Here is a 57,671-nt window from a genome sequence, read left to right on the forward strand (position 1 = left end):
CTCTTCCCATCCCGAACAGAGAAGTTAAGCCCGCCTGCGCAGATGGTACTGCAGTTATGTGGGAGAGTATGTCGTCGCCTTTCTTTTGAAAAACCCTATCCAAATCGGATGGGGTTTTTTGTTTTTGATATATTTTGGGAAAACTTTTTCAAGAAATCATGGGGCGGACAGCGCGACCCGAAGGGTAATGCCCATATGAGAAATATATTTATCTGTAAATTTTTGAATATTAGCCTTTTGTATTTTGGAGTGATTAAGTTTTTTCAAGATTAACGTCGTTAATAAATTGAATTACACCATTCATGAAAACTTTTTGATCATCCCACATTGCTAAATGACTTCCGTTTGGACAGTATAAATAACGGCCTTTTTTAACTAATTTACTCTGTTCTTCCATTGCTTTTGGATCCATTGTGTCATATTTTGCACCAATCATGAGGGTTGGAATGGTAATTTCATGTAAACGATTTTTAATATCCCATTTTGCTAATCTTCCACTTATTCCGAATTCACTTGGACCTTGCATTAGAGTATAAATTTCTCCATTAACATGTTTGCTGGCGCGATTTAGTCCATCTGGCCATTCTTCTAATCTACATAAATGCTCTTTGTAGAAATTTGGAAGTAATAACTCCATATATCTGGGATTATCGAATTCTTTTTTAGCTTCAAGAGCTCTTATTTCCGATAAAACTTCTGGTTTCATTTGTTTTGCTAAAACTTCGTCAGCATATTTTCCATATTCAGGAGCGCTTGCCATCATGTTTGAAACTAATAATCCTTTTAGATTCTGCTGATATTTTAGAGCGTATTCCATTGCTAAAATTCCTCCCCATGAATTTCCCAATACATAAAAATTATCTTTATCAGCATTGATGGCTTTTCGAACTTGTTCTACTTCTTCTACAAATCTTTCTGTTGTCCATAAACTGCTGTCTTTTGGCTGATCGCTGTAATAAGAACCCAATTGATCGTATTCATAAAATTCAAAACCTTCGCGTTGAAAAAATGTTTCAAAGCATTCCATATATTCATGAGTCATGGCTGGTCCCCCATGTAGCAATAAAATTTTGATTTTAGGATTATTTCCAAATCGTTTTGTCCAAACTTTGAATTCTCCAACAGGTGTTTTTATAGGAATCATTTTGACTCCTGCCGATTCAATTTTATCTTGATCGTAAGTGAAATATTTAGATAGTGTTTTGACTTGTTCTTCATTTTTACATGATGTCGCTAATAGTATAAGCAGAAAAATAGAAATGTAACGCATGTGTTTTTGTTTAACGGTTTATACTAAATTAAGAATTTTAATGAAATGTGTGTAAAGAACTTTTTTGAGTATAACTATTGGTTTATCAGTTTGTTATAAAGATAAATGTTTCTTAAATTAATTTGAATGTAAGTTTTCTTACAGTAAATTAGTGTTGCTATATTAAAAAATCAAATTATGAAAACGAAAATATTTTTAGCTGTTGCATTGTTAATAGTAACAATCTCGGCCAGCGCCCAAAAGAAAATCGAAGTAACAGAACTGCCAAAACCTGCACAGGATTTTTTAAATAAACATTTTAGTTATACTTCAGTAGAAAAAGCACAAAAGGACCCTGAACATGGTGAAAAAGGTTTTGAAGTAAAATTAAAAGATGGAACAGAAGTAGAGTTTTGGAAGGACGGCTCCTATCGTGAAGTAGACGGCGGAGACAAGCCAATTCCAACTGATTTTATTCCAGATAATATTAAGGCTTACGTTGCAAAAAATCATCCGAATGAAAAAATAACGCACATTGACTATGGGCACAAAGATCTTGACGTAGATTTAACCAATAAAATCGATTTGGAATTTACCAAAGACGGTAAAATTCTAAAAGACAAAAAGAAAGACAAGTAACCATTATTGTCACAATGAATGCTCCGTAAAATACCAGATTTATAAAGTCGGGATATTTTAGGGACATTTTAATTTATAACCAATTTTCGAAAAGAACATCTTGAAAGAAAATAGTTTATATTTACATCTTCTATTAGTTTTTTTATGGAAGAGAATAAACATGTAACGATTTACGATATTGCCGAAAGACTTAATTTGGCAACATCAACCATTTCACGAGCTTTAAAAGATCATCATACCATTAGTGATAAAACGATAAAGAAAGTGAAAAAAACCGCTGAAGAAATGGGATTTGTACCCAACACTTTAGCTGCAGGTTTGCGTGGAAATAAAACCAAAACCATTGGCGTTTTGATTCCCACCGTTACACAGCCCTTTTTATCGTCTTTAATCAGCGGAATCGAGATTACCGCTCAAAAATCTGATTATACTGTAATCATCATGCAGTCGCACGACTCGTATGAAGAAGAAGTTAATATGGCGAAATCCTTGTACAGCAATCGTGTGAGCGGTGTAATTTGTTCATTGGCTATGGAAACGCGCGACACATCGCATTTTCATCAATTCTCAAACAATAATATTCCGTTAGTTTTTGTCGACAGGGTTCCGAAAGATTATAATACTTTTAGAGTAGTGATCGATAATTATTCGGCTGGTTATAAAGCGACAAAACACCTTATAGAGCAAGGTTGTATTCGTATTGCGCACATTACGGCAGGATCAGAATTAGGGAATTTATATAATGAAAGAAAAAGAGGTTACATAGAAGCCTTAAAAGATCATAATGTTGATATAGATGAAAATCTGATCATCAATTTAAATTCGGTTACGTATGAAGACGGTGTAAAAGCCAGTAATGCTTTATTTGATTTGAAACCAATGCCAGACGGATTATTTGCTCCTGGAGATATTATTGCCGTGAGTGCTGTGCAAACGGCTAAAAAACGCGGTATAAAAGTACCAGAAGAATTTAAAGTAATTGGTTTTAATAATGACCCAATTTCGCAGATTATCGATCCTAATTTGTCGACCATTACACATCCTGCTGAAAAAATGGGAAAAGCGGCGGCTGAAATCATTATCAAGAATTTGAAATCGGCTAAAAATGACGATGCTAAAGAAATTACCTTTTTAAATACAGAAGTACTCGCAAGAGAATCTACTCAAAAATAAAATCAAAATATTCTAAATAATAAGGCTTATCGATTCGTTTGGTAAGCCAATATTTTTTTATGAAAACAATTACACTTCCAGACGAAATGAATTTAGAAAAATCACAACAGGTACATGTTGTGGGGTATAGTAGTTCTAAAGACGTTGCGAAACAGCAGATTATTCTAAATCAGAACATAATTAGTTTTTTGATTGAAGGAACAAAAGAAGTCATTTTTGATAATGAAGCCTTGTCAATAACACCTTCTAAGTTTATAATAATGCGATCTGGGAATTGTTTAATGACAGAAAAAAGAGTTTCTGAAACTTCTCTTTATAAAAGTGTTCTTTTGTTTTTCTCTAATGAAATGCTTCATAATTTCATTAGAAAAATAGAATCCGAACGATCAGAATCTATCGTAGAAAAATCGGTTTATGCCTTTGATTATGACGATTTTTTAAAACGTTTTGTAGAAAGTTTAGCCGATATTTCTAACCTTTCAAAAGGAATTCAGTCAAAATTATTGGAAGTGAAGTTTGATGAAATTATGCTTTATCTGACTGATAAATACGGAACTGATTTTCTTTATTCTTTAACCACAAATAGTGATGATGCTTCGCAAAAATTCATTCGAACTGTCGAAAACAGTCATTTGAGTAAACTGACGTTGAAAGAATTAGCTTTTTTATGCAATATGAGTGTTTCGACTTTTAAAAGAGAATTCGAAAAATACTATTCAGAATCACCTATAAAATGGTTTCAAAATAAAAGACTCGAGCATGCGCATTACTTGTTGAGTCAAGAGAAAAGCCCTTCTGAAGTTTATTTTGAAGTTGGTTATGAAAATCTCTCAAGCTTTAGCCAAGCTTACAAAATCAAATATGGCGTTACGCCCAAACATCACAAAACGATTTGAGCTTTTAGCAACAGTTTTTGAACCTTTGCCTAAAATTATTCAGCTGTTCCAAATCTAACTTTGCTTAAAATTTTAAATCAGATAAAATGAAAAAGCTAAGTTTAATTTTGGCGATGTCAGCGATTTTTTCGACATCTATTTTTGCACAAAAAACATTCACCTTAACGAGTAAAGATTTGGGAGGAGCAACAACTAAAGTTCAGGAGTTCAACGGATTTGGATGTTCTGGCGAAAATCAATCCCCGCAATTATCTTGGAAAAATGCTCCAGAAGGAACCAAAAGTTTTGCTGTAACCATGTACGATCCAGATGCTCCTACAGGAAGCGGATTCTGGCATTGGGTTGTGGTGGATATTCCGGCAAATGTAAACGAATTGGTAACCAATGCAGGAACTAAAAATCTTGTTCCAAAAGGAGCGATTCAAAGTATTACCGATTACGGAATCAAAGGATTTGGAGGGCCTTGTCCGCCAGTTGGTCACGGATACCACCAATATATCATTACAGTTTATGCTTTAAAAACAGATAAATTGGGAACAGAGGAGAATACAAATCCGGCAGTTGTTGGATTTAATCTTTGGAACCAGACTTTGGAAAAAGCCAGTATTGTAGCGTATTACAAAAGATAAAGGATTAGTAAAGAGTCTAAAATTTACACCCACTATAGGCAGGATAGTTTTTTAAATTATCCTGCCTTTATTTGTTAATGAAATTATTTTTTTTAAAAAAAGCAGCGCTAAAATTTTTTTCTTAAACAACAATCCTATATTTTTACGCAACCGATTGCAATTGTTGTTTTGTTTAGGATAATGTATTTTTTGAATTAAAATTTTATCAAATACTTTTAAACTGAAATAAAATATTGATTCTTTCAAAATAGAATTTGTAAAGAATAAATTAAAACCAAATGGCTTCATTAAGATTTGTTTTCCTGTTTCTTTTGATTTCCTTTTCGGCTTCGGCACAAAAGGATTATAAATTATGGCTTCAATATAATGCTGTGAGTAATTCGGCATTGGCATTAGAATACAAAAACAATCTTAAAGGAATTGTGGTTTTTGGAAATTCAGAAACCATTAAAATTGCTCAGAAAGAACTTCAAACAGGTTTTCAGGATATGCTGGGAACTATTCCAGAAATCAAATCAGAAATCAAAGGAGAGAATAATCTAATTATTGGTTCGCAATCGAATTTAAATGTGGAGATCAAAAACGAATTAAAATCTGATTTTGATAAAATAAGTACAGAAGGTTTTATTATCAAATCCTTTTCTTTTAAAAGCAAAAAGCAAATCATTATTACAGGAAAAAATGATGTTGCCGTTTTATACGGAGTTTTTAATTTTCTGAGAATATTACAGACTAATAAATCGGTTAAGAATTTAAACATTGCCGATTCTCCAAAAACAAATATCAGAATTCTAAACCATTGGGATAATTTAGATCGAACTGTTGAAAGAGGTTACGCCGGATTTTCGCTTTGGAACTGGCAGAAACTTCCAGATTTTATAGATCAGCGCTATCTTGATTACGCTAGAGCGAATGCCTCAATCGGAATTAACGGAACGGTTTTGACTAATGTAAATGCTAATGCTTTAATCCTGACGCCTCAATATTTAGAAAAAGTGGAAGCTTTAGCCAACGTTTTTAGACCTTACGGAATAAAAGTCTATTTAACCGCCAGATTTTCGGCACCAATCGAAATTGGAAACCTTAAAACCGCCGATCCAAAAGATACTCAAGTGATTAATTGGTGGAAAAACAAAGCGGCAGAAATCTATAAACGAATTCCAGATTTTGGAGGTTTTTTGGTGAAAGCCAATTCAGAAGGTCAGCCTGGGCCACAAAATTATGGAAGAGATCATGTCGATGGAGCCAATATGTTGGCTGATGCCGTTGCGCCTTTTGGCGGTGTAATTATGTGGAGAGCGTTTGTCTATTCGGAACATGATGCAAACGACCGTGCGAAACAAGCTTACGCGGAATTTCAGCCTTACGATGGAAAGTTCAAAGAAAATGTAATTGTTCAGGTTAAAAATGGAGCGATCGATTTTCAGCCGAGAGAACCGTTTCATCCTTTATTTGGCGCAATGCCGAAAACGCCTTTGATGATGGAATTTCAAATTACACAGGAATATTTAGGATTCAGCACACATTTGGTTTTTCTGCCAAAATTATTTCAGGAAGTTTTAGAGTCAGACACCTATCAACAGGGAAAAGGCTCGACCGTTGCCAAAGTTATTGATGGAACTTTATACCAAAATAAACTAACAGGAATTGCAGGTGTTGCCAATATAGGAAACGATTTAAATTGGACAGGACATCCTTTTGCGCAGGCGAATTGGTATGGTTTCGGAAGATTGGCTTGGAATCCGTATTTAGATTCTGAAACGATTGCTGATGAATGGTTGAAGAGTACTTTTTCAAACGATGAAAATTTCATTAAACCAGTAAAAAATATGATGATCGAATCTCGAGAAGCCGTTGTTAATTACATGACACCGCTTGGATTACATCATATTATGGACACTGGTCATCATTACGGACCAGGACCGTGGGTTTCAAATTTGTCACGACCAGAATGGAATCCGACGTATTATCATAAAGCCGATAAAAACGGAATTGGTTTCGACCGTTCTAAAACAGGAACTAATGCGACTGCACAATATGCGCCTGAAGTCGAGAGACTTTTTGATAATTTAGAAACTTGTCCAGAACAAGATCTTTTATGGTTTCATCACGTTTCATGGGATTATAAATTGAAAAACGGCCAAACACTTTGGAATGGCTTAGCGTTGAAATATCAGGAAGGAGTAAATCAGGTCAATGAAATGCAAAATGTCTGGAAGAAAACTGAAAAGTATGTTGATAGCGTACGTTTTCATGAAGTCGAAATGTTATTGGAAATTCAATATAAAGAAGCAAAATGGTGGCGTGATGCTTGTCTGCTTTATTTTCAGCAGTTTTCAGGAAAAGAACTTCCAACAGGAGTAGAAAAACCTACACAAACTTTAGATTATTTTAAATCATTAAAATTCCCATTTGCACCGGGAAATGGATAATAAATTGAGTAATATAACGCAGATTACACGGATTCGCTATCGCGAAGACACAGAAAAAAGACGGATTTTTTCCGATAAAAAATAAAAAATCCGCGTACATCAGCGTTTTCGCGATAGCGAATCCGCATCATCCGCGTTCAAATAAATATTTTTAAAAATTATGAGCAATAAAACAGCAATTGTAACCGGAGGAAATTCGGGATTAGGCTTTGCAACAGCAAAAAAACTTTGTGATAACGGAATCAAAACCTACATAATCGGAAGATCAAAAGAAAAAACAGAAGATGCCTGTGCGGCAATTGGAGAAAATGCTATTCCAGTAATCTTCGACTTAAATAATCTGGCTGGAATTCCTGCAATGATTGAAAGTATCACAAAAGAAAATCCAATTGATATTTTGGTAAACAACGCTGGAATCAACATGAAAAAAGAAATTCCAGATGTAACTGATGAAGATTTTCTTTCAATAATTCATACCAACTTACTAAGCGTATTTTCTGTGAGTAGAGAGGTGGTAAAAAACATGAAAGCTAACGGAAGCGGTAGTATCATCAACATTAGTTCAATGGCATCTCAATACGGAATTCCAAAAGTAATCGCGTATTCAGCAAGTAAAGGTGCTATTGAGTCAATGACGCGCGCTATGGCAACAGAATTAGCTCCAGCAGGAATCCGAGTAAATTGTATTGCTCCTGGATTTATTAAAACCAAAATGTCTGCAGCTGCTTTGGATAACGATCCAGAAAGAAAAAATAAAGTATTAGGAAGAACGCCAATGGGATTCTTAGGAGAACCTTCGGACATTGCAGATGCAGTTTATTATTTCGCTTTAAGTGAATCAAAATATACTACGGGTACAGTTCTGCCAGTTGATGGTGGAAATAGCATTGGATTTTAAGTCTAAATGAAATTGCTCGCAAAGACGCGAAGTCGCAAAGTATTTTTCTTTTAAGCTTTATTAAATAAAAACTTTGCGCCTCTGCGACTTTACGAGATTAAAAAATTAAGGGAGTATGATAAAAATGCAGCAAACCATGCGTTGGTTTGGACCTCAGGATAACGTAAAACTAATTGATATAAAACAAGCTGGAGCAACAGGAATTGTAACGGCTTTGCATCAAATTCCGGTTGGTGAAATCTGGTCGGTTCAGGATATTCAGGAAAGACAAGAGGTAATCAGAAATGCAGGTTTAGAATGGACGGTTGTAGAAAGTCTACCAGTTCATGAAGAAATCAAACGTGCTTCTGGAAATTATTTGCAATACATTGAAAATTATAAAATCAGTTTAAAGAATTTGGCAGATTGCGGCATCAAAATTATTACTTATAATTTTATGCCGATTCTGGATTGGGTGCGAACCAATCATAATTTTATAAACGAAGATGGAAGCAAAGCTTTGCTGTACAATCAAGATGCATTTACCTATTTTGATGTGTTTCTTTTGAAAAGACCAAATTCAGAAAATGATTATTCGGATGCGGAAAAAGAAAAAGCATTGCAATTTGGAAATCAATTGTCTGAAGATGAAAAAGCTTTGTTGTTTAAAAATGTTTTGTTGGGATTGCCAGGAAGTAAAATCAATTTTACGGCAGAACAGATTTTATCGCTTTTAGATAATTATTCCGATATCAACAATGAAAAACTAAGAGAAAACCTGATTTATTTTCTATCAGAAGTAACGCCGATCGCAGAGCTAAACGAACAAAAATTAGCGATCCATCCAGACGATCCGCCGTTTTCGGTTTTGGGTCTTCCGAGAATCGTTTCAACAGAAGCTGATTTGAAAGCGATTTTCAACGCTGTTCCTTCAACAGCAAACGGATTGTGCTATTGCACAGGTTCATTAAGTGCTGATCCAAAGAATAATCTGGAGAAGATAATCGGCGATTATGAAGATAGAATCCATTTTTTGCACCTAAGAAATACCATTCGCGAAAGCGAAACCATTTTTAGAGAATCGGAACATTTAAATGGTGATGCCAATATGGGCGCAATTGTAGAAAAATTATTACTGTTGATGAATAAAACCAAAGTAAGTCTGCCAATGCGTCCAGATCACGGTTTTCTTCACGAAGTGGACGAAAAGACAGAAACGTATCCTGGCTATTCTTTAACGGGAAGATTAAAAGGTCTTGCCGAGTTGAGAGGTTTGGAAATGGGAATTGGGTATAAATTGAATTTGTAAATAAAGAAATAAAACGTTCTGTTTGTCATTTCGACGAAGGAGAGTCGAAATGACAAAACTTGCGAGAGTTGTTGCGAAGTTTAGACCTGACAGGTTTTTAAAACCTGTCAGGTCTGCCATGAGTAAAGTAAAACTGGTGAAAACTATGTGCATTTAAACAAGTGAAACACCTTTTTACAGACAAAGAAAATCTATGATTCTATGTGTTTAAAAATTAAAACATCCTATATCATCTCACTACTTTTCCTAATCGGGTTAAGCACAAAATTGCACGCCATAAATCCAGAGAAATATGTGGTCAATCAATCAGCAAGCGAAAATTTCCCTTTAGTTTCAAAAGGAAAAATAGCTTCGATTTTGCTGAGTGATAAAGATTATGCAGGAGTTTTAAAAGTGGCAGAACATTTAGAAAATGACATTTTTAAAGTTTCGGATTTACATCCAAAAAGGATTAAAAAGATTTCTGAGGCAGAAGATTTTGTTGTTATAATTGGAACATTAGGAAAAAGCGAAATCATCGATCAATTAGCCAAAAAAGGAAAAATTGATAAAAATGCGCTTCAAGGAAAATGGGAAAAATTTACAACGCAGATTGTTGAAAATCCGTTTAAAGGAATCAAGAAAGCCGTGGTAATTGCAGGTTCAGACAAAAGAGGAACGATTTACGGAATTTACGATTTGTCAAATCAGATCGGAGTTTCGCCTTGGTATTTCTGGGCAGATGTTCCTGTGAAAAAACAATCAGAATTACATGTTTTGCCTGGAATTCATTCGCAAGGTGAGCCGAAAGTAAAATATCGTGGTATTTTTATAAATGATGAAGCTCCGGCTTTGACGGGTTGGGCTTTTGAAAAATACGGCGGATTCAATTCGAAATTCTATGATACTGTTTTTGAATTGATTTTGAGGATGAAAGGCAATTATTTATGGCCAGCAATGTGGGGCAGAATGTTTTATGTCGAAGATCCGCAGAACGCTGTTTTGGCCGATGAATATGGAATTGTGATGGGAACTTCGCATCATGAACCGTTGACAAGAGCGCATGCCGAATGGGGAAAAGCAAATGGGAAATGGGACTTTAGTAGCAATTCGGAAGCTTTGATTAATTTCTGGAAAGACGGAATTAAGAGAATGGGAAACAAAGAAACCCTTGTCACGATTGGCATGCGTGGCGATGGTGACGAACCCATGACGGAAGGAACGGCAATCGATTTGTTAGAAAATATTGTCAAAACCCAGCGAAATATCATTCAAGAAGTAACTAAAAAACCGATTGAAGAAACGCCCCAAATGTGGGCGCTTTACAAAGAAGTTCAAGATTATTACGATAAAGGAATGCGAGTTCCAGACGATGTAACGCTTTTATTGTGCGATGACAATTGGGGAAATATCCGCAAATTGCCAGAACTGAATGCTAAGCCCAGAAAAGGCGGTTACGGAATTTATTATCATTTTGATTATGTCGGTGGTCCGCGAAATTACAAATGGATTAATACAAACCAAATCGAGCGAACTTGGGAGCAAATGGATTTGGCGTATCAATATGGAGTCGATAAAATTTGGATTGTAAATGTCGGCGATATTAAACCAATGGAATTTCCGATCGAGTTCTTTTTAGATATGGCTTGGAATCCTGAAAAGTTTAACGCTGGAAATCTACAAGATTATTATGTGAATTGGGCAAAAGAGAATTTCGGAAATCAGTTTGCTGAAGAAATTGCCGAAATTTTAAAATTGTACACGAAATATAATGCGCGCAGAAAACCAGAATTGTTGGATGCTAAAACCTATAGCATAACTAATTATAATGAAGCAGATCAAGTTGTTGCGGAATATCAAAAATTGGTTGAAAAAGCCAATTCGGTAAACGAAAAATTACAGCCAGAATATAAAGACGCTTTTTATCAGCTGGTTTTGTTTCCAGTTTTGGCAAGTTCGAATTTGAATGAATTGTACGTGGCAACAGCTAAAAATCATTTGTATGCAGAAGAAGGAAATGCTCTTGCAAATATGTATGCTGAAAAAGTAAAAGAATTGTTTGAAAAAGACAATGAGCTTACGAATTATTATCATACGAAATTATCAAACGGTAAATGGAATTATATGATGTCGCAGACGCATATTGGTTACGATAATTGGCAACAGCCAGAAAAAAATGTGATTCCGAAAACAATAGAAGTTTCAGATAAAGCTCAATCGAAAGTTTCTGTTGAAAATTCGCCAAAAGCTGAACCATCAATTAATAAAAATTTAGATGGTGTTCACGGTTTTGTTGAGAACGACGGTTATATTTCAATAGAAAGCAAAAATTATTCAAAAGTTATAAATTCAGATTCTTTAAAATGGACTGTAATTCCGAATTTAGGTAAAACAGATTCGGGAATAACCATAAAACCTTCGAATATTCAGCCGATTGAAATTTCAGAACAATCGCCAAGATTAGAATATGATGTTCATTTTTTCAGTAAAGGAAAAGTAAAGGTAAAAGCCTATTTTTCACCGACAATCAATTTCAAAATGGGCAACGGATTGAAATACGGAATTGCTTTCGACTCAGAAAAACCACAAATCATGAACCTCAACGCAGATTCGACAGAGAAAAACTGGGCAGAATCGGTTGCGAATAATATTAAGATTATAAGCTCGACGCATCAAATAGAAAATGCAGGAAATCATGTTTTGCAAATTTATGCGATTGATTCGGCTTTAGTGCTTCAGAAAATTGTAATTGAAACGGAAGAAGGGAAAGTTTTGGAGTCGTATTTAGGACCGCCGGAGAGTTTTAGGAAGGAATAATTATTACGGATTTAGACCTGACAGGTTTTTAAAACCTGTCAGGTCTACGTCGAAGGAAAACTTTTAACTATTTAAACCAAAAGATATGAAATTCATTAAACCTTACTTATTTGCCGTCACGACCTTACTGGCAGTAAGTTGTACTTCGCAAAAAGAAACCGCTTCATTAAAAGATGCTTATAAAAACGATTTCTATATTGGAACTGCTTTAAGTGCAGATCAAATTGAAGTAAAAAAAGTTAAGGAAGATTCGCTGATTCGTAAAGAATTCAATGCTATTACAGCTGAGAATATTATGAAATCAATGTACACGCATCCGGAGAAAGACAAATATGATTTTGCTTTATCTGATAAATTTGTGGCGTATGGTGAAAAGAATAAAATGTTCATTCACGGACATACTTTGATTTGGCACAGCCAATTAGCGCCTTGGATGGAGAAAATTGCTGACAGCACAGAAATGAAAGCTTTTATGCAAGATCACATTAATACAATTGTTTCAAAATACAAAGGAAAAATCAATTCTTGGGATGTTGTAAACGAAGCTTTAAATGAAGACGGAACTTTAAGACAATCGGTTTTCTTGAAAACATTGGGAGAGAAATATCTAGTTGATGCTTTTAAATTAGCAGCAAAAGCAGATCCGAAAGCCGAATTGTATTATAACGATTATAATATCGAAGAACCAGCAAAAAGAGTAGGCGCAATTGCTTTAATCAAAAAAATAAAAGCAGAAGGAGGAAAGGTTGACGGAGTTGGAATTCAAGGACATTGGAGATTAAACAGTCCGTCAATAGAAGAAATTGAAAAAAGCATTTTAGAATATTCTGCTTTAGGAGTTAAAGTAGCGTTTACTGAATTGGACATTACAGTTTTACCAAATCCGTGGGACTTAAAAGGAGCAGAGATCAGTCAGAAATTTGAAGGAAGTGCAAAAATGAATCCGTACCCAAAAGCATTGCCAGATTCTATTCAAAACAAGCTTGCAGAACGTTACGCTTCAATTTTTAAATTATTTTTGAAACACAAAGATAAAATTAGCAGAGTTACTTTTTGGGGCGTTCACGACGGACAATCTTGGTTAAACGATTGGCCAATAAAAGGAAGAACAAATTATCCTTTGCCGTTTGATAAAGACTTGAGGCATAAAAAAGCGTACGATAGTCTTTTAAAACTTAAAGAAACTAAAGAATAAATACTAAAAAAGCCTAATTTTTGATAAATTGATCAACAATCGGTTGTGGTTTGAAAAATAACTTAAATAAAGTAAACTAAATTTGCATAATATGTTTTTTTGTCTAATTTTACACAACCGATTGTTTAAGTGGAATTTCTCGTTCCTGTAAGGTTTTCAAAACCTTGTAGGTATGATTAAAGAGCACTTTTAAAGGAATAGTGAACCTACAAGGTTTTGAAAACCTTGCAGGAGTAGAAACTAACTAACCAACAAAATGACCACAAACCCAAGAATGACTAACATTTCACAAAAACTATCCATCAAAGAAAAAATTGGATACAGCTTAGGGGACTTAGCAGCCAATTTGGTTTTTCAGACTTTGATGACGTATCTGGCGTATTTTTACACCGATATTTATGGCTTATCGCCAACCGATTCTTCAATCATTATGTTGATCGTTGGTTTGATTGCTGCTTTTATTTTTAATCCGATTATTGGAGTTTTGGCAGACCGAACAAGTACCAAATGGGGAAAATTTCGACCTTGGATTTTAATAACCGCCATTCCGCTTGGAGTTGTGGCTTTATTAGCATTTTCAACTCCTGATTTCTCTTATAAAGGAAAAGTAATTTATGCGGTCATAACCTATACTTTATTATTGCTTTTTTATGCTGCGAATAATTTACCTTATTCAGCTTTAAGCGGTGTAATTACAGGCGATATGAAAGAACGAAACAGTATGTCATCGTACCGTTTTGTGGCAGTTATGTTTGCTCAGTTTTTCGTTCAGGTTTTTATGCTCGGCATTATAAAAAGTGCTGGAAACGGCGATAAAGCAGTCGGAATCGAGAAAGTAATGACCGCGCTGGCAATTATTGGAACAATCATGCTTTTAATTACGTTTTTAACGACCAAAGAAAGAATTATTCCAAAACCTGAACAAAAGTCGAGCGTTAAAGAAGACTTGAGCGATTTGATTAAAAACAGACCTTGGGTAATTATGCTTACGCTGACTACTTTAGTTTTTGTGACTTTGGCTATGAAAGGCGGTTCGTATGTGTATTATTTTGAGAATTACGTGAACAAAGAACAATTAGCTGTTTTTATCCAGCCAATATTAGATTTTTTAACTACAATTGGATTGAATCATTTTGGAAATGATCCAGTTTCTGCAGGCTTTGGTTTATTCAATGCGGGTGGCATTATCTTTATGATTGTCGGCATTACATTGTCTAAAAATCTGGCAGACAAATACGGAAAACGAAATGTCTTTGGAGTATTTTTATTCATTTCGACTTTATTCATTATTGCTTTTTATTTCTTCCCGCCAGCGTCAATCGGATTGATGTTTTTCTCTCAAATCTTACACGGTTTTTTCTACGGAATCACAATTCCAATTCTTTGGGCAATGATTGCTGATGTTGCCGATTATTCAGAATGGCTGAATAACCGTCGAGCCACTGCGATTATTTTCTCTGCCATGATGGTTGGACTGAAAACTGGATTAAGTGTTGGAGGAGCTTTAACAACCTTATTTTTAGGTTATTTTCATTACGTTCCAAATGCTTCTCAACAATCAGAAACAGCCGTAAACGGAATAAAATTACTAGTGAGTATTTTCCCTGCAATCCCTTTTTTAATCGGAGCTGGATTGCTGTTTTTCTATAAAATCAATAAAGAAATGGAAGTGCAAATTGAAACAGACCTTAAACAAAGAAGAACTTAATTATTTAAACAAAATAGCACTATGCCTGAAGATAGCATTGAACACATTGATTTCAAGGAAATTGATGAACTGGCGATTTCAAAGCCTTTAGTATCACATATTTATACAGCCGATCCTTCGGCGCATGTATTCAATGGTAAAATTTATATTTATCCGTCGCACGATATTGATGCTGGAATTCCGTTTAACGATAACGGCGATCATTTCGGCATGCAAGATTATCACGTTTTTTCGATGGAAGATATTGCATCAGAAGCTGTAGATAATGGCGTTGCGTTACACGTAGATGACGTTGCTTGGGCTGAAAAACAAATGTGGGCGCCTGATGCAGCTTGTAAAAATGGAAAGTACTATTTGTATTTCCCCGCGAAACGTGCCAACGGAATTTTCCAGATTGGAGTGGCGATTTCAGATTCTCCAGTTGGGCCTTTTGTTCCAGAAAAAGAAGCAATAAAAGGAAGCTATAGTATTGATCCAGCGGTTTTTGAAGATGAAGATGGCAAACACTATATCTATTTTGGAGGAATTTGGGGCGGACAGCTTCAGAAATACCGAAATAACCAATACGACGAGAATAACGAAGAACCAACAGCAGACGAAAAAGAGTTAGGACCTATCGTGGCTAGACTTCGAGAAGATATGCTGGAATTTGACGAAGAACCTAAAGAGATTTTAATTCTGGATGAAAAGGGAGAAGTTATAAAAGCAGGCGATAACGATCGTCGTTTTTTTGAAGCTTCTTGGGTTCATAAGTACAACGGAAAATATTATTTCTCTTATTCAACTGGAGATACACATTTTATCTGTTATGGAATTGGAGATAATCCTTATGGACCTTTTACCTATCAAGGAAGAATCCTAAATCCGGTTGTGGGTTGGACATCGCATCATTCGATTTGCGAAGTAGAAGGCGAATGGTATTTGTTTTATCATGATTCAAGTCTATCAAAAGGGGTAACGCATTTGCGAAGCATGAAAGTAACAAAAATCGATTATTTAGAAGACGGTTCGATTATTACGATTGATCCTTACGGAATAAGAAGATTGATTGATTAAGAATATGATAAGAAGAAAAACAGGTTTAAAAATTGTTGCAGTAGTCCTTTTGATGAGTGCTATTTCTTCGTGTAAAAAAATTTCACAAAAATCACAATCGGTTGTGTATTCCGATTATGTTGCTTTTGATTGGTTTGATTACCGAGGAAATGATGACGCGTATCAAAATGTATCGAATTCAGATGCTAATTATTTAAATCCTGTTTTGGCTGGTTTTTATCCTGATCCTACAATTTGCAGGGTTGAAGATAAGTTTTACTTGGTCAATTCTTCTTTTTGCTATTTTCCTGGATTGCCCATTTTTGAAAGCACCGATTTAGTGCATTGGAAACAAATCGGAAATATTATCAATCGTGCTGAACAAGCTGATTTTGGTAATTCCCGTTTATCAGGTGGTATGTACGCGCCGACAATTCGCTACCATAAAGGAATATTTTATGTGATTTGCACCAATGTAAGCGGTGTCGGAAATTTTATTGTTACGGCTAAAAATCCTGCTGGACCTTGGTCAAATCTGATTGTACTTCCTGAGGTTAACGGAATCGATCCTGATCTCTTTTTTGACGAAGATGGAAAAGTTTATATTACGCATAACGGACTTCCGCCCAATAATATTTCGGTTCATGACGGCCATCGCGCCATTTACATGCTGGAATACGATTTGGAAACACAAAAAACCACAACAAAGCCCAAATTAGTTATTAACGGCGGAACCGATATGTCTAAAAAGCCCGTTTGGATCGAAGGTCCGCATGTGCTTAAAAAGAACGGATTTTACTACTTAATCTGCGCTCAAGGCGGAACAGGTTTCAACCATTCAGAAGTTGTTTTTAGAAGTAAAACCATTTATGGCCCTTACGAAAGTTACGCTCAGAATCCGATTTTAACGCAGTCGCATTTAGATCCGAATCGTAAAAATCAAGTTTCTACAACAGGTCATGCCGATTTTGTAGAATTGCCAAACGGCGATTGGTGGTCGGTATTTTTAGGATGCAGACCTTACGGGCCAGATTTATACAATTTAGGCAGAGAAACGTTTATGATGCCAGTAGAATGGAAAAACGATTGGCCAGAAATTGTTGGCGGAAATGAACCGATTCCGATGATTCATAAACGCCCGAATTTGCCTCTTTCGAAAGAAAAAACAGAGCCTCTGAATGGGAATTTCGTTTCAAAAGACGATTTTAATTCGAATGAATTGGATTTTAAATGGAGTTTTATCAGAACGCCAAAAGAGAAATGGTACGAACTGGTTAATGGAAAATTGCTAATAAAGCCAAGACCAGAATCGATTCATACGGAAAGTAATTTTTCTTTTATTGGAAGAAGACAGCATCATTTAAAATTTGAAGCTTCGGTAAAGTTAGAATTCAATCCGAAAGATAATTTAGAAGTAGCGGGTTTGACTGCTTTTCAAAATGAAAAACATTATTTTTTGGTTGGAAAACGTCTGAATGCAGATAATAAATTGGAAGTTTTTGTGGAAAGAACAGCTTCTAAAATTAATGAAGGGAAATCTGAAATTATTTCTAAAAAAGAACTTTTAGATACTGATAAACCTTTATTTGTAAAGATTGAAGGGAACGGAAGATTATATAGTTTTTATTTTAAAACCGCTGAAAAAGCAGAATGGAATTTATTGATTAAAGATGTCGATGGTTCTATTTTGAGTACCAAAGAGGCTGGTGGTTTTGTGGGGACTTATTTGGGGATGTATGCTTCTGGGAAGCATTTTGATTAAGACTTTCGCTTAGTATGTCATCCTGACGAAGGAAGGATCACACGCGGGATTCGACAAAGATTGACGACATTCTGTGTGGAGTTTCTAGTGTGATCCTTCCTTCGTCAGGATGACAAAACTGGTCGTATAAGTTGGAAAGGATAACCTTTGCGTTCTTTGCGTAAACCTTCGCGAACTTTGCGGTTAAATCATGTTGCTGAAGTTTTTGGAAAAATAATGCCTCGTCATTTCTTGTGAAACCGTTCGCGTGAGGGATAGAAGTGGAAAGCCCACAGCCGCGAGGAACGAGCAGGCGAGGACTTGAAACGGATAGCCCGACCCGGAGGGGCACGCCCAAATTATTTAGATTAACACATTTAAAAAAATAACAATTTTAAGATAAAAAATAATTTTTTGTAAAAGATTTTTGTCTACTTTAGCATAACAGAACGGAACAGAACGGTATGTTAAAAGAAGAAGAAAAATTTGAGTTTATAATAAATCACGAAAGTGATATTCCGAAATACCAACAGTTGGTTGATGGAATTACAAATGCTATTGCGGAGAATATTTTGCAAAAGGGAGATTTACTTCCGTCTGTGAATGTGATCTGCAAAACATATCAGCTTTCGAGAGACACAGTTTTTAAGGCGTATTCGATTTTGAAGGATCAAAAAGTAATTGATTCTGTACCAAATAAAGGCTATTATGTAGCAGGTGAAACGAGAAAAGTGCTTTTGGTTTTAGATACGTTTAAGGCTTATAAAGAGGTTTTGTATCATTCGGTTGTAAATAATCTGCCGGATAATGTGATTATCGATGTGCAGTTTCATCATTATAATATTGATGTTTTTAAAACGATCATTAACAACGGAATTGGGAAGTATTATAAATATGTGGTGATGAATTTTGACCACAAAGAAATTCCGCCAGCGTTATCGGCGATTTCAAAAGATAAATTGCTTTTGATTGACTGGAATATCCGAGCGGATAAAGCAAATAATTATGTTTTTCAGGATTTTGGAAAAGCGTTTTATGATGCTTTGAAAGAGGCAGTTGAATTGTTTAAAAAGTATAAAAAAATAGATTTTATATATCCGGATTTCACGAATCATCCTTGGGAAACGGTAGAGTTTTTCAAGAAATTCTGTGCTGATTTTGGTTTTCAATACGACATTATCACAGATCCGAAAAAGTTCAATATCGAGAAAGGAATTGCTTATATCAGTGTAAGCGACAGGATTTTAGGATACTTTTTAGAGCAATGCAAAGAAAAGGATTTTGAACCTGGAAAAGATGTTGGTTTGCTTTCATACAACGAAACACCAATGAAGAAATTTATATACAAAGGGATTTCAGTTGTTTCGACTGATTTTAACGAAATGGGAACCAAAGCAGCGGCATTTATTACGCATGACGAAGAAACGAAGTGTTATGTGCCGACTAAATTAATAATAAGAGAATCATTGTAAGTTATGTATTATATCGGTTATGATATTGGAAGTTCTTCTGTCAAGGCAGCCTTGGTGGAAGCAGAAACAGGCAAAAAAATCATTGTTTTGAATGAGCCTCAAAACGAAATGGAAATCCTTTCGATTCATCCAGATTGGGCAGAACAGGATCCAGAAATGTGGTGGCAATACATTTGTACAGCAACAAAAAGAGCGATTAAAGAAGCTAATATAGACGCTTCCAAAATTCAGGGAATTGGTATTTCGTACCAAATGCACGGATTGGTGATTGTGGACAAAGAAGGAACTGCATTACGAAATTCAATTATCTGGTGTGACAGCCGTGCGGTTGAAATTGGAAATAAGGCTTTCGCCGAAATTGGAGAAGAAAAATGCATGTCGCATTTATTGAATTCGCCAGGAAATTTCACTGCTTCGAAACTGAAATGGGTTAAAGAAAACGAACCAGCAGTTTATAACAAAATTGATAAATACATGCTTCCGGGAGATTACATCGCTTTGAAATTGACAGGCGAAGTAACGACAACTAAAAACGGTTTGTCTGAAGGAATGCTTTGGGATTATAAAGAAAATAAAGTGGCAGACTGGCTTCTGGATTACTACGGAATCGATCAGTCGTTGACACCGAAAATTGTAGAGAATTTTACGAATCAAGGTGTTGTTACAGAGAAAGCTTCACAAGAATCTGGTCTTCCTGCTGGAATTCCGATTGTGTATAGAGCAGGAGATCAGCCAAATAATGCTTTGTCATTAAATGTATTGCGTCCAGGTGAGGTTGCGGCAACAGGTGGTACTTCGGGTGTTTTTTATGCTGTAACAGAAACAAATTCAGGGAAAAGCACTCGTGTAAACAACTTCGTTCATGTAAATTATAAAGAATCAAATCCGAGAGTTGGGAAATTGCTGAATATAAATGGAGCGGGAATTCAATACCGATGGATGCGAAACAATATTGGAAATGAGTCGTATGAAGAAATGAATGAAAAAGCATCTCAGATCAACGTAGGTTCGCAAGGATTGGTTGTAATTCCGTTTGGAAATGGAGCTGAAAGAATGTTCAATAATAAAAACATTGGCTCTCATATTTTAAACCTGAATTTTAATATTCATACCAACGCGCATTTATTCAGAGCATCTTTAGAAGCTATTGCGTTTTCTTTTGTATACGGAATGGAATGCTTGAAAGATGATAATGCAACTATTAATGTCATTAGAGCTGGAAATGATAATTTATTCCGTTCTGAGATTTTCTCGAATACTGTGGCAACTTTAATTGGTCACGAAATCGAAATTTACAATACAACCGGAGCAGTAGGAGCGGCGAGAGCTGTTGGCTTGACCGATGGTGATTTTGAAAAGTTTGGTTCGGGAATTACCACAAACGATCACGTCATGACCTTTTTGCCTCTTAAAAACAAAGAGGAATATGAAACGGCTTACAACAAATGGAAACAAGAATTAGAATTAATATTAACAAAATAAATAAAAGAACAAATGATAGTTTTAGGAGATAAAGAATACTACAAAGGTATTGGCCAAATTAAGTTTGAAGGAAAAGAATCTGACAATCCGTTGGCGTTTAAATATTACAATCCAGACCAAGTTGTAGCTGGAAAAACAATGCGTGAGCACTTTAAATTTGCAATTGCTTACTGGCATACTTTCTGCGGACAAGGTGGCGATCCATTTGGGCCTGGAACTCAAAATTTTGCTTGGGATGCTTCATCAGATCCGTATCAAGCGGCTAAAGATAAAGCTGATGCTGCTTTTGAATTCATTAGCAAAATGGGATTCGATTATTTCTGTTTCCACGATTACGATTTGATAAACGAAGGGCCAACTTTCGCAGAATCAGAAAAACGTTTAGCATTCATTACAGAGTATTTAAAACAGAAAAAAGCAGAATCTGGAATTAAATTGCTTTGGGGAACTTCAAACTGTTTCTCAAACCCAAGATTTATGAACGGAGCCGCTACAAATCCTGATTTTAATGTTGTGGCAAGAGCTGGTGGACAAGTAAAATTAGCTTTGGATGCAACTATCGCTTTAGGCGGAGAAAACTATGTATTCTGGGGTGGTAGAGAAGGTTATATGTCTTTACTAAACACAGATATGGGAAGAGAATTAGACCACATGGCGCAATTCTTAGCAATGTCTAGAGACTACGCAAGAGCACAAGGTTTTAAAGGAACTTTCTTCATCGAGCCAAAACCAATGGAGCCTTCTAAACACCAATACGATTTTGACTCTGCAACTGCAATTGGATTCTTAAAACAATACGGTTTAGATAAAGATTTCAAAATCAACATTGAGGTAAACCACGCTACTTTGGCACAACATACGTTCCAACATGAATTAGAAGTGGCTGCAAAAGCGGGAATGTTAGGAAGTATCGATGCAAACAGAGGAGATTACCAAAACGGATGGGATACAGACCAATTCCCAAATAACATTCAAGAAACGACTGAAGCGATGTTGGTTTTCTTAAAAGCTGGCGGATTACAAGGTGGTGGAGTTAACTTTGATGCAAAAATAAGAAGAAACTCTACAGATTTAGAAGATGTTTTCTTAGCACACATTGGTGGAGCTGATACTTTTGCAAGAGCTTTATTGACAGCTGATAAAATCATTTCTTCTTCTCCATACGAGAAATTAAGAAAAGAAAGATACAGCTCATTCGATTCTGGAAAAGGAAAAGATTTCGCTGATGGAAAATTAGGTTTAAAAGATCTTTACACTATCGCTCATGAAAATGGAGAATTAAATCTTCAAAGCGGTAAACAAGAATTGTTTGAAAACATCATTAACCAATATATTTAATTGGTTTAGATTTTAAAATTAAACCTAACAGGTTTTAAAAACCTGTTAGGTTTCTACAAAAATATTTAGTGAGACAAAATATCTAAAAAGATTTGAGTTTTTAAATGTGATAGTTATAAAACGTTAATTGTGTTTAAAACTACTTTTAAGATCAAAATTGAAAAATGTGTATTAAGATTATGGCTTTTTTTGAGCTTTAAATTTGAAAAAAATAGTTTGAAGGTTTAGTTGCTATTTTTGATAATCTTAAAGGATAAATAAAGTCAGTTTGATAAGAATTAAGTGTGAGTTAAATTTTTATTGGAGGTTTTTTGAAGAGCAGGATCAATCGAAATGCACATTTTTTCTCGCTAGAATACACAAGGAACTTTGTCAAAGTTTTAAACTTTGACAAAGTTTTTTTTACGCAAAATAGTATTTAACCAAAAAACCACAAAAAACATGAAATTTTTTATTGACACTGCCAATCTTCAAGATATTGAAGAAGCGCAGGCTTTAGGCGTTTTAGATGGCGTAACCACCAATCCGTCATTAATGGCAAAAGAAGGCATTACCGGAAAACAAAATATATTAAACCATTATTTGGCTATTTGCAATATCGTTGATGGCGATGTTTCGGCTGAGGTAATCTCTACAGAATATGAAGGAATGGTAAGAGAAGGAGAAGAATTGGCCGCTTTACATCCGCAGATTGTGGTGAAATTACCTATGATTGGCGACGGAGTAAAAGCCTGTAAATATTTCTCTTCAAAAGGAATTCGTACCAATGTAACTTTAGTCTTTTCGGCTGGTCAGGCGTTGCTTGCTGCTAAAGCCGGAGCGACTTATGTTTCTCCATTCTTAGGACGTTTAGATGATGTTTCGACAGATGGAATGCATTTGATTTCAGAAATCAGAGAAATCTACGATAACTACAATTATCAAACGCAAATATTATCTGCTTCTGTTCGACATACCATGCATATTATCAATTGCGCTAAAATCGGATCAGATGTAATGACAGGACCTCTTTCTGCAATAAAAGGATTATTGAAACATCCTTTAACCGATATTGGTTTAAAACAATTTGTAGAAGATGCTAAAAAGATGAATTTATAGTTTTTTAGGTCCCTTTTTTTAATTTATAAAACTCCCTTTCAGCTATTTGTGAGGGAGTTTTTTTATGAAATAAAAGCAACCGATTGTTTCTTGTGTTGGTTTGTAAGAAATATATTGTTTAGGTCTTAATTGATTGGTTTTTAGTTAATAAGTGTCTTGAAGCCTTATTTTACAAGAGATATAAACATATTTGGTTTTTGTCTTAATTTCTTCTTGTAACGATAACGTTTTAGTAAATTTCGATAAAATATTAAAATTTAACTTTTTATGTTTTTTTTAAGATTTTGTGTTAATCTATTTGTTTTCTCTAACGTTTTCGTTGTATTGAATTGTGTTTTTGAGGATTGTTTAAGTTTTTACGATTATAAATATGTAAAATGTTTTTTTTGAATGATGTTTTTTGGAAATTGACAAAAAAAATTAACGCAACCGATTGTGTGTTGTTGTTTTTTGCATATATTTGTTTTGACTATAAGTTATTGATTTGTTAAAATTTAATGATCCGTAACACAATAAACAAGAAACTAACTAAACCATACTATTAACTAATTAAACCAATTATTTATGACTAACTTTTTAATTACTAAAAGCAGATCTAAATACTTTAAGAATTTAGGATTCCTGATCCTAATGCTGGTATTTTCTGCCACAGTAAATGCTCAAATTACTGTTTCGGGTACAGTATCTGATGGTACTGGGCCAATACCAGGTGTAAATATTATTGTAAAAGGAACCAAAACAAGTACTGTTTCAAATTTTGATGGAACTTATACGCTTAATGCCGTTCCGACAAATGGAACTTTGGTCTTTAGCTTTATAGGATATAAACCACATGAAATTGCAGTTAACAATAAAACTAAAATTGATGCTTTACTGGAAGAAAATCTGAACGACTTAAAAGAGGTTGTTGTCATTGGATACGGAACATCAAAAAGGGCAGATTTAACCGGATCTATTTCTTCTATATCCAGTTCGGCGGTAACACAATCTGTATCTACAACTATCGATCAGGTTTTACAAGGTCGTGCAGCGGGTGTACAGATTCAGCAGAATAGTGGTACTCCTGGAGGAAGTTCTTCTGTTCGTATTCGTGGTATCAGTTCGATTACGGGGTCAAATGAACCTATTTATGTAATAGACGGGGTTATTATAGATGGTAATTCAGGTTCCTTGAATATCAATCCGCTTGCCGGAATTAATCCAAATGATATTGCTTCGATCGATATTTTGAAAGATGCATCTGCAACAGCAATTTATGGTTCTAGAGCTGCAAATGGTGTAATTATGGTGACCACTAAAACAGGTAGAAAAGGAGATTTGACTATGAATTTTGATAGTTATATAGGTTGGCAGCAAATGCCAAAAGAGCTACAGGTTTTGAATTTAAGAGAATATGGAACATTAAAAAATACTCGTGCAGATTTAGGAATTGTTCAGCGTGATAATACTTTCATCAGACCAGATTTATTGGGAGAAGGAACAAATTGGCAAGACGAATTATTTCAGGTAGGTTTAATTCAAAGTTATAATTTATCTGCTTCTGGGGGGGCTGATAATACTACTTATGCATTAGGAATGTCTTATTTTGATCAGGAAGGAACTGTAATCGGATCTTCTTTTGATCGTATGACTATTAGAGCTGTAGTTGATTCTCAGGTAAAAAAATGGATGAAAGTTGGAGTAAATTTAAATACATACAAAACCAATCAGGTAACGACAGTTAATGATGATTCGGTAATTTTAACGGCTTTAAAACAAACTCCAAACGTAGCGGCTCGTAATGCTGACGGAACTTTTGACGGACCAGATACAACTGAATTCGTTCAAACCAATCCATTAGGAATTGCGATGCTAAAAGACAATCACGGAAAAGACTATGGAATTAGGGGAAATGTTTACGCTGAACTTAGTTTTACAAAAAATTTAAAACTTAGAACACAATATTCTATAGATTACGGATTTGGAAACCGATATACCTTTAATCCATCGTATACTTTTGGAGCATTATCAAATGAAGTGAGAGAAGGTTCAAGAACAAAATCTACCAGCGAAAACTGGATTTGGACTAATAATTTGACTTATAATAAAGCATTTGGAAAACATAATATCAATGCTTTGTTGGGACAAGAATTGCAAGAGCAAAATTGGGAAAGTTTGTACGGTTACCGTTCAGGTTATTTGACAAATGGAGCAACAGATCTAAATGCTGGAGATCCTACGACGGCTAGAAATTCAAATTCAAGTTCTACAAAATCGCTTAGTTCTTATTTTGCTAGAGCAAATTATACTTTTGATGACAAATATATTTTAACTGGTACTATTAGAAGAGATGGATCTTCACAGTTTGCAGAAGGCAATAAATGGGATTGGTTTCCATCTGCCTCTTTAGCGTGGAAAATCTCAAACGAATCATTTTTAAAAGACAATCAGACTGTCAATAATCTGAAATTACGTGCAGGATGGGGAGTTACAGGTAACTCAAGTGTACCAAACAATGCCTATACTTCTGTTTATGGTACTTCTGCGACCAATTGGGGAAGCGGGCAAATTGCAACTAATACGGCAAACCCAGATTTGAAATGGGAAAAATCAAACCAAACCAATATCGGTTTAGATCTTTCTCTTTTCGATAGTAGAATTGAAATTACAACGGATGTTTATTATAAGAAAACAGACGATTTATTGCTAAGATTATCACTTCCTGCTTATGTTGGTACAACAGGACAAGGTTCTACTACACCTCCTTTTGCTAATATTGGATCTCTTGAAAACAAAGGTTTTGAGTTTACAATAAACACGGTTAATATGCAGAATAAGGATTTTCTTTGGAAATCGAATTTCAATATTTCTATGAATAGATTTAAAGTATTGAAATTGAATTCAGAATCTGGAGTTTACGATCAAACGCTACAGCAAGGATCTGATGTAACTGTTGTTACGCGTACAGCTGTAGGGCAAACATTAGGACAATTTTATGGCTATAAAGTAATTGGACGTTTTGAAAAAGCAACAGATTTCTATTATAAAGATGCCAGCGGAACGGTAAAACCAACCGCATTGCCTGAAGGAATGGTAATTGGTGAAAATGGAGTTTGGATTGGAGATTATATGTTTGAAGATGTGAACAAAGATGGGGTTATCAACGAAAAAGATGCTGGTTATATTGGTGATCCGAATCCGGATTTTACTTTCGGATTTACAAATAATTTTTCATTCAAAGGATTTGATATAGGAATCACTTTTTCAGGATCATACGGAAATGACGTTTTAAATTATCAAAGAAGATGGTTAGAAAATCCTCGTGAGAATACCAATTTATTGAAAACAGCTCTTGGATATGCACAATTAGAATTGATCGATCCAAATGGACCAAATGATTACCGTAACGTGCAAATTGTTGGTGGCGATCCTTATATGCCAAGAATTGGAGCTTCATCGGCTTCTTCAGCATCAAATTATCGTTTGAGTAACAGATTTGTAGAAGACGGATCTTATGTACGACTAAGAAATATTTCGATAGGTTATAATCTTCCTAAAGATTTGTATGCCAAATATGGAATTACAAATATTAAAGTATACTCTAATATGCAGAACGTTTTAACCTTCACTAAATATAAAGGTTATGACCCAGAAGTTGGTGCCATAAACCAAAACCAGCTTTTAAATGGTATCGATAACGGACGTTATCCTTCGCCAATGGTTACAACAATTGGATTAAATGTTAATTTCTAAAAACTGCACAATGAAAACAAAGAAAATATTTTACACGGCTTTAATTATTGCATTGCCATTTGTTTGGACGAGTTGCAGCGACATTTTAGACGTTGAACCAAATGACGTAATTACAAAAGAGAATTTTTATAAGACAGAGTCTGATTTTCAGGCTGCAACTGGGCCATTATACAATAAAGTTTGGTTCGATTTTAATGATAAATTCTATTATGGTTTAGGAGACGGTCGAGGAGCAAATATGTATGCGCCTTTCTCAGATTACGTTTATCCTTTTACCGATTTAACCGAAACAGGATTAACAGGACCTTTGGTTTCTGCATGGGGATCATTGTATAACGTAGTGCAGCAGTCGAATAACGTAATTATAGGAATTTCAGGAAGTCCACTTAGCGATGCAATTAAAAACAAATATATTGCCGAAGCCCGTTTTATGAGAGGAACTGCCTATTGGTATTTGGCTTCATTATGGGGAGATGTTATTATTTCAACAGACCCAAGAGAATTAGTGAAAAATCCACTTGTAAATAAAAATCCGTTGAAGGACGTTTACGAATTCTCTATGCGTGATTTAGAATTTGCAGCAAAATATCTTCCTGAATCTGCTGGCCAGGCAGGACGTTTGACAAAATATAGTGCATTCGGAATGCTTTCTCGCGTTTATCTTTCATTTTCAGGAATTAGCGATAATCCAAACAGCGGAAATCGCAACCAAGAATATCTTGATTTAGCTAAAAAAGCAGCAGAAAAAGTAATAACTGCTGGTCCGTACCGCTTATTGGCAAACTATGAAGATTTATTCATGATTGACAATAACAACAACGTAGAATCTATGTTTGCGCTTCAATGGGTTCCAAACGGAGATTTTGGGGTAAATAATACACAACAGGCTTATTTTGCATTAGGTTCAGATATTACAGGAGACGATGCTGCTTGGGGATACTGGACAAGAGCTTCTTACAATGTTTTGCAAGAATACGAATCAAAAGACCTTCGTCGTAGAGCCACTTTCATGGGGAATAAAGATCATTATGCAGAAATAAGCAAAGCAAATGGAGGTTATACGGTTGATCATGGAAATGATTTTCTTACGGTTAAAAAAGGAGTTGTAGGTTCTACAAAAGACAATTCAAAAATTACACGTATGAATTCTGCTTTGAATACCTATATGTTGCGTTTGGCAGAAGTTTACTTAAACTATGCTGAAGCAACCTTAGGAAATAATAGCGTTACGGCAGATGCAAATGCGATTACACTTGTAAATGCGCTTCGTACACGTGCAGGATTGAATCCTAAAACAACTTTAACTTATGCAGATCTTGCGCACGAAAGAAGAGTAGAATTATGTATGGAAGGACAGTATTGGTACGATTTAGTTCGTAGAGCGTATTACAAACAACAAGAAGTAATTAACTATGTAACAGGACAAAACAGAGGCGTTATTACACCGATTTTGTATGATACAGCAACCAATACAGTTACTGTAGATGCTTCAAAGGCTACAAGTCCAAGAGCAATTGGTGTAATAGACGCGACAATTTTTACACTTCCATATCCAGAATCTGAATTGGTTCAGAATCCGTTGTTGAGAGAAAATCCTGTTCCGTATCAATTTACAGAAGAGAAAATTAAAGACTTATTCTAGTTTCAGAAATAAAAAACTAAAAGACATAAATATGAAATATATTTTAAATAAAAAGTATTGGGCACCGATTGCACTGCTAAGCATGATGGTTTTCGGTATGCTGTTCACTTCTTGTGATAATAACGATTCAGAAGGTGGCGCAATCACAATTTCGCGAGTATTTTTAGAAGATGTAAATTCAAATGTACCAGACAGAGAAGTTACTTTTGCTCGTTTAGGACAAACTTTACGTATCGAAGGTTCAGGATTTGCAGGTTTGAAGAAAGTCTATATTAACGGATATTCGACATATTTTAATGTGGTTTTTGTATCCAATAATTCAATGTTGGTAAGTGTTTCAGCAGATACGCCAACTATTGAGGCGGATCCGTCAGTACGAAATACCATTCGTTTCGTAAACGATAAGAATGAAGTAACCTTTCCTTTTGAAATTCGTTCCGGAAAACCAGAAATCACAAGAATTTCAAATACAATGCCTAATCCTGGAGAAACCATTACAGTATATGGAAGTGGTTTGACAGAAGTAAGCAAAGTAACTTTTCCAGGAAATATTGAAGTAACCTCTGGAATTGTATCAGACGAAGATGGAGAATTTTTTACAGTTGTTGTTCCAAACGGAGTTTCAGACAATGGAGGACCAATCTTTGCACAAAGTTCTAATGGAGGAGCTTATTCGCCATCTTATTTTAACTATAAGAGAGGTGTATTAATAGATTTTGATGGTAAAGGAACTCAAGGTTCATGGGATCGTGCAAGTATGATTCTTCCAGCAGATTTAGAATCGGCAGCTATTGGAATTGGAAATGTTTCTCACGGAAAATATGTACCGCACCGTCCAGCTAAAATTGCCTCTTTTACAGCTGGAGCAAATCGTCAATCAGAAGTTTGGACAGCTGGAACAGGAGTTGATAATTGGAGAGCACAGTTGACACCTTATATTCCAGCAACTACACCTCTTGATAAAATAGCATTTCAGTTTGATGTATATGTACCAGAAGCATGGAAAGATTCAGGTTTCTTAAAAATATGTACGATTAATAATTTTAATGGAGGAGAATGGGCAGGCGGTGTCTATAATTATGTTCCTTGGATTGTTGATGGTAAATCAGTTGCTTTTCAAACTACAGGATGGGTAACAGTTACAATTCCGCTAAACAAATTCTATGCATGGTCTAAAGAAGCATTTACATTCGAAACTGTTTTAGCATTTAGAGAAGCAGCAACGTATCAAAATTTCGGAATTTATTTCGAAAATTCTGATGTGAAATTGTCAAACGTAACAGGAAATGCAAGTGAAGTAGAATTTCCTGCGAAAGCAACTTCTGTAAAAGTGTACACAGACAATTGGAGAATTGTACCATTAGATACACCAGTTTACAACGATTTTAACTAACACAACCACCACAAAATGAAATCAAAATATATCATACCAATAATCGCTTCATCACTAATGATTTTATCATCATGCGATGATAATTTGATGGAGTGGGGAAAAGATCCATCTCACGGAGAAGTTACAGGAGCTGAACTTCCTTTAGCTTTAGTAGAAAAAATAAGCCGATATGAGCCATTAAAAAACTATTCTGACTTTCCTTTAGGAAACGGAATCGGAATTAGTTTATACATGAGCGATGCCGCTTACAGAAAAATTGTAAACGAAAATTTTGATGAGGTAACACCAGGCTACGAAATGAAACACGGAGCGATGGTAAATGCCAAAGGAGAAATCAATTTTACGAATGTAGATGCTTTTGTAGCCGCAACAAAAAGTGCAGGATTAAAAGTTTTCGGCCATACTTTAATTTGGCATTCCAACCAAAATGCGAGTTATTTGAACGGTATAATTGCACCAACCGTAATTCCAGGTTCAAGCGGAACAAATGTTTTAGATCTAGCCTCAATAAAGGCAGGAACTTTTACAGGTTGGGCAAGAAATAATCCAGGAAAAGGAATCACAACAGTTGCCAATTCAGGATTAACCAGTACTTCTGCAGCAATTCAGCTAGCTTCTAGCGCGACTTCTTCTCAAGCATACAATTTGCAGCTGACCTCGCCAAACGTGCCAATTGTTTCAGGACATAATTATGAACTTTCATTTTATATTAAATCTGATGTTGCTGGTAAAGGACGTATTTCTTTCGGAAACACTTTAAACAATCAATATCCATATAAAAATTGGTATAGTACAACAAATGGAACAGAAACAGAAGCTTTTGCAACAACTTCTTCTTGGCAGCAAGTTAAAATTAAATTAGCACCGGGAGATTTTAAAACAGGGAGTACTACGTTTCAGTTTAATTTAGATTTAGGATATCTTCCAAACGTAACCTATTTAATTGATGCGAATACGCTAGCAGTTGTTGATTTGGATGCCGCAACAGGACCGGTGAACTTAATTGCTAATGGAACTTTTAATTCAGGAATATCAGGATGGAGCAGAGCCAATGGTGCTGCAGATGCTTTAAGCGCTGCAACTGGAGCTTCAAATGTTTATGAAGGAAGCGGTTCCATGAAAGTAGTGAATGCTACAAGTACTCCAGCAGATCAATGGAGAACTCAAATTCAAACCACTTTTACTTCTGCATTGGTAGCTGGAAAAAGTTATACGATTTCTTATATGATTCGTTCTGAGGCTAATGGATCTGTAAGATGTTCAACAACGCCAGGATCAGTAGCAAGTTATCAAGGAGATCAAACTACTACGACGGCGTGGAAATTAATAGAGTGGAAAATCACAGCAAAAGGCGGTGAAACAGGTTTTGGTTTCGATTTAGGAGGAGCCGCAGGAACTTATTATATAGATAATGTTTTAGTAACGGATGGAACTTCATCAGGTGGCGGACCTACAGCTCCAATTACAATTGAAAAAACAGAAGCTGAAAAAGCAAAAATCATTGGAGATGCCATGACTGATTGGATTTCTAAAATGATGACACATTACAAAACTGGAGTTTTCTCTTGGGATGTTGTAAATGAACCAATGAAAGAAGATGGAACCCTAAGAAACGGAACAGAAGGCGATACAGCCGCAGATTATTTCTCATGGGTAAAATATCTTGGAAAAGATTACGCGGTAACGGCTTTCAAACTAGCTCGTCAATATGGAAATGCAACCGATAAATTGTTCATTAACGATTATAATTTAGAATCAAGATTAGATAAATGTGACGGGTTAATCGAATATGTAAAATATATTGAAAGCAAAGGAGGAACTGTCGACGGAATCGGAACACAGATGCATATTGGTTTGACAACAGACAAAGACAAAATTGTTCAGATGTTCCAAAAACTGGCTGCTTCCGGAAAATTGATTAAAATTTCAGAGTTAGATATCCGATTGGGAACTGCAACTCCAACGGTGGCACAACAAGCTTCTCAGGCAGAAATGTATCAATATGTAATTGATATGTATAAGAAGTACATTCCTGTACCACAACAATATGGAATCACAATTTGGGGTGTTTCGGATAATGCCAAAGAACATGAATATTGGCTTCCAAACGAATCCCCTAACCTTTGGGATGCCAATTATGTTCGTAAACATGCTTACAAAGGCGCAGCAGACGGACTTGCAGGAAAAGATGTAAGTTTAGGATTCTCGGGTGAGTTAGTAAAACCATAAATAGTTTAAAACTATTGAGTTTCAGAAAAGCTTTGTCAAGGTTTTAAACTTTGACAAAGCTGCTTTGTTTAGTTGTAACCCTTTGAATTTAAAAGAAGAAAAAGTTTTTCAATTAAAAAAAACTAACTTAATCTGCTAAAATCTGTGCAGATCTGCGTGAAATAATTTTTGCGTTTAGGTCTTCATACAGATTTTAAAAGATTAAAGCAGATTATACACAGATTAAAATAAAAGTATGTTGAATATTCTAAAAAAAAGTTTCTTTCTAATAGCAATTTTCATGACACAGTTTATCTGCTGTCAAGAGATTCCTCATCTTCAAAAAAAAGGAAATAAAACCCAATTAATTGTAAATGAGAAACCATTTTTGATACGTGGAGGTGAATTAGGAAATTCGTCTGCAACCAGTATGGAAAGTATGGAACCCATTTGGTCGAAATTGTCTGATATGAACCTGAACACTGTTTTAACTCCTGTTTACTGGGAATTGATAGAACCAGAGGAAGGCAAATTCGATTTCCAGTTAATAGACGATTTGATTCTTCGCGCGCGAAAAGAAAACCTAAAACTTGTTTTTCTTTGGTTCGGATCATGGAAAAACAGCATGTCGAGCCACGCTCCAGAATGGATAAAACTCAACCAGAAAAAATACCCAAGGGTAAAAGACGATAAAAACAAAAGTCACGAAATTTTGACGCCTTTTAGCGAAAATAATCTTCAGGCCGATGCAAATGCTTTCAAAAAAATGATGGCACATATTAAAGATTTCGACCAAAAGGATCAAACTGTAATTATGATTCAGGTTGAAAATGAAATCGGAATGCTGCCAACGGCTCGTGATTATCACGCTTTAGCGAATGCTGCATTTCAGAAACCAGTTCCAGATGAATTGATAAAGTATTTAGAAAAAAACAAGCAAAAACTAGTTCCCGAATTTTTGGAAGTTTGGAAGAAAAACGGATTCAAAACCAAAGGAAACTGGGAAGAAATTTTTGGAAAAGGATTGCAAACAGACGAAATTTTCATGGCTTGGTATTTTTCTAAATTTACCAATATTGTTGCAAAAGCAGGAAAAGACGCTTATCCAATTCCGATGTTTGTGAATGCCGCTTTAAACGCACCAGAAAAAAAGCCAGGACAATATCCAAGTGCTGGACCATTGCCTCATATTATGGACGTTTGGAAAGCGGCAGGAAATTCGATAGATTTTTTAGCGCCAGATTTCTACAATCCGTCATTCAAACAATGGAACGATTTGTTTACCCGTCAGGGCGATCCGCTTTTTATTCCAGAACATCGTTTTGATGAAACCGCACCATTTAAAGGATTGTATGCTATCGGACATTACGAAGCAATCGGATTTTCTCCGTTTTCAATCGAATCGGTTGCCGATGCCAAAAAAGAACCTCTAGGGAAAATCTACGATTTGGTACAACAATTAACTCCAACAATTGAAAAATACAAAGGACAAGGAAAAATTGATGGTGTTTTGTTAGACAAAGAAAACAATACGCAGATCATTAAAATGGGCGATTACGAATTCACATTCAAACATGATTATACCTTAAATTGGTCTGACGGAGCAAAAGCAGAAACCTGGCCAATGTCGAGTGCGATTATTATCGAAATTGCCAAAGATGAATTTTACATTTCAGGATCAGGAATTGTCGTTACTTTTAAACCTTTAAAAGAAAATGTAAACGCAGGAATTCTAAAAACAGATTTTGGTAAATTCGAAAACGAAGTTTGGAGAACCATAAGACATTTCAACGGAGACCAAACCCATCAAGGAAGACATTTAAGAATCTCTGTAGGCGATTACGAAATTCAAAAAATAAAATTATATACGTATGAGTAATAGTTTTTTATAGCCACGAATTTCACGAATTGGCACTAATTTTTTTCTAATTATCTTCAATAACACAAATTAAAAAATTCGTGTTATTGCAATATTACAGACAAAGAATGGATTAGTGTAATTAGTGAAATTCGTGGCGAAAAAAAAACAAAAACAATATATATGAAGAAAGTATTACTAGCATTTCTAATAACTTTTAGCATCAATGCCCAAATAAAACTTCCGAGACTTATAAGCGACGGAATGGTTTTGCAGCGCGATACCAAAATCAATATCTGGGGATGGGCATCGCCAAATGAAAAAATCGAACTCGATTTCAATCATAAAACATACAAGGCAACAACCGCTCAAGACGGAAAATGGTCCATTCAAATTCCATCTCAAAAAGCAGGCGGACCGTATGAAATGACTTTAAAAGCATCCAACACAATTGTTTTGAAAAACATTCTTTTCGGAGATGTCTGGCTGTGTTCTGGACAATCGAATATGGAATTGCCAATGGATCGTTTGAAAGACAAATACAAAGAAGAAATTGCAAAATCGGCTAATCCGAATATTCGTCAGTTTTTAGTTCCAGACGAGTATTATTTTGCAAAAGAAAGAAACGATTTTTCCTCTGGTTCTTGGGTGGAAGCAAATCCCGTAAATGTTTTACAGTTTACAGGAGTTGGCTATTTTTTCGCTTCAGAAATATACGAGAAGTATAAAATTCCAATCGGATTAATCAACAGCGCATTGGGCGGTTCGCCAGCCGAATCATGGATTAGCGAAGAAAGCATTAAAAAGTTTCCAGAATATGATCAGGAATATTTAAAATTCAAAGACGGAAAACTCGAAAAACAAATCGACGAAAACGATCGTAAAGTCAGTTCACAATGGTATAAATTAGTAAACAATACCGACATTGGCGTTAAAAATAAATGGGCAAATGCTGTAGATGTTTCAGATTGGAAGGAAATGCAAATTCCGGGTTATTGGGCTGATGGCGAACTTGGAAAAACAAACGGTTCGGTTTGGTTTAAGAAAGAGTTTATTCTCGAAAAAGTAAAAGAAAATCAGGCAAAATTATTTTTAGGACGAATTGTAGATGCCGACTCCGTTTTTGTAAACGGACGTTTTGTTGGAACAACTTCGTACCAATATCCGCCAAGAATTTATTCTTTTAATGCCGATGTTTTAAAAGAAGGAAAAAACGAAATCACAGTTCGCGTCATCAACAATTCGGGTAGAGGAGGTTTTGTAACCGATAAACCTTACGAGCTAATTATTGGCGATAAAACAATCGATTTAAAAGGAACTTGGAAATACAAATTAGGCTCAAAAATGGAACCCTTACCAGGACAAACTTTCGTACGCTGGAAACCTGTCGGACTTTACAATGCTATGATTGCACCTTTAAAAGATTATCCAATAAAAGGTGTTTTATGGTATCAAGGTGAAGCCAATACAAAGAAACCATCGGAATACGGACCTTTAATGGAAGCTTTAATTTCGAATTGGCGCTCATTATGGAAACAGGAAAAAATGCCATTTCTTTTGGTGCAGCTTCCTAATTTTATGGAACCAAAAACAGAACCAACAGAAAGTAATTGGGCAGCTTTAAGGCAACAACAATTGAACACGCTAAAAGTTCCAAATACTGGATTGGCGATAACCATAGATTTGGGCGAATGGAACGATATTCATCCTTTAGATAAATACGATGTCGGAAAAAGATTGTCGCTTCAAGCAAGAAAATTGGTTTACGGCGATAAAAATGTAGTCGCTTCTGGTCCGATTTTTCAATCGATGAAAAAAGACGGAAACAAACTGATTTTGAGTTTTTCTGATATTGGAACAGGATTACAAATTAAAAACGGAAATGAATTAAAAGAATTCGCTATTGCAGGAACAGACGGAAAATTTGTTTGGGCAAAAGCAATTATCGAAGGCGATAAAATCGTAGTTTGGAATGAAGTTATTTTAAATCCTACAAAAGTGCGTTACGCTTGGGCAGATAATCCGGTTGAAGCCAATTTGTACAATAAAGAAAACTTGCCAGCTTCGCCTTTTGAAGCAGAGGTGAAGTAAGTTTTTTTAAAACACAATCTTGTCATTTCGAGGAACGAGAAATCACACTAGAAATTCCGTAAAGAAATTCACCAATCTTTGTCGATCAACGAGTGTGATTTGCTACGCCAGTCGCTGTCGCTCAAGTCTCGTTCCTCGAAATGACAAACTTTAACGTAAAAGTGTATACCCAATCTTGTCATCCTGACGGAGGAGGGATCTCCGCAAGAAACTCCGTAAATTAATTCGCCAATCTTTGTAGAGCTACTTGTAGAGATTCCTCGTTCCTCGGAATGACAAACTGTGGCGTTTGTCTTTAGTAACTCTTGAAACATCACTTCAAATTCTCCACCATTATTTTCAAGAAAGCCTTCACCGCTTTTTTTTCATAAACTTCCTTCAAAGAAATAAGCATTGCAGTTCGCGTCATGTTTTTGCCGCTTATCGGAATTGCGTACAAATCATTTTCGTTTTCAATTGTAGTTTTCGTTAAAATCGTATGCCATTTTCCCGTTTTAATTAATTCCAATAACGTCGGAATATCATTTATTTCAATCGTAACATTTGGATGCAGATTGCTTTTTTCAAAAGCCTTACTGATAAACTGAGTCGTACTGAATCCGCCAGCAGGCATCGCAAGAGGAAGCGTGCTGATTTCTTCCAGAGAAATAGTTTTTTTATTTTTTAAAGCAGTTTCAGAAGAAGTAACCAAAGCCATTGGCGAGGTAAACAATTCTAGATATTTAAAATGTGCTTCAGAAGCAATTTCTTCAAAAGTCAGAATAACATCTAGCTGAAAATGATTTAGTTTATGAATAAGTTCTTGCGAAGTTCCAAAGATAATTTCAAACTGAATTTTAGGATATTCAGAGCTGAATAAAATCAATGCTTTTGTAACCACATGACGCAATGCATAGGTTACGCCAATGGCTACTTTTCCAGTTTCCAGTTTATTTAAATCTTTTAATAATTGCAATCCGTCAGAAGCTTTGTTGATGGATTGTTGTGCATAAACGGCAAATAAATCTCCAGCTTCGGTAAGCGTAATTCTTTTCCCGATTCTATTAAAAAGCGGAACTTGAAGTTCGTCTTCCAGCTGTTTTATTTGCTGTGATAACGTACTTTGACTAATGAAAAGTGCCGAAGCAGCTTCGGTAAAATTCAGTAATTCTTTTGCTTTTAGAAAATATTTTAGCTGACGAAGTTCCATTTCTAAATCGGTTTTATCGATTGATTATATCGAAAAATAAGGTTTTACAAATATAGAAATTCTTAAGAACTTTGCTTTGTTGTAAAATTAGAAGTAAAACAAAATGGAAATTATAGCTTTACAAGAAGGAAATTATATTGTCAATTCTAAAAAAGAATTTCAGCTTTTAGAAGAGAGTACAACCGATTTAGGTTTAAAAATGGCCATTCAGCCTTTTGTTGTTATTACAGACAATGATGTTATTTTAATAGATTTTGGTTTAGGATTTGTCAATAACGACGTTCCATTTATTTATGAAATGCTAAGAAAAAACAATATAGAACCACAACAGATTACCAAAATTTTGGTTTCGCATTTACATAAAGATCATATTGAAGGAATTGGTTATTTTAAAAATGGTCAGTTCGTTCAAAATTTTCCAAATACGAAAATCTATATTCAAGAAAGAGAAATAGATTTCGCTTTAGAACAATCACAAAATCCGTCTTACGTTCCTGAAATATTAAATGAGCTGAAAGAATTACCAAACGTTGAATTATTAAATGAAGACAATGGTAATATAACTGATGAAATTTACTTTGAAGTTACAGCAGGACATACCCAATTTCAGCAAGTATTTTGGATTAAAGCAGATGATGAAATTGTGTTTTACGGAGCAGATGATTTACCGCAAAAAAGATATTTAAAAATTCCTGTTGCCTACAAAACCGATTTCGATGGAAAACGTGCTATGGAATCTCGAAAAAAATGGGAACTACAAGCAAAAGAAGAAAATTGGAAAGTGCTTTTGTACCATGATATGAAAACGCCAATTTTAGATTTTGCAGAAGAAAGAAGCGAGATGAAAGATGCTGTGTAGAAAAAAGAAGCAAGATTTTAATTTAAGCAGAAATAGAGAGGCAAGAAGATATTATACTTAAAACAATAAAGGAAAATTCAGATTAAATTATTTAGTCTGAATTTTTTTTTAGCAGAAAACAGAAGGAACAAAACGCTTTTTACTTTTTCTTCTAAAGAACTACGCAAAATAGAAAAAGCTTTTGTGATCTGTGCTTCAACGGTTTTGATTGAAACATCCAAATGTTCTGCGATTTCGATATTCGTTAAACCTTCTTTTTTACTTAAAATAAAAACCTCTTTACATTTTGGCGGTAAGTTTTGAATTTCTTTGTTTACTGCATTCAAAACCCTTTGAAAAGCTTCAGAATCATCTTCCTGAACGATTCCGTTTAAGGCATCATAATACGATTTTTCTAGAGAAAACAAAGACTGATTTTTTCGATATAAATCAATGAATTCATTGTAAACCAGTTTGTAAAGAAAACTTTTAAGAGAATGATCTGTTTTTAATCTCGTGCGCTGTTCCCAAACTTTAATAAAAACGTTTTGAACAATATCTTCTGCGCTGTATACATTTTTTACAAGACTGTTGGCATACACGCAAAGTTTGTGATGATAAGTATCGATGAGGTAGGTATAAGCGCTTTCATCTCCATTTTTTAGAGACTCAATTAATGTGGTATTATCGCTGTAATCATCAATCTTCATAAAAACAAATATATTAATTTATAATTTTTTTGATTCAAAAGTGACTTGATTTTCTTAAAAAGATGCACTTTTTTTATTTTCTATTTGAAATTTATTACAAATGGAAAAGGGATTAAAATGCAAATATAAAACTTTTACTTAATTAATTCTACTGAATTAGTAGAGTTTTGTTGAAAGAAAAGACTTGTGAAAAATAAAAAAATCATAAAAATGAAAAAAACTTTATCAAATTGTTAGGGTTTTGTTTTTTGGCTTCGTAATAATATTAAAAATGACCCAAATGACAGCGAAAAAATCAGAGCGATTAATCGTTAAATTTATCACAAATCAGGCTACTACCGAAGAAATTGAGCAGTTGACAGCGTGGTTAAAAGAAGACGAAAATAAAATTGTGTTTAAGGATTTTATAAAAATCAACTACGCAATAGAGGCTTCTTTGAATACATTTGATTCTTCTGAGGTTAGAAAACAACTTTCAGAGCGGATTCAACAGGAAAAGAATGTTTTTTACAAAAGAAGATTTTCATCTTTTTATAAATATGCCGCAGTTTTAATTGTGGCTCTTGGTGGGTTTTATTTTTATAAAAATTCTGGTTCAGAACAAGTTAAACAAAATGTTATCGTACCGAGAGTTGATGAAATTGTTTTACAATTTGGTAACGGAACATCTGAGAATATTGATATTTCTGAAGAAAAAAATGTTACGGATAAAGATGGAAATATCATCGGGAAACAAGAGAAAAACAGATTGGTTTATAATAGAGCTTTCGCTGAAGGAGAATTGGTTTATAATACTTTGAAAATTCCCTACGGGAAAAAATTTGAAGTACAATTGTCAGACGGAACAATTGTGCATCTGAATTCTGGAACTTCGTTAAAATATCCGGTACAGTTTGTAAAAAACAAAAGCAGACAAGTTTATTTAACAGGTGAAGCGTATTTTGAAGTAAGCAAAGATAAAAGCCATCCGTTTACGGTCAATGCAGAGGAAGTTAACGTTGAGGTTTTGGGAACAAAATTTAATGTGGATGCTTATCTTAATAATTCAAGTACAGATGTTGTTTTGGTTGAAGGTAAAGTTTCTCTTTCTAAAGATCAGAAAACAAGTCAGGTGTATTTGACTCCAGGTTTCAAAGGTTCGAATGTAAATGGAGAATCTTCATTTTTGACAGAACAGGTTAACACAGAATATTACACTGCGTGGGTAAAAGGAAGTTTGGTGTTTAAAAATGCTTCTTTCTCTGATATTATCAAAAAACTGGAACGTCAGTATAATGTAACTTTCATTAACAGAAATAAAGCTTTAGGAAAAGAAATTTTTAATGCCCGCTTTGATAATGAACCAATAGAAGTCGTTTTGAAATATTTCAGCGACAGCTACAAGATTGATTATGATATTGATAAGGATCAGATCACTATTAAATAAATTATCAATTAACAATTTATAATTAACAATTAAAAAAAGCCTATGTAACAAAAATCCAAGAATGAAGGATCGTTATAAAAAAACCGGAAAATGCGCCAACATTTCCCGGTAGAGTATATGCGGTCAGTTAATTAACCAACCAACATTAAAAAAACATTTAAAAGTATGAAAAAACTATTGAACAGAATTAGGTTTGATAAGCCTTTTTTGAAATTCGATTTGAAAATGAAATTAACCACTTTATTTCTGTTAACAGCCTTAACAGTAATGCACGCCGGAACCAGTTATTCTCAAAAATCTAATATTTCTTTTAATGCCAGCAATATGACCGTTGCAAAAGTGATTGAAAGACTTGAATATACTACAAATTACAGATTTGTTTACAATGTGAGATCTGTTGATTTAAACAGAGTAATCAATGTAAATGCAAACGATACTTCGATTGAAGTGATTTTAGCTAAAATTTTTAATAATACCAGTACAGACTTTAAAGTATCTGGAAATCATATTATTTTAATGCCTAAAAAAATCTCTCCAGACAAACCAGCTGAAGAGAAAAAGCCTGTAGCAGATTTTATTGTAAAAGGTAGAGTTACGGATGAAAAAGGGATGCCTTTGGCAGGAGCAGCAGTTTCTGACAATGGTTCAGGAAGAGGTGTGCATACCGAGTTTAATGGTGAATATCAGATTATTGCAGTAAACGGCGAAACTACTTTGGCTTTTGCTTATTTAGGATATGTGAGACAGGAAATTAAAGTTGATGGAAGAAATGTAATTAACGTTGTCTTAAAGGAAGATGTACTTCAGCTTGAAGGCGTGGTTTTAAAAACAGGTTATCAGGATATTACTGCAGAAAAAGCAACAGGATCTTTTTCTAGTTTAAAAGCAAAAGATTTTCAAGAACAACGATTAAATAGTTTAGACAAAATTTTAGAAGGTCGTATTGTTGGATACCAAGATGGAAAAATTCGTGGTACAACTTCTATGAACGGAGTTACCTCGCCATTGTATGTTATTGATGGTTTTCCTATAGAGAACACTAAGTATAATCAGAATTTTGCTTTAGAAGAAAATCTTCCAAACTTAAATTTAGAAGATATTGAAACCATTACAGTTCTTAAAGATGCTGCTGCTGCTTCTATTTATGGAGCGCGTGCTGCTAATGGAGTTGTAGTAATTACAACTAAAAAGGCAAAAGCAGGAAGAACTAATATTTCTTATACAAGTAATATTACAGTAACACCATACAGAAATTATACTGATAATTTGACCAACTCGGCAGATATTATTGATTTAGAGAGAGGTTGGGCAGCTTCAAACCCGAATCTTCAAGGAGCAAACGCAAGTACTTATGCGCAATCATTATTAAATAATGCAGCTTTTACAAGTTTGGGGATGAATACCATTTTAAAAGGATATTCGGGAGCAATTTCTCAAACCGATGCTTCTAACCAGCTGAATCATTTGGCATCTCTTGGTTACAAATATTTTGATGATGTAGCAAGATATGCTAAACGAGATCAGTTTTATACACAGCACAATATTAGTGTAGGAAAAGGATCTGAATCGAACAGTTTTAATGCATCTTTGACCTATAAGAATAATCAGCTGGAAGATATTTATTCTGAAAATGAGAGCATTGGGCTTAACTTAAAAAACTCAACTCAAATAAATCACTGGCTTTCTGTAGATTTAGGAAGTTATACCAATTTTGGTAAAAGCGATTTACAGAGTTATTATCCTTATAATCCTAGTTATTTAGGAAGCGCAGGATTTAAATATCAACCATACAATCAATTAGTTAATGATGATGGATCTTATTTTACCTCTACAGCGGCTTCTCGATACAATAATTTTACGCTTCAGTCTATGCAGAATTATGGTATGTACAATATGGATATTACGCCAATGGACGAGTTGGGTAGAAATGTAAGCGAGACCAAAAGTTTCTTAAATCGTACGTTTGCAAAATTTAATGTAAAGTTTAGTAACGCGTTTACTTACAATGCAATGTTTCAGTATGAATTTGGTGTAGATCGTACCAATTATTTAAGAGAAAAAGAATCATTTAGCGTAAGAGAACAGGTAAACGGAATGATGACTATTGCAAACAATGCAGCAGTTTACAATTTACCTTATGGTGATATTTTAAAAGAAACCAATCAATTTACAAATGCTTATAATTTCCGTCAGCAATTAAATTTTGCTCAGATATTTAATGATAAGCATGATGTTTCTGCAATTGTGGGTATGGAAATACGCCATAATAAAGCAGAGTATAGAGATGATACACGTTATGGTTGGGACGAACAAACTTTATCTTTCGCACCAATCAATCAGGTTGATTTATTAAAAGTATATGGTAGTGTTTTTAATGGGTATATGTCTACTAATAATTTTTCTGCAGAAAGAGAATTACAGAATCGATATGTTTCTGTTTACAGTACAGCAGGTTACACTTACGACAAAAAATATACTTTAAGCGGAAGTTTGCGTTGGGATCGTTCTAATTTATGGGGAACAAATAATAAATACCAGAATAAACCAACTTGGTCTGCAGGGGCGGGATGGAATATTAATCAGGAATCTTTCTTTGCAGTAAATTGGGTAGATGCACTTAAACTGCGTGCTTCTTACGGTATTGGAGGAAATATAGCTAAACTTTCAGCTCCTTATTTAACAGCTTACTATACAAATAATGGTAATGTAGGAGGTGTTCAGGGAAGCGTGAATTCTAGACCAAATCCTGAATTATCTTGGGAAAAAACCACCACAAAAAATATTGGATTAGATTTTAGTTTGTTCAAAAGTAGATTGAGCGGAACTTTTGATTTTTACAATAAAAAAGGAGAAGATTTATTGGCCAGCAGTACCGGAATTCCAACTGAAGGCTGGGGATATTCTACTTACAATTTAAACAACGGAGAAATGACCAATAGAGGTTATGAAGTAAGTTTAAGAGGAACAATTGTTAAAACGCCATCTTTTTCTTGGGATGCATCAGTACTGTACGCTAATAACAAAAATAAAGTGGATTATGTTAATGTAAAAGCACCAGTTTATTATTTACAATTAGATTACCCATCTGCTTATCCTAGAGTTGGCAATAACTACAATTCTATTTACGGATACAAATGGGCAGGCCTAAGCGATAAAGGTTTACCACAAGTATACGATGCTTCAGGAACTGCCATAATTTATAATCCTGCCGATTTAGAAGCAATACACGATTACGGTTCTACAGTACCAAATCATAGCGGATCTTTTCATACTTCTGTAGCCTACAAAGGCTTTTCTCTTTCAGCATTATTTATTTACGAACTGGGACATAAAGTTAGAAATACCTTCTTGCCGATGTTAAATAATAACTATTCTGGAGCGTTAGGAGGCTATGTAACGGATATTACAGTAATAAACAAAAATATTGTAAATCGTTGGCAGCAACCAGGTGATGAGGCTTTTACCAATGTACCTCGCGCAGTTTATGAATATGAGTCTGATTTTAACAGTGCTTCACGCGATATTTATCGTTATGCAGATATTAACATTCTAGATGCTTCAAATGTGAGATTAAGCAATGTTTCATTAGCGTATCAATTGCCAAGGGATATTGTTAAGAAAATAAATCTATATGACGTACGATTTAATTTGAATGCAGAAAATGTATACACTTGGGCAAAAAGCAGAGATGCTAAATATATGCTGAACGGTTTCCAGTCACCAAGTTTTGTTTTTGGTGTAAATGTTAATTTCTAATTTTAAAAGAAGACAAAATGAAAAATCTATATAAAAATATACTGTACGTATTAGCATTAGGAATAACTTTTGCCTCTTGTGAAAATTATTTGGATGATGTGCCAAAAGGCTCTAAAACTCCAACTACATTAGCAGATTTTGAAGCTTTTATAAGAGACGAATATGGCAACCAAGTAGTAAACGTAGAGCAAGCTATAAGTTTGATGAATGATAGATTTCAAACTGCTGCCAATTTGGCTTACTACCGATTGACAAATGCTAATTATATGTGGGATGAAAATGCAGATCGTATTGATTTGAATCAGGCAGATGAAACTACATATTATAGAACTTATGCCGGAATTTCGACTTTTAATCTGATTATCGAAAATGCTTTGACAACAACCGAAGCAAAAGAGGCAGATAAAAGAATTCTTTGGGCTCAGGCAAAAATGTTGCGAGCGATGTCTTATTTTACACTGACCAATTTTTATGCAGATACTTACACTACTGCAAATGCAAGTAAATTATCAGTGCCTTTAATTACCAGTGCCGATATTAATGCGCCAAGCAAACAGGTAACAATTAAGGAAATGTACGATTTCATTCTAAAAGATGTAAATGAAGCGATTCCATATTTGCCAAAAGTTTCGCAAACGGCTTTGCATCCAAATTTAGGAGCTGGTTATGCATTTTATTCACGTGTTTATTTACAAATGAATAATTATACAGAGGCTTTAAAATATGCCGACATGGCTTTGGCTGAAAACAATAAATTATTTGATTGGGTAGCTTATTACAACGCTAACAAAACAGTAATCGATTTGCCAAATTCATATACTACAACGCCATCGCCAATGGGATATAATTATGTTGAAAATTATACTTTTCGTCATGGTTCTTCTTACTCGTTAGGAAGAGAATTAAGTATTCCGGTAGAAAGAGCGCAACGTTTTGAAGCAGGAGATCTTAAATACAAATCACGTTGGAAAATCAGAACTGTTGGTGCAGATACCTATTATTATTCAACTATGTCAGGAATGTATAATTTTGGAGGAATCACTACTGTTGAAGTTTATTTAATCAAAGCAGAATGTTTGGCTCGTGAAAATAAAATAAGCGAAGCGCTGACAATTTTAAACACTATTCGCAAAACGCGTATTTTGCCAGCATCTTATGCAGACATTTCAACAACCGACAAAACAACGGCTTTGAATGCTATTTTCAATACTAAGCGTAACGAACTTATTTTAACATTAATACCTTTTGCAGATGCACGTCGTCTGAATGCAGAAGGAACTTATCCGTTTAGTTTATCTAAAGTTGTAGGAGGTGTAACTTATAACTTGTCTTCAACATCACATATGTGGACAATGCCTTTCCCACAAGGAGCAACGCAAAATCCAGGAAACGGAACAATAACACAAAACGTAGCTAAATAATAACTCAAAAGCTTTCCGATTAGGATTCCGAAAGGGAAGCTTTTTTTAAAATATCAATCAAAAATGAATACAATTAAATTTAAAATTTTAGGATTGTGCATTTGTTTGTTTATGATTTCAAACAATGGTCAAGCACAAAAGAAAAAGACAGCATCTGCTTCAGCAGCAACAACTTATTCTATAGAAGGGAATATCTCTGGACTTGCAGAAGGGACAACTGTAAAATTGATTCCAGGAGCAACACATTCTTCTGAACTGCCAGTTGCTGAAACAACATTAAAAGAAGGAAAATTTACTTTCTCAGGAAAATTAAAAGAACCTCGTTTTTTCTATGTTGTCTTTGGTAAAAGCAAAGGAACTATTTCTGTAATGGTCGAAAATTCAAAAATAAAAATTTCGGCGGCTGGTACTGTTTCAGATAAAGAGGGAGAATATATCACTTTTAAAGATGTATTAATAACAGGTTCAAAATCGCATGATTATTATGCGAAAGAAACGGCTTTTAAACAAGAATTAGAATCTGATTATGTAGCCTATCATGTTGGAATAAATGAACTTAGTAATTTGGCTGGAAAAGCAAGAAAAGAAAACAACAAGAAATTATTAGATTCTGTTTACAATACAGCACAGTGGAAAAAATTTGAAGCTGACGAAAAGGCGTTTTTCACGAAAGTGGAATTATTGTCAAAGAACTTGATCGAAAAACATAAAACCAATTGGTGGGGACCATTTTTTATGATGACTTCTTACAGTTATTTTACTCCAGAACAAAAGCCAATTTACGAGCAGTTTTCAGATGCAGCAAAGAAAAGTTACTACGGACAAGTTGTAGACAAAGATTTGAATCCGAAATCGTTAGTAGGAACAAGCATCGCTAATTTTGGTTTAAAAGATAAAGACGGAAAAACGTTTAATGCAAAAGAAATTGTTGCAGGAAAAAAATACATTTTAGTAGATTTTTGGGCTTCTTGGTGTGGTCCATGCCGAAAAGAAATTCCGAATTTAAAAACCGCTTATGCAGAATATGCTCCAAAAGGATTTGAAATTTTAAGCGTTTCAATTGATAAAGACGAAAAAGCTTGGCAGAAAGCACTTGGACAAGAAAATATGCAGTGGCATAATCTTCTAGACGACGATAAAGTGAGTAAATCATTTAACGTAAAAGCAATTCCAGCCACTTATTTAGTAGACGGTAAAGGTGTAATTATCGGAGAAAACTTGAGAGGTGCAGAATTGGAAGCTAAATTGAAAGAACTTATGAAATCTTAGTATTTAGTCTCGGTTTTCAGTCGCAGTTTTCAGTCGCAGTCACAGTTTTCAGCGGCGGTTTACTTTAGTCATACAGTTGATAACTGAAAACCGAGACTGAGACTGAAAACTAAAAACGATCTTAATTATAAAAAAAATATAACATGAAAAAAACAATCTTAAAATCAAGTCTATTCGCATTAGCAATGGCGACGGCATTTACTTCTTGCGCGAAGAAAGAAGGATACACAATTAACGGAAAAATTGCAGGATTAGATAAAGGAATGGTTTATCTAGAATATGCAGACGAAAAAGGAGATAAAAAAATAATCGATTCTGCTGAGGTAAAAGAAGGTGCATTTTCTTTTACAGGTAAAATAGGAGAACCGTTATTTCATACCGTTAAAATTAAAGGACAAGAATACGGAGCGTATTTTCTTTTAGATAATGAAGACATCGCAATCGAAGCAAAAAAAGATTCAGTTTTTAAAGCGAAAGTAACAGGCGCTACTCAAAACGGATTTTATAAATCATATTACGATAACGAATTCAAAAAAATACAAGCAGTTGCTGGTCCGATTTACAAATTATCTGATTCTTTAACTCAAGGAGGAAAAGTAAAATTGACTCCAGAACAGCAAACAATGATGGATAAAAAATGGAAAGATCTTGGCGCTTTCGCGGATGATCTAACAGACAAATTCATCAAGAAAAACAAAGACAATTTAGGTGGAGCATTAGTAATCGAAGATCGAATTGTGTCTTACGGAACTCCAGAAAAAGTAAAAGAATATTATGCAGTTTTATCTCCAGAAATTCAGAAATCTTTCTACGGAAAAAAATTAAAAGCAACAATTGATTTAAATGACAAAACAGCAATTGGCGCTCCGGCATTGGAATTTTCTCAAACTGATGTAAACGGAAAAGTGGTGAAATTATCAGATTATAAAGGAAAGTATGTTTTAGTAGATTTCTGGGCTTCTTGGTGCGGACCATGCCGAAAAGAAAACCCAAATGTGGTGGTAGCTTACAAAACGTATCACGATAAAGGATTTGATGTTTTGGGAGTTTCATTAGACGATAAAAAGAAACTTTGGGAAAAAGCAATCGAAAAAGACGGTTTAACTTGGACACACGTTTCTGATTTAAAAGGATGGCAAAATGAAGCAGCTGTTTTGTACGGAGTTAAAATGGTTCCAACCAACTACTTAATTGGACCAGACGGAAAAATCGTAGCTAAAAACCTTAGAGAAGCTGAATTGCAATCTAAATTGAAGGAAATTTTCAGTAAATCGTAAATCCAGTTTTCAGTCTCGGTTTTCAGTTTCCAGTTAAACTGAGACTGAAAACTGCGACTGAAAACTAAAAAATCTCTCACTTATAAAAATGAAAAAATACATCTTTCTGGGCTATTGCTCATTAGCTTTCTGCACACTTTTGTCAGCGCAGACTAAATCGGTTAATTTTAAGAAAATAAAAGAATTAGGCGGAATCGAGGAATATTTGTACCAGCCTAACGGAATGAATGTTTTGCTTCTGCAGGACAATGCTTCTCCTGTTGCAACAGTACAAATTGTATATCGCGTAGGTTCTAAACATGAGGTTTTAGGAAATACAGGATCTACACACCTTTTAGAACATTTAATGTTTAAAGGAACGCCAACTTTCAACAAGAAAAACGGAAATACAATTACTGATGTTCTACAAAATACAGGAGCACAATTAAATGCGACAACTTGGTACGATCGTACAAATTATTTTGAAACGCTTCCGAGTGATAAAATTGAATTAGCGATTCAAATCGAAGCCGACAGAATGCGTAATTCTTTATTGTTGAAAGAAGATAAAGAAGCAGAAATGACGGTTGTTCGCAACGAATTTGAGCGTGGAGAAAACAACCCGAATAGTTTATTAGATAAAGAAATCTGGGCTGCGGCTTATATTGCACATCCCTATCATCATTCTACAATTGGATGGAAATCGGATATTGAAAATGCTCCAATCGAAGTTTTAAAGAATTTCTACAATACCTATTATTGGCCTGATAATGCAACTTTAACGATTATAGGTGATTTCAAAAAAGAAAATGTTTTTGAATTGATCGAAAAATATTTCGGTAAAATCACAAAAGCACCAAAAGCAATGCCTCAGCCTTATACAGAAGAGCCTCAGCAATATGGAGCTCGTAAAATTATTGTGAAAAAACCAGGAGAATTGGGTGTTGTAAACAAAGCGTACAAAATTCCAGGGGCTTTAAACGAAGATCTTCCTGCGTTGAATATTTTGGCTCAGATTATAGGTGTTGGTCCATCAGCTATTTTAAATAAAACTTTTGTTGATACTCGTTTAGGAATTTATACGTATGCAAGTGCAACAAACTTTAAAGAAGTTGGACTTTTCACTATTGGTGTTGGTTTTCCGACGACTTCAAAACACGAAGATATCGACGCTAAAATCAGCGAAGTTGTAGCTAAAATTCAGAAAGAAGGAGTAACGCAGGATGAGGTAAATAGAGTTGTGGCAAAAATCAGTGCACAAACTATTTTGGCTCGCGATGGTTCTGGTGTAATTGCATCGGCATTAAACGAAGCAATTGCTTCTGGCGACTGGACGGATTATATTACAGGTGTTGACCGATTGAAAAAAGTAACTCCAGCGGATGTTCAGCGTGTAGCCAATAAATATTTGGTTGAAGACCAAAGTACAACAGGATATTTTATTCCGAAACAAGCGGGCTCTCAAAATAATAATTCGGCGAAAGCTAATAATTATATGCCAGAAAATGGTCCGTTTTATTACAGACATTCAGAAGAAGGACATATTCACGAAGAAACTTCATCAGCTCCGGCTTTAGTAAAAAATTCAACAGAAGAAATGGCTGCTCCAGAAACTTTAATCGAAAAATCGGCTTCAGCTTTTAAAAGAGAAAAAGTATCAGGAATTGACGTCGTTTCGGTAAAAACTTCAGCAAAAGATTTTGTTACCGTTGCAGCAAGTATTTCGTTAGGAAATTATGCAAGCGAAACGAAAAATGATGTTATTCCGGCATTAACTGCATCAATGTTATCAAAAGGAACCACATTAAACGACAAATTTAAATTCTCTGAAAAACTTCAAAAATTAGGAGTAAACCTTAGTGTAAACGCTTCGACTTTCAAAATCAATATCGGATTTAAATGTTTGAAAAAAGACTTAGATCAGGTTATTGCTTTATTAGCTGAAGAATTGAGAAATCCGTTGTTTGATGCCAAAGAATTCGAAAACTTGAAACAGCAGTTTATTGGAAATACACAACAGGATTTAAACGATCCAGGCGAAAGAGGAAGCATTGCTTTGTCTCAGGCGATTTATCCAAAAGGAAATCCGAATTATAGTTTAAGTGTTGAAGATAACATTGACAATATCAAAAAAGCAACTTTGGATGAAGTGAAAGCATTCCACAAAAAATATTTTGGAACTGCTTCAATGCGTTTGGTGATTGTAGGTGATACAGACGGTGCGAACTTAAATAATGCTCTAAAAAAATCATTCAAAAACTGGAATGGTGGTGTTACAGAAAAACTGAAATTTGAAGAAGCTTCAAAATCGGCATCAAAAACAGAAGTTGTAACTATTCCAGAAAAACCAAGTGCTGAACTATTCATTGGTCAGTTTACAGGATTAAAAAGATCGGATGCCGATTATATTCCATTTTACATCGGAAATTACACTTTAGGAGCAGGTTTTGCAGGACGTTTGATGCAAACTGTTCGTGATAATGATGGTTTAACGTATAATATTTCTTCTGGTTTAGGTGGTAATATCGAAACGGGCGGTTATTGGTTTGTAAATGCTTCTTTCAATCCTAATTTATTTCAAAAAGGCTTAGACGCCACAATGGTTCAAGTCGATAAATGGGTGAAAGAAGGAATTACTCCAGCAGAACTAGAAAACAAGAAAACCAATTTGATTGGAAGTTTTAAAGTCGGAATGTCGACTACAAACGGAATGGCAAGAACGATTTTGAGCTTTATTGAAAGAGGCTTAGAACCTAGTTATATTGAACAATATCCAAATGATATTCAAAAAGCAACTTTACAGCAAGTAAACGATGCTATTAAGAAATATGTTCAATTGGATAAAATGATCATTATCAAAGCTGGATCCCTTGAGAAATAGTTTTCAGTCTCAGTCACAGTTTTCAGTCTTGTAACTTCAACTTTGTCAAAGTTTCAAACTTTGACAAAGTTAGCGACTGCGACTGCGACTGCGACTGCGACTGCGACTGCGACTGCGACTGCGACTGCGACTGCGACTGCGACTGCGACTGCGACTGCGACTGCGACTGCGACTGCGACTGCGACTGCGACTGCGACTGCGACAGAAAACTAAATTTTAATAGTGTCTTTCATTTTTAAATCTGAATTAGTAAGCAATTTTCTGTGAAAGGCCTAAAAGAGCTGTTTACGGACAGCTCTTTTTTTATTATAACTAAACCCAAAAACAATGAAAAATACCATTATAATAATACTGTTATTAATTTCTGCCACTACATTTGGACAAATGTACAACCCGGTAAAATGGTCAACAACTGTAGAGAAAATTTCAGACAAAGAATACATCTTAAAAGCGCAGGCGAAAATACAATCTGGCTGGCACTTGTACGGACAATACATCGAAGAAGGCGGACCTTCTCCAACAGCTTTTGCCTTTAAAAATCAACCTAAAAAATTCGAGTTAATCGGAAAAACAACCGAAGACAAAGGGCACGAAACAGTTGATAAAATCTTCGATATGAAAATTAAATATTTTGAAGATAAAGCACTTTTCACTCAAAAAATCAAATTCACTTCAGAAGCTGTTTCTAACATTTCTGCAGATGTTGATTTTATGGTTTGTGATGACAGCAATTGTTTGCCACCGTCTACAGAAGAATTAACGTTTAATATTCCGACTGAAAAGAAATTGGCTTCCGCCGAAGAAACTCCAACCGTAAAACAAGATTCTGTAATTACAGAAGAAAAAACTGTTGTTCAAACAGAAGAAAAAGTTAATGGTGCAATTCCAGATTCATCCAAGAAAACAGAATCGAGAGGATTATTGACGATTTTTATTTTAGCTTTTTTATCTGGATTTGCTGCATTATTAACGCCTTGCGTTTTCCCAATGATTCCGATGACGGTAAGTTTTTTTACCAAACAAAGTAAAAGCAAAGCGGCTGGAATTAGAAACGCTATGATTTACGGAATCTCAATCGTAATCATTTATGTTTTACTAGGTTCACTTGTAACCGCAGTTTTTGGTGCCGATTCGTTGAATGCGCTTTCAACCAATGTTTGGTTCAACTTGATTTTCTTTATTTTATTGGTAGTTTTTGCCTGTTCATTTTTAGGAGCTTTCGAAATTGTATTGCCAAGTTCGCTAGCCAACAAAGTCGATTCGCAAGCTGATAGAGGAGGACTAATTGGGATTTTCTTTATGGCTTTGGCTTTGGCCATTGTATCATTTTCTTGCACGGGACCTATTGTCGGAACTTTATTAGTTGAAGCGGCTTCAAAAGGAGGCATCGCGCCAATCGTTGGAATGTTAGGATTTTCGATTGCAATCGCGTTACCATTCTCTTTATTTGCTGCTTTTCCAGGCTGGTTAAACGCATTGCCAAAATCGGGTGGATGGCTGAATACGGTAAAAGTCGTTTTAGGATTTTTGGAACTGGCTTTGGCATTCAAATTTTTATCCAATGCCGATTTAGTTTTACAATTGCATTGGCTGGAAAGAGAAGTTTTCTTAGCGATTTGGATTGCCGTTTTCGGAATGCTGGCTTTTTATTTATTCGGAAAAATTACGTTGCCACATGATTCGCCATTAAATCACATTTCAGTTGGGAGATTAGGTTTCGGATTATTGGTTTTAAGTTTTACAATTTATTTGATTCCGGGACTGTGGGGCGCACCTTTAAAACTAATCAGCGGATTTCCACCTCCAATGCAATACAGCGAATCGCCAAACGGACTTGGGGTTTCGGGAAATTCCGAACTAAAAATTACAGGTTCGTTGCCAGAAGGAGCAGAACATGGTCCGCAGAATATCATAACTTTCCACGATTATGATAAAGGAATGGAATATGCGAAAAAAGTAGGGAAGCCAGTTTTATTAGATTTTACAGGATATGCGTGCGTAAACTGTAGAAAAATGGAAGAATTGGTTTGGTCAGATCCAAAAGTTTTGGGTGTTTTAAATAATGATGTCGTTTTGATTTCGCTTTATGTCGATGATAAAAAAGAACTTCCAGAAAACGAACAATATTTTTCTGAAACAACTGGAAAAAAAATCAAGACTATTGGAAACAAATGGAGCGATTTACAGATCAAAACCTACAAAGCAAACGCACAGCCGTTTTATGTAATTGTAGATCATCAAAGTGCAAGTTTGACTGAGCCTTCGGCTTATAATCCTGATATTGAAGAGTATTATAATTGGCTTCAAAACGGGATTCAGAACTTTAAAAAGTAGAACGATTTTTACTTTTTGCATTAAAAACAAACCTCCAAAAGCTGATAGATTTTGGAGGTTTATTTTTTTTCATTTCAATTAAAGAAAAGCTTGTCCTTATTAAAAGGTTTACTGTTGACGCAGATTTATAAATTAATGCCACAAAATTAAGTAAAGGTAAACGGTTGTCACGATGTTTTTCCTTTTAACCGTTTGAATTTTTGTACTTCGTCAGCCAGTTGCTGGTTTAATAAGACTTGTTCTTTATGCTGTATTTCCATTTTTTTGATGGTTTCTGTTGCTGTAGTAAGTCTTGTTGTAATGTCATCCAGAAAATCTCGATAATATTTTACAGCGCTTACGGCATTGTCAATTTCGGCGGCACGATCTTCTGCGAGTGTTTTTCGCATAGAGAAAATCCAGGTTATAAGAGAGGCAAAAAAAGCCGTCAGCGTGGGGTATAAAAAATGTTCCATTAAATGTTGTTATAAATTGAATATTGAATTAAAGTTTTTTAGCTATAAATCTAAGTGGTATCGTTTTCATTTATTTTTTTTAATATCAAATTCTCTTAAATTTCTTTCAGGGAGCATTTGGATTTTTACTTAGTGAGTTCTCCAATTTTTGAATTTTTACTTTTATCTGAACTGTTTTCATTTCGATTTGGATTAAATGGTTTTAATGATATTTGTTTTTTTATTTTCTAATTTAGAAGGGTAATATTTTACGTCTTTTTTTGTTTTTGCTGTGATTTTGTTTTTGATTTATTTTTTCATGTGTTAAGTGTTTGTATATTAGGTGTATGTGTGCTTTTTTGTGTCTGAATAATTGTTAATTTAAGCCAAATGATTTATTATATTGAGCCTTGTTTTTCATTTTTATTTTTCTTTACTTTGCAAATATAATGTAAAATAATACATTAAAAATAAAATTTAACGTAAAATAATACATCTTTTTATGGGGTCAACGGAAAGAGTAAGAGAGTATCTGGATTTTAAGGGGATTACTAAATATAAATTCTGTAATGATTTGGGATTTTCTAATAAGTTTTTAGATAATAGCAGTAATATGGGAACAGATAAGGCGTGTAAAATATTACAACATTATCCAGATCTAAATTCGGAGTGGTTATTGACGGGAAATGGACCAATGATTAAGGAAGAAAATGCAAGTTTAGTGATTATGAATAATGATAGAAAAACGGTCGATTCGTTACATATAAGTCAAGAAATACCATTATATGATTTAGAGGCCGTTGCAGGTTTGAGAGAATTGTTTAGTAGTGGAGAACCGCAAAGAATTTTGGATACCATAAAAATTCCGAATCTTCCAAAATGCGATGGGGCAATTTCTGTAACGGGAGATAGTATGTATCCGTTACTAAAATCGGGAGATATTATTTTATATAAGGAAACCGAATTTGAAAATATCTTTTTTGGCGAAATGTATCTTCTAAGTGTAAAACTAAATGATTGGGAAGAATATATTACAGTGAAATATGTTCAGAAATCGGAACAAGGGCAAGAATATGTAAAATTGGTAAGTCAGAATTCGCATCATCAGCCAAAAGATATTCATATTTCAAAAATTTCTGCTTTAGCACTAATAAAAGCTAGTATTCGTATAAATACGATGATGTAATTTTTTTTGATAAAATCTCTTTTTTTAAGGATGAAGAGTGAAAAAATAAAAAAGGCCTTAACCAGAACTTAAAAGTTTGGCTAAAGCCTTTTCGTATTTTCTATTTAATGCTAATTAGAAAGTTTCAAATCATAACGTTCCTCATAAAATGTTTTTCCCCATTCTTTAACTTCTTCAGATTGCGTAAGTTCGAATCCGGCCATTTTATACATTTCTAGGGCTTTATTTTGCAGACTTGTCGTAAGTAGAAAAACGTTTTTAAATTTTTTCTCTTTACAGAAATCCACAGCATCAGTTAAAAGTTTTTTACCAATTCCTAATCCTCTAAAGGTAGGATCGAGCAGAAACCATCGCAATTGTGCTTCTTGATTAGGCTGATGTATAATTGCAACACAGCCAACAATTTTATTGTTGTATTCTGCCATCCAGATTCGGTCGTTTTCTGGAGAATATTTTTCTAAAAAATCGTAAAAAGTCTTGATTACATATTTCTCAAAATCAGTTGAGAAGTTGTATTCTTTTCCATAAATCGCACCATGTAAATGAATAATGTAGCCAATATCTCCAGGAGTAATTTCATGACGGTATACAATATCTTCTCGCACGATTTTGTTTTCTGTAAGCAGATTTCTAACCGTGTTCATCGAATCGACTAAAATCTCTTTTTCTGATGAATTTAGTTTCTCTATTTTACCTTCAATCTTGTTTTCAGATTTGTCATTTAAAATACTTAATAATTCATTTCCAGAATTTGTCAGTTTAATGTTGGAAGCGCGTTTGTCTTCTGTAGAAGTAACTTTCTCAATTAAATTTTCTTTTAAGAAACGTTTTAAAATTCGGCTTAAATAGCCTTTGTCCAAATTTAAAATTTCAGTTATTTTCTGCGCGGTTATAGAGTTGCTTTCGCTGATTTCGTATAGGATTCGAATTTCGGTCAAAGAATATTCGCTATCCAAATAATGCTGACTTAAGATATCTAAATGTGCGGTGTAAAATCGATTAAAACTTCTAATTTTTGAAGTAATGGTATTCATAATTTGAGCGGATTGTATTATGAATACAAATATATAAAATTAGTTGCTTTTGTCAACTACTTTGGTGTTTTTATTTCTTTTAAATGAATTTAAAATTTATAGTTGGTTTTAGATTTCAAATGTAATAATGTATAAAAGTTTTGAAAAAGGGAAATGATGTCTTTTGAGTGGGCTACCGTGTTAAGTGTTTTGCCTGGTAGTTGTTTAGAAATGTAAGAAAGAGGATTGTTTGATCTATAAAAAAATAGGGTCTTCAGATGAAGACCCTATGAGCGGAGAAAGAGGGATTCGAACCCCCGGACCTGTTACAGTCAACAGTTTTCAAGACTGCCGCATTCGACCGCTCTGCCATTTCTCCAGTATGTTGCTATCATTAGCTGATTGCGGGTGCAAAGATAATATGTTTTTTCGATTTTGAAAATTTTTTTAATACTATTTACAAAGAAAATTTATGTAAATCCAGTATAAAAAGAAAAAACCCTTAACAAAGTTAAGGGTTTTAAAATTCAGCGGAGAAAGAGGGATTCGAACCCCCGGACCTGTTACAGTCAACAGTTTTCAAGACTGCCGCATTCGACCGCTCTGCCATTTCTCCAGTATGTCGCTATCATTGTCTGATTGCGGGTGCAAATATAAGACGGTTTTTCGGTTAACAAAACTTTTTTTTGGATTATTTTTAAACTTTTTTAAAAATAATTTCCAAGTGTCTAATTGTCAGTATTTGCGAGGAAACTTTTTTTTGTGAGGTTATTCCAAATCGTCTAAAATTGGCGTTGGTTTTTTGTTTTCATCAACTGCAACAAACGAAAAAGTTCCTGAAACTACTGTTTCACGAAGCTCCGAATACATTTGTTCCATAAAAATATCTACATGAATTTTACAACTGGTTCTTCCAACACTGTCTACTTTTGCGACTAATTCTATTAAAGTTCCTGCAGGAATCGCTTTTTTAAAGTCAATTTGACCCGTAGAAATTGTAACTACTTTTTTACGGCTAAAACGAGTGGCACAAATAAATGCTACTTCATCCATAAGATGAAGTGCAGTTCCTCCAAATAAAGTATCATAATGATTTGTTGTACTTGGAAAAACGGCCTTAAAAATACGTGTTTCAGATTTTTGAATTCTTTCTTCTACTGTTCCCATATTAGTAATTAACATATTCAGTAATTTCAAGTCCATAGCCAATCATACCAACACGTTTTGTCTGTTCAGTATTTGAAACTAATCTGATTTTAGAAATATCTATATCATGAAGAATTTGGGCTCCAATTCCGTAATCTTTACTGTCAATAATAACTTTTGGAGCTTTCAAAGTTCCGTTAGACTGTAGTGTTTTAAGCTCCGAAATTCTATTTAAAAGATTTACCGCCGTCATGTCCTGATTGATAAAGATTACGGCACCTTTTCCATTTTCATTAATTACTTTAAACATGTCGTCTAATTGCTGTTCAGCGTTATTAGTTAATGTTCCTAATAAGTCATTATTTACTTGAGAAGAATGTATTCTAGTTAAAATTGGTTCTCCCGAATTCCATGTGCCTTTTGTCAAAGCAATATGGATTTGTTTATTAGTTGTTTGTTCGTAAGCTCTTAATCTGAAAGTTCCAAAACGAGTTTCAATGTCAAAATCTTCTTTTTTGACAATCAGGCTGTCGTGCTGCATTCTGTAAGCTACTAAATCTTCAATTGAAACTAATTTCAAATTGAATTTTTTCGCTACTTCAATAAGTTGAGGTAAACGAGACATTGTACCGTCTTCATTTAAGATTTCGCAGATTACACCAGCAGGTTTAAAACCCGCTAAACGTGCGAAATCAATTGCAGCTTCTGTATGTCCAGTTCTTCTTAGAACACCTCCTTGTTTTGCAATTAATGGAAAAATATGGCCAGGTCGTGCTAAATCGTGAGGTTTAGTATTAGGGTCAACTAAAGATTCAACTG

At 34.6% G+C, this 57,671-nt stretch carries 38 protein-coding genes, 2 tRNA genes and 1 rRNA gene (1 of these 41 running past the window's edge); 32 read left to right on the forward strand and 9 right to left on the reverse strand.

Annotation, left to right across the window (positions count from 1 at the left end; translation table 11 throughout):
* A 5S ribosomal RNA gene (rrf, locus tag K6T82_RS05800) occupies positions 1-83 on the forward strand; the annotation flags it as partial.
* A gap of 170 nt (positions 84-253) precedes the next feature.
* Here the strand turns inward: rrf and K6T82_RS05805 are convergent.
* Positions 254-1,270 carry a proline-specific peptidase family protein gene (locus K6T82_RS05805; protein WP_223704999.1) on the reverse strand — a complete coding sequence of 339 codons (1,017 nt, stop codon included), beginning with the start codon at positions 1,268-1,270 and terminating at the stop codon, positions 254-256.
* Between the two features lie 177 nt (positions 1,271-1,447).
* On the opposite strand from K6T82_RS05805, the gene K6T82_RS05810 reads away from it, so the two are divergent.
* The 22 genes from K6T82_RS05810 (at position 1,448) to K6T82_RS05915 (ending at position 35,993) form a co-directional block, all read left to right on the forward strand.
* Positions 1,448-1,888 (forward strand): PepSY-like domain-containing protein, encoded by a 441-nt coding sequence (locus tag K6T82_RS05810; protein WP_223705000.1) that lies wholly within the window; start codon positions 1,448-1,450, stop codon positions 1,886-1,888.
* A gap of 144 nt (positions 1,889-2,032) precedes the next feature.
* Positions 2,033-3,061, forward strand: a complete 1,029-nt coding sequence (locus K6T82_RS05815) for a LacI family DNA-binding transcriptional regulator (protein WP_144215121.1) — start codon at positions 2,033-2,035, stop codon at positions 3,059-3,061.
* A 59-nt stretch (positions 3,062-3,120) separates the two neighbouring features.
* Positions 3,121-3,957: a helix-turn-helix domain-containing protein gene (locus tag K6T82_RS05820; RefSeq protein WP_223705001.1), complete on the forward strand. Its 837-nt coding sequence runs from the start codon at positions 3,121-3,123 to the stop codon at positions 3,955-3,957.
* An 86-nt stretch (positions 3,958-4,043) separates the two neighbouring features.
* Positions 4,044-4,586 (forward strand): YbhB/YbcL family Raf kinase inhibitor-like protein, encoded by a 543-nt coding sequence (locus K6T82_RS05825; RefSeq protein ID WP_223705002.1) that lies wholly within the window; start codon positions 4,044-4,046, stop codon positions 4,584-4,586.
* Between the two features lie 278 nt (positions 4,587-4,864).
* Positions 4,865-7,018 (forward strand): alpha-glucuronidase family glycosyl hydrolase, encoded by a 2,154-nt coding sequence (locus K6T82_RS05830; RefSeq protein ID WP_223705003.1) that lies wholly within the window; start codon positions 4,865-4,867, stop codon positions 7,016-7,018.
* A 160-nt stretch (positions 7,019-7,178) separates the two neighbouring features.
* The gene (locus K6T82_RS05835; protein ID WP_223705004.1) at positions 7,179-7,916 is read left to right on the forward strand and encodes an SDR family NAD(P)-dependent oxidoreductase; all 738 of its coding nucleotides are present in this window, start codon (positions 7,179-7,181) and stop codon (positions 7,914-7,916) included.
* A 124-nt stretch (positions 7,917-8,040) separates the two neighbouring features.
* Positions 8,041-9,204 (forward strand): mannonate dehydratase, encoded by a 1,164-nt coding sequence (gene uxuA, locus K6T82_RS05840; protein ID WP_223705688.1) that lies wholly within the window; start codon positions 8,041-8,043, stop codon positions 9,202-9,204.
* Positions 9,205-9,405: 201 nt separating this feature from the next.
* The gene (locus K6T82_RS05845) at positions 9,406-12,000 is read left to right on the forward strand and encodes a glycosyl hydrolase 115 family protein (RefSeq protein WP_223705005.1); all 2,595 of its coding nucleotides are present in this window, start codon (positions 9,406-9,408) and stop codon (positions 11,998-12,000) included.
* Positions 12,001-12,085: 85 nt separating this feature from the next.
* A complete protein-coding gene (locus K6T82_RS05850) occupies positions 12,086-13,195 on the forward strand; it encodes an endo-1,4-beta-xylanase (RefSeq protein WP_223705006.1) in 1,110 nt (369 codons plus the stop codon).
* Positions 13,196-13,469: 274 nt separating this feature from the next.
* A complete protein-coding gene (locus K6T82_RS05855) occupies positions 13,470-14,903 on the forward strand; it encodes an MFS transporter (RefSeq protein ID WP_223705689.1) in 1,434 nt (477 codons plus the stop codon).
* 21 nt (positions 14,904-14,924) lie between these two features.
* Positions 14,925-15,959, forward strand: a complete 1,035-nt coding sequence (locus tag K6T82_RS05860) for a glycoside hydrolase family 43 protein (protein ID WP_223705007.1) — start codon at positions 14,925-14,927, stop codon at positions 15,957-15,959.
* A gap of 4 nt (positions 15,960-15,963) precedes the next feature.
* Positions 15,964-17,700, forward strand: coding sequence for a glycoside hydrolase family 43 protein (locus K6T82_RS05865; RefSeq protein ID WP_223705008.1), 1,737 nt, complete (start codon positions 15,964-15,966; stop codon positions 17,698-17,700).
* Between the two features lie 443 nt (positions 17,701-18,143).
* Complete coding sequence (locus K6T82_RS05870) at positions 18,144-19,151, forward strand: GntR family transcriptional regulator (RefSeq protein WP_223705009.1); 1,008 nt, start codon at positions 18,144-18,146, stop codon at positions 19,149-19,151.
* Positions 19,152-19,154: 3 nt separating this feature from the next.
* Positions 19,155-20,633: a xylulokinase gene (locus tag K6T82_RS05875; RefSeq protein ID WP_223705010.1), complete on the forward strand. Its 1,479-nt coding sequence runs from the start codon at positions 19,155-19,157 to the stop codon at positions 20,631-20,633.
* A gap of 12 nt (positions 20,634-20,645) precedes the next feature.
* Positions 20,646-21,971, forward strand: coding sequence for a xylose isomerase (gene xylA / locus K6T82_RS05880; RefSeq protein ID WP_223705011.1), 1,326 nt, complete (start codon positions 20,646-20,648; stop codon positions 21,969-21,971).
* Positions 21,972-22,412: 441 nt separating this feature from the next.
* Positions 22,413-23,069 carry a fructose-6-phosphate aldolase gene (gene fsa / locus K6T82_RS05885; protein WP_223705012.1) on the forward strand — a complete coding sequence of 219 codons (657 nt, stop codon included), beginning with the start codon at positions 22,413-22,415 and terminating at the stop codon, positions 23,067-23,069.
* A 564-nt stretch (positions 23,070-23,633) separates the two neighbouring features.
* A complete protein-coding gene (locus K6T82_RS05890) occupies positions 23,634-26,801 on the forward strand; it encodes a SusC/RagA family TonB-linked outer membrane protein (RefSeq protein ID WP_223705013.1) in 3,168 nt (1,055 codons plus the stop codon).
* Positions 26,802-26,811: 10 nt separating this feature from the next.
* Positions 26,812-28,443 carry a RagB/SusD family nutrient uptake outer membrane protein gene (locus K6T82_RS05895; RefSeq protein WP_223705014.1) on the forward strand — a complete coding sequence of 544 codons (1,632 nt, stop codon included), beginning with the start codon at positions 26,812-26,814 and terminating at the stop codon, positions 28,441-28,443.
* Positions 28,444-28,474: 31 nt separating this feature from the next.
* Entirely contained in the window at positions 28,475-29,836 is a 1,362-nt protein-coding gene (locus K6T82_RS05900) for a glycan-binding surface protein (RefSeq protein WP_223705015.1), read from the forward strand.
* Between the two features lie 15 nt (positions 29,837-29,851).
* Positions 29,852-32,065, forward strand: a complete 2,214-nt coding sequence (locus K6T82_RS05905; RefSeq protein WP_223705016.1) for an endo-1,4-beta-xylanase — start codon at positions 29,852-29,854, stop codon at positions 32,063-32,065.
* 280 nt (positions 32,066-32,345) lie between these two features.
* A complete protein-coding gene (locus K6T82_RS05910) occupies positions 32,346-33,923 on the forward strand; it encodes a GH35 family beta-galactosidase (RefSeq protein WP_223705017.1) in 1,578 nt (525 codons plus the stop codon).
* Between the two features lie 162 nt (positions 33,924-34,085).
* Entirely contained in the window at positions 34,086-35,993 is a 1,908-nt protein-coding gene (locus K6T82_RS05915) for a sialate O-acetylesterase (protein ID WP_223705018.1), read from the forward strand.
* Positions 35,994-36,306: 313 nt separating this feature from the next.
* Here the strand turns inward: K6T82_RS05915 and K6T82_RS05920 are convergent, their stop codons facing one another.
* Positions 36,307-37,182 carry a LysR substrate-binding domain-containing protein gene (locus K6T82_RS05920; protein WP_223705019.1) on the reverse strand — a complete coding sequence of 292 codons (876 nt, stop codon included), beginning with the start codon at positions 37,180-37,182 and terminating at the stop codon, positions 36,307-36,309.
* Positions 37,183-37,285: 103 nt separating this feature from the next.
* On the opposite strand from K6T82_RS05920, the gene K6T82_RS05925 reads away from it, so the two are divergent.
* Complete coding sequence (locus tag K6T82_RS05925; protein ID WP_223705020.1) at positions 37,286-38,041, forward strand: MBL fold metallo-hydrolase; 756 nt, start codon at positions 37,286-37,288, stop codon at positions 38,039-38,041.
* 77 nt (positions 38,042-38,118) lie between these two features.
* On the opposite strand, the gene K6T82_RS05930 is transcribed toward K6T82_RS05925, so the two are convergent.
* Positions 38,119-38,730, reverse strand: coding sequence for an RNA polymerase sigma factor (locus K6T82_RS05930; protein ID WP_223705021.1), 612 nt, complete (start codon positions 38,728-38,730; stop codon positions 38,119-38,121).
* A 280-nt stretch (positions 38,731-39,010) separates the two neighbouring features.
* Between K6T82_RS05930 and K6T82_RS05935 the strand changes: the two genes are divergently transcribed.
* The 7 genes from K6T82_RS05935 (at position 39,011) to K6T82_RS05965 (ending at position 53,073) form a co-directional block, all read left to right on the forward strand.
* Positions 39,011-40,156 (forward strand): FecR family protein, encoded by a 1,146-nt coding sequence (locus K6T82_RS05935; RefSeq protein ID WP_223705022.1) that lies wholly within the window; start codon positions 39,011-39,013, stop codon positions 40,154-40,156.
* Between the two features lie 165 nt (positions 40,157-40,321).
* Positions 40,322-43,912: a SusC/RagA family TonB-linked outer membrane protein gene (locus K6T82_RS05940; RefSeq protein WP_223705023.1), complete on the forward strand. Its 3,591-nt coding sequence runs from the start codon at positions 40,322-40,324 to the stop codon at positions 43,910-43,912.
* A 17-nt stretch (positions 43,913-43,929) separates the two neighbouring features.
* On the forward strand, positions 43,930-45,333 hold the full coding sequence (locus K6T82_RS05945) for a RagB/SusD family nutrient uptake outer membrane protein (protein ID WP_223705024.1): 1,404 nt from the start codon (positions 43,930-43,932) through the stop codon (positions 45,331-45,333).
* Between the two features lie 63 nt (positions 45,334-45,396).
* A complete protein-coding gene (locus K6T82_RS05950) occupies positions 45,397-46,602 on the forward strand; it encodes a TlpA disulfide reductase family protein (protein WP_223705025.1) in 1,206 nt (401 codons plus the stop codon).
* A 143-nt stretch (positions 46,603-46,745) separates the two neighbouring features.
* On the forward strand, positions 46,746-47,879 hold the full coding sequence (locus K6T82_RS05955) for a TlpA disulfide reductase family protein (protein WP_223705026.1): 1,134 nt from the start codon (positions 46,746-46,748) through the stop codon (positions 47,877-47,879).
* Positions 47,880-47,967: 88 nt separating this feature from the next.
* A complete protein-coding gene (locus tag K6T82_RS05960; protein ID WP_223705027.1) occupies positions 47,968-50,739 on the forward strand; it encodes a M16 family metallopeptidase in 2,772 nt (923 codons plus the stop codon).
* 327 nt (positions 50,740-51,066) lie between these two features.
* A complete protein-coding gene (locus K6T82_RS05965) occupies positions 51,067-53,073 on the forward strand; it encodes a protein-disulfide reductase DsbD family protein (protein ID WP_223705028.1) in 2,007 nt (668 codons plus the stop codon).
* A 167-nt stretch (positions 53,074-53,240) separates the two neighbouring features.
* Here K6T82_RS05965 and K6T82_RS05970 read toward each other — a convergent pair whose 3' ends face one another.
* Positions 53,241-53,462 carry a hypothetical protein gene (locus K6T82_RS05970; RefSeq protein ID WP_223705029.1) on the reverse strand — a complete coding sequence of 74 codons (222 nt, stop codon included), beginning with the start codon at positions 53,460-53,462 and terminating at the stop codon, positions 53,241-53,243.
* Between the two features lie 547 nt (positions 53,463-54,009).
* On the opposite strand from K6T82_RS05970, the gene K6T82_RS05975 reads away from it, so the two are divergent.
* Positions 54,010-54,693: a S24 family peptidase gene (locus tag K6T82_RS05975; protein ID WP_223705030.1), complete on the forward strand. Its 684-nt coding sequence runs from the start codon at positions 54,010-54,012 to the stop codon at positions 54,691-54,693.
* Between the two features lie 110 nt (positions 54,694-54,803).
* Here the strand turns inward: K6T82_RS05975 and K6T82_RS05980 are convergent, their stop codons facing one another.
* From K6T82_RS05980 to ribB, 5 genes are all read right to left on the reverse strand, one after another.
* A complete protein-coding gene (locus K6T82_RS05980) occupies positions 54,804-55,727 on the reverse strand; it encodes a bifunctional helix-turn-helix transcriptional regulator/GNAT family N-acetyltransferase (protein ID WP_223705031.1) in 924 nt (307 codons plus the stop codon).
* 273 nt (positions 55,728-56,000) lie between these two features.
* Positions 56,001-56,085 (reverse strand) — tRNA-Ser (locus K6T82_RS05985).
* A gap of 152 nt (positions 56,086-56,237) precedes the next feature.
* Positions 56,238-56,322 (reverse strand) — tRNA-Ser (locus K6T82_RS05990).
* 152 nt (positions 56,323-56,474) lie between these two features.
* On the reverse strand, positions 56,475-56,873 hold the full coding sequence (locus K6T82_RS05995; RefSeq protein WP_184167062.1) for an acyl-CoA thioesterase: 399 nt from the start codon (positions 56,871-56,873) through the stop codon (positions 56,475-56,477).
* A gap of 1 nt (position 56,874) precedes the next feature.
* Positions 56,875-57,671: the 3' portion of a 3,4-dihydroxy-2-butanone-4-phosphate synthase gene (ribB, locus tag K6T82_RS06000; RefSeq protein ID WP_223705032.1), read on the reverse strand. Its footprint extends 337 nt past the window's final position; the window shows 797 of its 1,134 coding nt (coding positions 338-1,134); its start codon lies beyond the right edge, outside the window; the stop codon is at positions 56,875-56,877.

The organism is Flavobacterium potami, assembly GCF_020026915.1.
Taxonomy (GTDB): Bacteria; Bacteroidota; Bacteroidia; order Flavobacteriales; family Flavobacteriaceae; genus Flavobacterium; species Flavobacterium potami.

Bases quoted from the DNA above. Each gene is read 5' to 3' on its own strand.
- K6T82_RS05805 (WP_223704999.1), bottom strand. From the start codon at position 1,270: ATGCGTTACATTTCTATTTTTCTGCTTATACTATTAGCGACATCATGT.
- K6T82_RS05810 (WP_223705000.1), top strand. From the start codon at position 1,448: ATGAAAACGAAAATATTTTTAGCTGTTGCATTGTTAATAGTAACAATC.
- K6T82_RS05815 (WP_144215121.1), top strand. From the start codon at position 2,033: ATGGAAGAGAATAAACATGTAACGATTTACGATATTGCCGAAAGACTT.
- K6T82_RS05820 (WP_223705001.1), top strand. From the start codon at position 3,121: ATGAAAACAATTACACTTCCAGACGAAATGAATTTAGAAAAATCACAA.
- K6T82_RS05825 (WP_223705002.1), top strand. From the start codon at position 4,044: ATGAAAAAGCTAAGTTTAATTTTGGCGATGTCAGCGATTTTTTCGACA.
- K6T82_RS05830 (WP_223705003.1), top strand. From the start codon at position 4,865: ATGGCTTCATTAAGATTTGTTTTCCTGTTTCTTTTGATTTCCTTTTCG.
- K6T82_RS05835 (WP_223705004.1), top strand. From the start codon at position 7,179: ATGAGCAATAAAACAGCAATTGTAACCGGAGGAAATTCGGGATTAGGC.
- uxuA (WP_223705688.1), top strand. From the start codon at position 8,041: ATGCAGCAAACCATGCGTTGGTTTGGACCTCAGGATAACGTAAAACTA.
- K6T82_RS05845 (WP_223705005.1), top strand. From the start codon at position 9,406: ATGTGTTTAAAAATTAAAACATCCTATATCATCTCACTACTTTTCCTA.
- K6T82_RS05850 (WP_223705006.1), top strand. From the start codon at position 12,086: ATGAAATTCATTAAACCTTACTTATTTGCCGTCACGACCTTACTGGCA.
- K6T82_RS05855 (WP_223705689.1), top strand. From the start codon at position 13,470: ATGACTAACATTTCACAAAAACTATCCATCAAAGAAAAAATTGGATAC.
- K6T82_RS05860 (WP_223705007.1), top strand. From the start codon at position 14,925: ATGCCTGAAGATAGCATTGAACACATTGATTTCAAGGAAATTGATGAA.
- K6T82_RS05865 (WP_223705008.1), top strand. From the start codon at position 15,964: ATGATAAGAAGAAAAACAGGTTTAAAAATTGTTGCAGTAGTCCTTTTG.
- K6T82_RS05870 (WP_223705009.1), top strand. From the start codon at position 18,144: ATGTTAAAAGAAGAAGAAAAATTTGAGTTTATAATAAATCACGAAAGT.
- K6T82_RS05875 (WP_223705010.1), top strand. From the start codon at position 19,155: ATGTATTATATCGGTTATGATATTGGAAGTTCTTCTGTCAAGGCAGCC.
- xylA (WP_223705011.1), top strand. From the start codon at position 20,646: ATGATAGTTTTAGGAGATAAAGAATACTACAAAGGTATTGGCCAAATT.
- fsa (WP_223705012.1), top strand. From the start codon at position 22,413: ATGAAATTTTTTATTGACACTGCCAATCTTCAAGATATTGAAGAAGCG.
- K6T82_RS05890 (WP_223705013.1), top strand. From the start codon at position 23,634: ATGACTAACTTTTTAATTACTAAAAGCAGATCTAAATACTTTAAGAAT.
- K6T82_RS05895 (WP_223705014.1), top strand. From the start codon at position 26,812: ATGAAAACAAAGAAAATATTTTACACGGCTTTAATTATTGCATTGCCA.
- K6T82_RS05900 (WP_223705015.1), top strand. From the start codon at position 28,475: ATGAAATATATTTTAAATAAAAAGTATTGGGCACCGATTGCACTGCTA.
- K6T82_RS05905 (WP_223705016.1), top strand. From the start codon at position 29,852: ATGAAATCAAAATATATCATACCAATAATCGCTTCATCACTAATGATT.
- K6T82_RS05910 (WP_223705017.1), top strand. From the start codon at position 32,346: ATGACACAGTTTATCTGCTGTCAAGAGATTCCTCATCTTCAAAAAAAA.
- K6T82_RS05915 (WP_223705018.1), top strand. From the start codon at position 34,086: ATGAAGAAAGTATTACTAGCATTTCTAATAACTTTTAGCATCAATGCC.
- K6T82_RS05920 (WP_223705019.1), bottom strand. From the start codon at position 37,182: ATGGAACTTCGTCAGCTAAAATATTTTCTAAAAGCAAAAGAATTACTG.
- K6T82_RS05925 (WP_223705020.1), top strand. From the start codon at position 37,286: ATGGAAATTATAGCTTTACAAGAAGGAAATTATATTGTCAATTCTAAA.
- K6T82_RS05930 (WP_223705021.1), bottom strand. From the start codon at position 38,730: ATGAAGATTGATGATTACAGCGATAATACCACATTAATTGAGTCTCTA.
- K6T82_RS05935 (WP_223705022.1), top strand. From the start codon at position 39,011: ATGACAGCGAAAAAATCAGAGCGATTAATCGTTAAATTTATCACAAAT.
- K6T82_RS05940 (WP_223705023.1), top strand. From the start codon at position 40,322: ATGAAAAAACTATTGAACAGAATTAGGTTTGATAAGCCTTTTTTGAAA.
- K6T82_RS05945 (WP_223705024.1), top strand. From the start codon at position 43,930: ATGAAAAATCTATATAAAAATATACTGTACGTATTAGCATTAGGAATA.
- K6T82_RS05950 (WP_223705025.1), top strand. From the start codon at position 45,397: ATGAATACAATTAAATTTAAAATTTTAGGATTGTGCATTTGTTTGTTT.
- K6T82_RS05955 (WP_223705026.1), top strand. From the start codon at position 46,746: ATGAAAAAAACAATCTTAAAATCAAGTCTATTCGCATTAGCAATGGCG.
- K6T82_RS05960 (WP_223705027.1), top strand. From the start codon at position 47,968: ATGAAAAAATACATCTTTCTGGGCTATTGCTCATTAGCTTTCTGCACA.
- K6T82_RS05965 (WP_223705028.1), top strand. From the start codon at position 51,067: ATGAAAAATACCATTATAATAATACTGTTATTAATTTCTGCCACTACA.
- K6T82_RS05970 (WP_223705029.1), bottom strand. From the start codon at position 53,462: ATGCGAAAAACACTCGCAGAAGATCGTGCCGCCGAAATTGACAATGCC.
- K6T82_RS05975 (WP_223705030.1), top strand. From the start codon at position 54,010: ATGGGGTCAACGGAAAGAGTAAGAGAGTATCTGGATTTTAAGGGGATT.
- K6T82_RS05980 (WP_223705031.1), bottom strand. From the start codon at position 55,727: ATGAATACCATTACTTCAAAAATTAGAAGTTTTAATCGATTTTACACC.
- K6T82_RS05995 (WP_184167062.1), bottom strand. From the start codon at position 56,873: ATGGGAACAGTAGAAGAAAGAATTCAAAAATCTGAAACACGTATTTTT.